33 protein-coding genes (1 of these 33 running past the window's edge) are annotated in these 57,671 nt (G+C 53.4%); 23 read left to right on the top strand and 10 right to left on the bottom strand.

Annotated features, from left to right (window positions below; genetic code table 11):
• The 7 genes from treS to G6R38_RS00130 form a co-directional block, all read left to right on the top strand.
• Positions 1–2,822, top strand: partial view of a maltose alpha-D-glucosyltransferase gene (gene treS, locus G6R38_RS00160; protein WP_166819676.1) — the 3' portion only. 553 nt of this gene lie to the left of the window's left edge; 2,822 of the gene's 3,375 nt are visible here — the last part of the coding sequence; its start codon lies off the left edge, out of view; its stop codon occupies positions 2,820–2,822.
• A gap of 126 nt (positions 2,823–2,948) precedes the next feature.
• Positions 2,949–5,147, top strand: coding sequence for a 4-alpha-glucanotransferase (malQ, locus tag G6R38_RS00155; protein WP_166819675.1), 2,199 nt, complete (start codon positions 2,949–2,951; stop codon positions 5,145–5,147).
• A 39-nt stretch (positions 5,148–5,186) separates the two neighbouring features.
• Positions 5,187–7,118: a 1,4-alpha-glucan branching protein GlgB gene (gene glgB / locus G6R38_RS00150; RefSeq protein ID WP_166819674.1), complete on the top strand. Its 1,932-nt coding sequence runs from the start codon at positions 5,187–5,189 to the stop codon at positions 7,116–7,118.
• A 60-nt stretch (positions 7,119–7,178) separates the two neighbouring features.
• Positions 7,179–9,086 (top strand): malto-oligosyltrehalose trehalohydrolase, encoded by a 1,908-nt coding sequence (gene treZ, locus G6R38_RS00145; RefSeq protein WP_166819673.1) that lies wholly within the window; start codon positions 7,179–7,181, stop codon positions 9,084–9,086.
• 63 nt (positions 9,087–9,149) lie between these two features.
• Entirely contained in the window at positions 9,150–11,597 is a 2,448-nt protein-coding gene (locus tag G6R38_RS00140; RefSeq protein WP_166819672.1) for a DUF3536 domain-containing protein, read from the top strand.
• A complete protein-coding gene (gene treY / locus G6R38_RS00135; RefSeq protein ID WP_166819671.1) occupies positions 11,594–14,506 on the top strand; it encodes a malto-oligosyltrehalose synthase in 2,913 nt (970 codons plus the stop codon). The genes G6R38_RS00140 and treY overlap by 4 nt, the downstream gene beginning before the upstream one ends.
• A 120-nt stretch (positions 14,507–14,626) precedes the next feature.
• On the top strand, positions 14,627–18,850 hold the full coding sequence (locus G6R38_RS00130; RefSeq protein ID WP_166819670.1) for an MG2 domain-containing protein: 4,224 nt from the start codon (positions 14,627–14,629) through the stop codon (positions 18,848–18,850).
• 245 nt (positions 18,851–19,095) lie between these two features.
• Here G6R38_RS00130 and G6R38_RS00125 read toward each other — a convergent pair whose 3' ends face one another.
• Positions 19,096–20,055 carry a leucine-rich repeat domain-containing protein gene (locus tag G6R38_RS00125; RefSeq protein WP_166819669.1) on the bottom strand — a complete coding sequence of 320 codons (960 nt, stop codon included), beginning with the start codon at positions 20,053–20,055 and terminating at the stop codon, positions 19,096–19,098.
• Between the two features lie 339 nt (positions 20,056–20,394).
• Here G6R38_RS00125 and G6R38_RS00120 point away from each other — a divergent pair, with 339 nt between their 5' ends.
• From G6R38_RS00120 to G6R38_RS28225, 3 genes are all read left to right on the top strand, one after another.
• The gene (locus G6R38_RS00120) at positions 20,395–21,210 is read left to right on the top strand and encodes a BtpA/SgcQ family protein (protein ID WP_166819668.1); all 816 of its coding nucleotides are present in this window, start codon (positions 20,395–20,397) and stop codon (positions 21,208–21,210) included.
• Between the two features lie 259 nt (positions 21,211–21,469).
• Entirely contained in the window at positions 21,470–22,924 is a 1,455-nt protein-coding gene (locus G6R38_RS00115; protein WP_166819667.1) for a BBP7 family outer membrane beta-barrel protein, read from the top strand.
• A gap of 476 nt (positions 22,925–23,400) precedes the next feature.
• The gene (locus G6R38_RS28225) at positions 23,401–23,532 is read left to right on the top strand and encodes a hypothetical protein (protein ID WP_261345345.1); all 132 of its coding nucleotides are present in this window, start codon (positions 23,401–23,403) and stop codon (positions 23,530–23,532) included.
• Between the two features lie 289 nt (positions 23,533–23,821).
• Here G6R38_RS28225 and G6R38_RS00110 read toward each other — a convergent pair whose 3' ends face one another.
• Complete coding sequence (locus G6R38_RS00110; protein ID WP_166819666.1) at positions 23,822–25,033, bottom strand: outer membrane beta-barrel protein; 1,212 nt, start codon at positions 25,031–25,033, stop codon at positions 23,822–23,824.
• 573 nt (positions 25,034–25,606) lie between these two features.
• Here G6R38_RS00110 and G6R38_RS00105 point away from each other — a divergent pair.
• The 4 genes from G6R38_RS00105 to G6R38_RS00090 all read left to right on the top strand — a co-directional run bounded on the left by G6R38_RS00105 (position 25,607) and on the right by G6R38_RS00090 (position 31,890).
• Positions 25,607–26,713 (top strand): 3-keto-disaccharide hydrolase, encoded by a 1,107-nt coding sequence (locus G6R38_RS00105; protein WP_166819665.1) that lies wholly within the window; start codon positions 25,607–25,609, stop codon positions 26,711–26,713.
• A gap of 245 nt (positions 26,714–26,958) precedes the next feature.
• Positions 26,959–27,519 (top strand): ribosome recycling factor, encoded by a 561-nt coding sequence (gene frr, locus G6R38_RS00100; RefSeq protein ID WP_166819664.1) that lies wholly within the window; start codon positions 26,959–26,961, stop codon positions 27,517–27,519.
• 95 nt (positions 27,520–27,614) lie between these two features.
• Complete coding sequence (locus G6R38_RS00095; RefSeq protein WP_166819663.1) at positions 27,615–28,601, top strand: serine/threonine protein kinase; 987 nt, start codon at positions 27,615–27,617, stop codon at positions 28,599–28,601.
• A gap of 220 nt (positions 28,602–28,821) precedes the next feature.
• Positions 28,822–31,890, top strand: coding sequence for a cytochrome P460 family protein (locus tag G6R38_RS00090; RefSeq protein WP_166819662.1), 3,069 nt, complete (start codon positions 28,822–28,824; stop codon positions 31,888–31,890).
• Between the two features lie 116 nt (positions 31,891–32,006).
• Here the strand turns inward: G6R38_RS00090 and G6R38_RS00085 are convergent, their stop codons facing one another.
• The 7 genes from G6R38_RS00085 to G6R38_RS00055 form a co-directional block, all read right to left on the bottom strand.
• Entirely contained in the window at positions 32,007–32,864 is an 858-nt protein-coding gene (locus G6R38_RS00085; protein WP_166819661.1) for a M15 family metallopeptidase, read from the bottom strand.
• Positions 32,865–32,870: 6 nt separating this feature from the next.
• Positions 32,871–34,235: a hypothetical protein gene (locus G6R38_RS00080; protein WP_240928007.1), complete on the bottom strand. Its 1,365-nt coding sequence runs from the start codon at positions 34,233–34,235 to the stop codon at positions 32,871–32,873.
• A gap of 40 nt (positions 34,236–34,275) precedes the next feature.
• Positions 34,276–35,715 (bottom strand): DUF1501 domain-containing protein, encoded by a 1,440-nt coding sequence (locus tag G6R38_RS00075; protein WP_240928006.1) that lies wholly within the window; start codon positions 35,713–35,715, stop codon positions 34,276–34,278.
• 228 nt (positions 35,716–35,943) lie between these two features.
• Positions 35,944–39,048, bottom strand: a complete 3,105-nt coding sequence (locus G6R38_RS00070) for a PSD1 and planctomycete cytochrome C domain-containing protein (protein WP_166819660.1) — start codon at positions 39,046–39,048, stop codon at positions 35,944–35,946.
• 106 nt (positions 39,049–39,154) lie between these two features.
• The gene (locus G6R38_RS27955) at positions 39,155–41,416 is read right to left on the bottom strand and encodes an SMP-30/gluconolactonase/LRE family protein (protein WP_240928005.1); all 2,262 of its coding nucleotides are present in this window, start codon (positions 41,414–41,416) and stop codon (positions 39,155–39,157) included.
• Between the two features lie 129 nt (positions 41,417–41,545).
• Positions 41,546–42,889: a DUF1552 domain-containing protein gene (locus tag G6R38_RS00060; protein ID WP_166819659.1), complete on the bottom strand. Its 1,344-nt coding sequence runs from the start codon at positions 42,887–42,889 to the stop codon at positions 41,546–41,548.
• A gap of 55 nt (positions 42,890–42,944) precedes the next feature.
• Positions 42,945–45,929: a DUF1592 domain-containing protein gene (locus G6R38_RS00055; protein WP_206028407.1), complete on the bottom strand. Its 2,985-nt coding sequence runs from the start codon at positions 45,927–45,929 to the stop codon at positions 42,945–42,947.
• Between the two features lie 256 nt (positions 45,930–46,185).
• On the opposite strand from G6R38_RS00055, the gene G6R38_RS00050 reads away from it, so the two are divergent.
• The 8 genes from G6R38_RS00050 to G6R38_RS00015 all read left to right on the top strand — a co-directional run bounded on the left by G6R38_RS00050 (position 46,186) and on the right by G6R38_RS00015 (position 55,084).
• Positions 46,186–47,628, top strand: coding sequence for a DUF4332 domain-containing protein (locus tag G6R38_RS00050; RefSeq protein ID WP_166819657.1), 1,443 nt, complete (start codon positions 46,186–46,188; stop codon positions 47,626–47,628).
• A gap of 377 nt (positions 47,629–48,005) precedes the next feature.
• On the top strand, positions 48,006–49,229 hold the full coding sequence (locus G6R38_RS00045) for an AAA family ATPase (protein ID WP_166819656.1): 1,224 nt from the start codon (positions 48,006–48,008) through the stop codon (positions 49,227–49,229).
• 75 nt (positions 49,230–49,304) lie between these two features.
• Positions 49,305–50,606, top strand: coding sequence for a CpaF family protein (locus G6R38_RS00040; RefSeq protein ID WP_166819655.1), 1,302 nt, complete (start codon positions 49,305–49,307; stop codon positions 50,604–50,606).
• 111 nt (positions 50,607–50,717) lie between these two features.
• Positions 50,718–51,635, top strand: a complete 918-nt coding sequence (locus tag G6R38_RS00035) for a type II secretion system F family protein (RefSeq protein ID WP_166819654.1) — start codon at positions 50,718–50,720, stop codon at positions 51,633–51,635.
• A 16-nt stretch (positions 51,636–51,651) separates the two neighbouring features.
• Positions 51,652–52,605: a type II secretion system F family protein gene (locus G6R38_RS00030; RefSeq protein ID WP_166819653.1), complete on the top strand. Its 954-nt coding sequence runs from the start codon at positions 51,652–51,654 to the stop codon at positions 52,603–52,605.
• A gap of 14 nt (positions 52,606–52,619) precedes the next feature.
• A complete protein-coding gene (locus tag G6R38_RS00025; protein WP_166819652.1) occupies positions 52,620–53,060 on the top strand; it encodes a TadE/TadG family type IV pilus assembly protein in 441 nt (146 codons plus the stop codon).
• Between the two features lie 23 nt (positions 53,061–53,083).
• The gene (locus tag G6R38_RS00020) at positions 53,084–53,554 is read left to right on the top strand and encodes a TadE/TadG family type IV pilus assembly protein (RefSeq protein WP_166819651.1); all 471 of its coding nucleotides are present in this window, start codon (positions 53,084–53,086) and stop codon (positions 53,552–53,554) included.
• Between the two features lie 12 nt (positions 53,555–53,566).
• A complete protein-coding gene (locus G6R38_RS00015; protein ID WP_166819650.1) occupies positions 53,567–55,084 on the top strand; it encodes a pilus assembly protein TadG-related protein in 1,518 nt (505 codons plus the stop codon).
• Positions 55,085–55,095: 11 nt separating this feature from the next.
• Here G6R38_RS00015 and G6R38_RS27770 read toward each other — a convergent pair whose 3' ends face one another.
• Positions 55,096–55,743, bottom strand: a complete 648-nt coding sequence (locus G6R38_RS27770) for a response regulator transcription factor (protein ID WP_206028406.1) — start codon at positions 55,741–55,743, stop codon at positions 55,096–55,098.
• A gap of 215 nt (positions 55,744–55,958) precedes the next feature.
• On the opposite strand from G6R38_RS27770, the gene G6R38_RS00005 reads away from it, so the two are divergent.
• The gene (locus G6R38_RS00005) at positions 55,959–57,560 is read left to right on the top strand and encodes a PAS domain-containing sensor histidine kinase (RefSeq protein ID WP_166819649.1); all 1,602 of its coding nucleotides are present in this window, start codon (positions 55,959–55,961) and stop codon (positions 57,558–57,560) included.
• Positions 57,561–57,671 lie beyond the last annotated feature (111 nt).

The raw sequence follows: 57,671 nt of genomic DNA, 5'->3' as shown, positions 1-57,671 counted from the left end.
TCGAAAACCCAGCCGTTCAACAGGCAATGTTCGATGCCGTAGATTTCTGGTTGGACATGGGTGTAGACGGTCTTCGATTGGACGCCATTCCGTACCTTTTCGAGGAGGAAGGAACCAATTGCGAGAACCTGCCGAAAACACACGAGTTTCTGAAATCACTGCGGTCGCATGTCGACGAGAAGTACGGCGATCGCATGTTGCTCGCCGAGGCGAATCAATGGCCCGAGGATGCCGCCGCTTATTTCGGTGAAGGCGACGGCGATGAGTGCCAAATGAACTTTCACTTCCCGCTCATGCCGCGACTCTATATGGCGGTTGAACGGGAAGATCGGTTTCCGATTATCGACATCCTCGAGCAAACTCCGGAACTGCCAGAGACATCCCAGTGGGCGATCTTTCTGCGGAATCATGATGAGTTGACGCTCGAAATGGTCACAGACGAAGAACGCGATTATATGTATCGCGCTTACGCCGAAGATCCGCGAGCCCGCGTGAATCTCGGGATTCGTCGTCGGCTGGCTCCGCTGTTGCGGAACAACCGGCGGAAGATCGAATTAATGAATGGATTGTTGATGTCGTTGCCGGGAACGCCGGTCGTTTATTACGGCGACGAAATCGGGATGGGCGATAACATCTTCCTAGGCGACCGCGATGGCGTGCGAACGCCGATGCAGTGGAGCCCCGACCGAAACGCGGGGTTCTCCCAGTGCAATCCGCAGCGGCTGTACTTACCGGTCATCATTGATACCGAATACCATTATTCGAGTATCAACGTCGAAGTGGAGGCGAACAGTCCGCATTCCCAATTGTGGTGGATGCGGCGAATCATTCATCTCCGCCGTGATCACCAAGTCTTTGGGCGTGGACGTCTTGAGTTTCTTCAGCCGGATAACTCGAAAGTTTTGGCATACATTCGGGAGTCGGAAGACGAGACAATTCTCGTGGTCGCGAATCTCTCCCGTTTCACCCAGTGTGCCGAATTGGATTTGTCACGCTTTCGCGGACGAACTCCGACCGAATTGTTCGGGAAAACCGACTTTCCACCGATCGGAGAGTTGCCTTACTTCTTGTCACTCGGTCCCTACGGTTTTTATTGGTTCAAACTGAGTTGGAAGGATAGCGAAGTCGACGAAGCGGATGTGACGGGGGCTCCTCGTTTGCGAGTTTCGCAAGACTGGACAACGTTGTTGGCGAAATCCAAACCGGGAGCGTTCGAGAACGCACTCGCCAGTTGGTTGCCTCGACATCGCTGGTTCGGTGGCAAAGCACGGACGATCCAGACCGTCAAGGTTGAAGAGTCCATCCCGTTGGGGGATTCGGAAACCGAGCCGATTGCGGTTATCGTTGTCCGGGTCGAATACACCGAAGGCGAACCCGAACGTTATATGTTGCCGCTGATTTTTGCGGATGAAGAACGAGCACGGAACATTGTTGGCGACCATCCGCGTGCCAAATTGGCGGAAGTGGAGAACACCAGCACGGGCGAAGTTCGTACCCTGTGCGAAGCGGTCTGGGAATCGGAGTTCTGGCAGCCGTTGTTTGCGCACATCAAAGACCAACAGCTTCTGTCAACCGCACGGGGAGAATTCCGCGGCGCCGCTTCGGATCAGTTCGCCGCATTGAGCAGCGAACTCGGCGAGTCACCGGAGCCGTCTGTTCATGGCGGTCAACAAAGCAATACGTCCGCGATTTTTGGCGACTCAATGATTCTGAAGTTGTTCCGGAAGATTGCACCAGGAGTCAATCCCGACTTGGAAATCAGTCAGTTTCTATCGGAATTCAACAGCGATCCCGAAAACGAATTCCAAGCACCGGTTGCACCATTGGCCGGTTCATTGGAGTTCGAGGGCAACCGCGACGAGGCCATGACCTTGGCGATCATGCAAGGTTTCGTGCCGAATGAGGGAGATGCCTGGGTCTACACTCTCGATGAACTCGGTCGGTACTACGAACGATTGCAGTCGGCGGAGGTGGAGACTTCGGGAGCGAAAGCAACGCTTCCACGAGGAAAAATGCTGCAGTCCACGCGGAAGGATATCCCCGACCTCGCCCATGACCTCATTTCGCCGTACCTGCAAAGCGTCGAACTGCTTGGACAGCGAACGGCGGAGATGCACTTGGCACTGGCGTCGAATCGCAGCAACCCAGCGTTTGCCCCCGAAGGATTCACGAAGCTTTACCAACGGAGTTTATATCAGTCGATGCGGGCGGGCGTACGGAAGGTTATGACGCTCCTCAAGAAGCAACGGTCTAATCTCAGCGACGAACTTCTGCCATTGGCCGACCGAGTGCTGGCAGGGGAAACGGAATTGATGGATCGCTACAAAGCGGTTGCCGAAACCAAGATTGCGGCCCAGCGGATCCGGTGTCATGGTGACTATCACCTGGGTCAGGTGCTCTACACCGGTCGAGACTTCGTGATTATCGACTTCGAAGGCGAGCCTGATCGCACGATCGGCGAACGCAAAATCAAGCAGACACCACTCAAAGACGTAGCGGGCATGATTCGCTCGCTGCACTATGCATCGTTTGCCGCTCGGTTCGGTCAAGTGCCAGGTGGACCGACGGGGCCAGAAGCCGGAGACATCGCTGAACGCTGGATGCAATTCTGGTATGCTTGGTGTGTGACAGCGTATCTCAAGAGTTACCTGGCGTCGGCAACTTCCGGAGAATTTCTCCCCCAAACGGAAGAAGGAATCCAAGTTCTGCTCGATGCCTATATTTTGGAAAAAGCGATCTACGAATTGGGATACGAACTCAACAACCGTCCCGATTGGGTTCAGATTCCTTTGGTGGCCATCATCGATCTTTTGGAGGCGTAGCGTTCTAGGCGAGTCGGAAACGGCAACGATGCGACCTGGTAACTTCGGGTATTTTTGAACAAGCCTGAAAACGGAATTGAACCAAACTCATAACGGATTCTTCGAACCACTCTTGCGATTCACTGCATGTCAACCTCATCAACTCCACTCACTCAACGACCTGCTTTAGAGCAACTCGCCGCACTGTTCGGCGTGCAATTGTCCTACATGGATGTGGGTGGGCAGACCCAGCACGTCTCTGAGAAATCTCTTCTGGCAGTCTTGAACGCGCTCGGTGCGAACGTGAGTTCATCCGAGGATGCAGTGGAACTTCTTGACGAGAAACGACGCAAACTGGCCGAGCAAGGACTACCGACCGTTGCTGTCGTCTGGGAGAATGAGCCGCTTTCCGCCCGACTGACTCTGCCGGAATCGTTGGCGACGATGACTGGTCAGGTGACGATCACGACAGAGTTCGACAAAACACTGCTTGAAACTGTCGATCTCTCCACGCTGGAACCGATGGCGGTCGATTGGAGTCAAGACCCGACATACTTCGATGATTCGCTTCCGGAAGGCTATGTCGCCCGCAAGTTCGTTCTCGATATCGAACTTCCGTTCGGCTACCACCATTTGCAGCTGGAGGTTGGTGGGCATTCCTGGACGACGCAGATCATTTATGCGCCTTTGAAATGTTTCGCACCAACCGACCGCGTTAATGCAACGAAGTCGCACGTGTGGGGCGTGTTCCTGCCAGTCTATTCGCTGGTCACTGAGGACACTTGGGGAGCCGGTGCTTATTCGGACTTGGAACGCATGGCGGAATGGTCCGGCGGGCTCGGTGGTGGCATGACGGGCTCGCTACCGCTGCTCTCCAGCTACTTGGACGACCCGTGTGATCCCAGTCCATACGCGCCCGTGAGCCGTTTGTTTTGGAACGAGATTTACCTCGATATTCACGCAATCCCGGACTACAAAGATTGCCCGGAAGCGCAGGAACTCGTCGAGTCACAAGACTATCAAGATCGTCTGCGTGAAATCCGTGAGAAAAAGCTCGTTGATTATCGCGGGCTGATGGCTCTCAAACGCGAGGTGCTGGAATTACTCGCCGATAAGGTCTTTCGAGATCAAGGCGAGCGGTACAAGGAACTGATGCAACGACGGGAATCGCATCCGCTTTTGGATGACTATGCTCAGTTTCGGGCAACTCAGGAAACGACACGCACATCTTGGACGGACTGGGATGAGCCACGGCGAAGTGGCCAACTTAGTGAGTCCGATTACGACGAGAAACGCTTCCGCTACCACTTATATGCTCAGTTTCTGGCCACCGAACAGTTGGCTCACCTTTCGGTCGCCGCAGAAGCGACCGGGACCGGTTTGTATCTCGATTTGCCGCTTGGCGTCCGTCCTGATGGTTATGACGTGTGGCGATTCCAGCACGTCTACGCCAACGGTGCTCATATCGGTGCGCCGCCGGACATGATGTTCACGAAGGGACAGAACTGGGGGTTCGCACCGCAGCATCCTGAACGACTTCGCGAAGATTGTTATCGGCATGTGCGGGATTATCTGCACCATCATATGCAGTTCTCTCGGCAGTTGCGAATCGATCACGTCATGTGTTTGCACCGTCTCTATTGGATTCCGGAAGGTGTTTCGGCATCGGATGGGGCGTACGTGCGGTATCGACCCGAAGAGTGGTATGCGGTGTTGGCCGTTGAGTCGCATCGGCACGAAGCCTGTGTGATCGGGGAAAATTTGGGCACCGTTCCACCGGGAGTCAACGAAGCTCTCGAACGGCATGGTGTGGCGCAGATGTTCGTCTTGCAGTATCAATTGCAAAGTGATCAAGACGACCTGATTGGTCAGGTGCCGGCCGGTTGCATTACCTGCATCAACACACACGACATGCCACCATTTGCCGCCTGGTGGGAAGGATTGGACATCCTCGATCGGCACGATCTTGGCTTGATCGACTCGGAAACAGTCGATCGGGAACAACGCGAGCGAAGTGATTTGAAGCGACAACTGACGCGGTGGATGCGAGGCAAACGGCCGATCCAGGAACCGGCCTGGCCGGATGAGGATGCTAACGTGTCAGCAGCCGAAGTCATCCAGGCATTACACGAGTTCTTCGCGGCGAGTCCGGCGGAGTTCCTGATCGTTAACCAAGAGGATTTGTTCCTCGAAACCCAGCCGCAAAACGTTCCGGGAACCACAGGCGATGTCCGCCCGAACTGGCGACGCCGTGCACAGCGAACGTTCGAAGAATTCTCCAGCGACCCCGCTGTTGTGGAATCGCTACAGCGAATCGACAAGCTGAGAGCTTCACGAACACCTTAGAATCAATTATCTGTTTAGGAATGATCGGCGAAGGAAATTATGAGTTCATCCACAACCGCCAATCCCGTGCGTTACGATGTTTCGTTGCTCTCGGATGACGACATCCACTTGTTCAACGAAGGGACGCATCTTGACCTCGACGAGAAGCTCGGTGCGCATTTGATCGAGCGAGATGGTATCGCGGGCGTGTACTTTGCCGTCTGGGCGCCCGATGCGAAAACCGTTTCCGTGGTGGGGATGTTCAACGACTGGAACAAAACCAGCCACGAACTACGTCCCCGTGGAAGTTCCGGTATCTGGGAAGGGTTTATCTCCGGCGTCGGCAGCGGAACGCTTTATAAATATCACATTGAGTCCCGCGTCAATAACTACTCGGTTGATAAAGCCGATCCGTTCGGGGCATTCTTCGAGGTGGCTCCGAAAACTGCGTCAATCGTTTGGGACCTCTCGTACGAGTGGAACGACGATGAGTATCTGCAGTACCGCGGAGGACGAAATTCGCTGACCGCTCCGATGTCGATTTATGAGGTGCACCTCGGGTCTTGGAAGCGGGTTGCCGAGGACGGTTGGCGATCGCTCAGCTATCGTGAGATGGCGGAGCAACTTTCGGAACACTGCAAGAAACTCAATTTCACGCACGTTGAGTTCATGCCTGTCATGGAGCACCCGTTCTTCGGGTCGTGGGGCTATCAAGGAACCGGTTACTACGCACCGACCAGCCGGTACGGGACACCGCAGGATTTCAAATATCTTGTCGACACGCTGCATCAAAACGGGATCGGCGTGATTCTCGACTGGGTGCCCTCACACTTCCCGAATGACGAACACGGGCTGGGATATTTCGACGGAACGCACCTCTACGAACATGCGGACCCACGTCAGGGATTCCATCCGGATTGGAAGTCTTACATTTTCAATTTTGGTCGCAACGAAGTACGGAGCTTCCTGCTGTCGAATGCGATTTTCTGGCTCAAGGAGTATCACATTGATGCCCTCCGAGTCGATGCCGTCGCCAGCATGTTGTACCTGGATTACTCCCGGAAAGATGGCGAATGGATTCCCAATGAATTCGGCGGGCGTGAGAACTTGGACGCGATCAGCTTCATGCGGCAGTTGAACCGAAGTGTTTACGAGCGGTTCCCTGACACGCAAACGATTGCGGAGGAATCCACCGCATGGCCGATGGTGTCGCGACCGGCTCACTTGGGCGGCTTGGGTTTCGGAATGAAATGGGATATGGGGTGGATGCACGACACCCTGCGGTATATGGCCCATGAGCCGATCTACCGTAAGTACCATCATGGCGAACTCACGTTTCGCACGGTTTATGCCTTCAACGAGAACTACGTGCTGCCGCTTTCCCACGATGAAGTCGTGCATGGAAAGGGATCGCTGCTCAATAAGATGCCGGGCGACGATTGGCAGAAGTTTGCGAGCCTACGGTTGTTGTACGGCTATATGTATGCACAACCTGGGAAGAAGTTACTCTTCATGGGGGCGGAAGTCGCTCAGTGGAGCGAATGGCAGCATGATGGAGAAGTACAATGGGATCTGCTGGCCCAGACCGAACACGCCGGCATTCAGCGGTGGGTCAGTTCGCTCAACGGATACTATCGAGGCGAACCGGCACTCCATGAACTCGATTGCGAGCCACAAGGATTCGAATGGATCGACGCGAACGATTCGCAAAGCAGCGTGCTAAGCTTCTTGCGAAAAGGCAGTCAGCCGGAGGATCAAGTGATCGTCGTGGCCAACTTCACGCCTGTTCCGCGTTACGATTACCGTGTTGGCGTACCGAAACCGGGTTTCTGGAAAGAGATTCTCAATAGCGATGCCACCGAACACGGCGGGAGCGGACACGGGAACCTCGGCGGTGTTGAATCCGCAAGAATCCCGTACCACGGCCGACCGAATTCCATCAACCTTACGTTGCCGCCGTTGGGGATCGTGTTCCTGAAATGGGAATCGTAACGAACGTCGTTCGACGCCGTACTTCCATCTCCAAGACCGAAAAAGATAGCTCACCCTAGCATGGCCGACTCTAACATCCTGCCCGCGCATCCAACTTATCCGGCTTCGATCGGTGCTTTGCAGCAACCAGACGGCCGGGTCACATTCCGTGTTTGGGCACCCAAGGCGGAAACCATTGATCTGCACCTCGTCAAGGATGGGGATGACGAGTTTATTCCGATGCGTCCCGAGCCGCGTGGCTATTTTGTCACGGAACTTGAGAACGCGGCGGTTGGTACAAAGTATTTTTACAGAATCAATGGTGAAAACTCGTGGCCGGATCCTCTGAGTCGTTGGCAGCCCGACGGTGTGCATCAGCCGTCAGCGGTTGCGTCGCGTGAGTTCGAGTGGACCGACCAGTATTGGCATGGGATTCCATTAACGAAATACATCACGTATGAGTTGCACATCGGGACGTTTTCCCCCGAGGGAACGTTTGACGGGGCGATTGCGTACTTGGATGACCTCGTCGATCTCGGGATCACCGCGGTCGAATTGTTGCCGATCAATCAGTTTCCCGGGGGCCGAAACTGGGGATACGACGGCGTTCATCCGTCGGCGGCTCAGAACACTTATGGTGGTCCCGACGGACTGAAACGACTCGTCGATGCCTGTCATCAGCGTGGGTTGGCCGTCATTCTCGATGTCGTCTACAACCACATCGGTCCCGAAGGAAATTACCTCGGGCAGTTCGGTCACTACTTCACTAGCAAGTACGGAACGCCTTGGGGCGAGGCGTTGAACTTCGACGACCACGACGCTGACGAGGTCCGGCGGTTTTTCATCGAAAGTGCATTGTATTGGATTGGCGAATGTCACATCGACGCGTTGCGGCTGGATGCGGTTCACGCAATTTTCGATAACTCGGCGTATCCATTCTTGCAAGAACTTGGCGATGCCTGTCATCTGGAAGGACAACGGCAGAATCGGCAAGTTCACTTGATCGCCGAAAGCAGCTTAAACGACCAGCGGTTGTGTAGTCCGCCGAGTGTCGGTGGTTTCGGTTTGGATGGGCAATGGTCGGACGAACTGCATCACGGCTTGCATACGACCCTGCTCCCCGAACGCAGCGGCTACTACGCTGATTTCGATGGTTTCGAGGATTTGCTGCTGTCGATGCAGAATGGTTTTGTGTACGACGGCGTTTATGCTCCGCATCGCCGCCGCCGCTACGGAAACACACCGGACCGATTGTCACCTGAGCAATTCACCGTTTTCTCGCAAAACCACGACCAAGTCGGCAACCGAATGCTCGGCGAGCGGCTAAAGGAATTGACCAGCTACGAAGCGGCCAAATTGCTCGCGGGAGTCGTGCTCCTTTCCCCGTATTCACCAATGTTGTTTATGGGTGAAGAGTACGGTGAGCCGGCACCGTTTCAGTTTTTCGTCAGTCATGGTGATCCAGGTCTCGTGGAAGCGGTTCGCGAGGGCCGGAAAGCTGAATTTGCGAGTTTCAAGTGGAGCGAAGAACCGCCGGATCCGCAGTCGGAAGAGACGTTCAACCGTTCAAAGCTTGACCACAGCTTGAAATCACAGGGTGAGCATGCGGTCTTGCTAGACTTCTACAAGTCACTGATCCGACTGCGAAAGAGCCATCCTGCGTTGATGTTCCCCGCCCGCGATCGAATGGCGTATTCTTCGCTTGGTTCGCAGCGTGTGATCTTCGAACATCTTTGGACCGATTATCACGATTTGCTGGCGATCTTCTCGTTTGAATCGGACTCCGTGGACGTGAATATCCCGATTCCGGAAGGCGAATGGTCGCTGGTGTTCGACTCCGCCGAGGAACGTTGGAACGGTCCCCGGTCCGAATCGCTACCACAGATCGTTGAGTCCAGTGGATCATCGACAATAACACTGCCGCCCTTCTCATTCATTGCTCTGACGAGGAATCGTGACGCCATCGCTCCGGCGGCACCAGTTCGTTAGAATAATCTCCCCCGCAGTCAAGCGACTTGGACTCGCGGTTTGGCTTGCTTAAAGACGGAATCTATGCGGCGATACCTTTGCATTCACGGCCACTTCTACCAACCACCGCGCGAAAATCCGTGGCTGGAGACGATTGAGGTTCAGGACTCGGCGTACCCGTTCCACGATTGGAACGAGCGGATCACGTCGGAGTGCTACGAGCCGAATGCCTTCTCACGCATTCTGGATTCCGACGGCTACATCTCGCAGTTGACGAACAACTACGCACGAATCAGTTTTAACTTTGGTCCCACGTTGTTGAGTTGGCTCGAGCGATGCAGCCCGAATGTCTATCAAGCGCTGCTCGACGCCGACAAGGAAAGCCGGAAACGCTTTGATGGGCACGGTTCAGCCGTTGCGCAGGTTTACAACCATATCATCATGCCGTTGGCGAATTATCGAGACAAAGTCACGCAGATTCGCTGGGGCATTGCCGATTTCCGTTCGCGATTCGGACGCGATCCCGAGGGCATGTGGCTTGCGGAAACCGCTGTCGATATCGAAACACTCAGTCTGCTCGCAGAGCATGGGATCCGCTACACGATACTTTCGCCGTATCAAGCATCTCGCGTGCGGATGCGACCGAACGGTTCCTGGGAAGACGCGACCGGAGCGAAAATTGACCCGACGACCCCGTATGTCCAGTCGCTTCCCAACGGTAAGAAGATTGCGTTGTTCTTCTATGATGCACCGATCTCACAGGGAATTGCGTTCGAGGGGGTGTTGAAACGCGGTGAAGATTTCGCGCAGCGTTTGCTTGGTGCATTTTCGACGGAACGCGATTGGCCTCAGATCGTCCATATTGCCACCGACGGCGAAACCTACGGGCATCATCATCGCTTCGGTGATATGGCTCTCGCGTATGCGTTGCAGTACATCGAAGACCGGGCCGATGTGCAGTTAACGAACTATGGGCAGTATTTGGCATTGCACGAACGGTTGCCGGAAGTGGAGATCCTCGAACGCACGGCGTGGAGTTGTGCTCATGGCGTGGGGCGTTGGAAGGAGGACTGTGGTTGCAACACCGGTCGCGGCGGAACACATCAGAAGTGGCGTAAGCCACTCCGCGATGCACTGGATTGGGTGCGGGATCGGTTCATCAGCCAGAGCGAAAAGGTTGCAAAAGGTTTGCTCAAAGACCTCTGGACCGCGCGAGATCGGTACATCGACGTCATTCTGAATCGGTCGGATGAAACGATTCAGGAATTCATTGCCGAGAACGCGACGCGTCCGTTATCGCACGATGAAACCGGCCAAGTTCTCAAATTAATGGAACTGCAACGCCATACCCAATTGATGTATACAAGCTGCGGTTGGTTCTTCGATGAAATTTCGGGGATCGAGACCGTACAGATTATGCAGTATGCCGAGCGAGCGATTCAAATTGCCGAGGATTTGTTTGGCGACACGGAAGCATCCAACGGTTTCCAACAGCGATTGGCCAAAGCACCGAGCAACGACCCTGATCTTGTCGATGGCGGTCGCATCTACCAAGAACAAGTCGTGCCGACACGGGTTAGCTTGAAAACGGTGGCTGCACACCATGCGGCGGCTTCCATGTTTCAGGAAATGCCGGATTGCGATTGCCCGGACCCGATCGACATCACCGAAGAGAATCCGAGCGAAATCGATGCGTACATCGTCGATCGCGAAGAATACCATCAACGATCATCGGGACGATCGCGAACATCATGGGGGCGACTCAAGGTTGCCAGTCGTCTGACATACGATTCTCAAACGCTGACATTCGCCTGCTTCCATATTGGTGAACAGAATTTGGTCGGCGGTGTGCGTCTCGCTGAAGCCGAGGCCGACTGCAAATTGGAAAGCCAACTGAAACAGGCCGTTGCCAGGGCTGATGTTCCGCGTATCATTCGTCTGATTCAATCAGCGTTCCCTGAGAATCAATTCTCGTTGCGAAATCTTTTTCGGGATGAGCAACGTCGAATTCTTGATCGGCTTCTCGGTCAGTCGCTTCGCTCTATTGAGGAAATGAATCGGCATACGTTCCATTCGTTTGATCCGCTCATTCATTTTCTGACCGAACAAGCGGTTCCGGTCCCTGCAGCGTTCCGTGCGGTGGCGGACATCGTCATCAATGCAGAGATCCGAACGGCCCTGAAAACGCAACCGGAAGCTGAGCATATTGAGCGACTCATCGACAAAGCCTCGACCTGGCAAACCCGTCTTGACCGCCTCGGTTTGGCGGCGGAGCTTGAAGACCGAATCGCCTTGGCGATGCAACTTTTAGAGAACTCGCCGACCGACGGTGAAGCATTTGATCGATTGGACTCCGTGATTGATTTGGCTCGGGGATTACCGTTCGAGGTGAATTTGACGTCTGTTCAAAATCGATACTTTCAATTTTTAACTCGTCAGCGGAGCCTTCCTGGTGACGCTGCGTCTGGGTCATCGCTGAAACCTGAATTTTCTTCTTTGGCCGAGAAACTATCTCTACGAGTGCCTCAATGAGTCATTCCGAACGACCGTACGCGACCTACCGTCTTCAATTCAATTCAAGTTTCCGGTTTGAAGACGCTCAAAAGCTGATTCCCTACTTTAGTCGGCTTGGTGTTACACACGCCTATAGCTCGCCACTGTTGCGAGCCCGACAAGACAGTACGCACGGTTATGACGTCGTCGATCCACGTTCGGTGAACCCGAACATCGGCGATGAGACCGCCTTCCGCACGTTTGTCAAAACTCTGCAGGCCCATGGGATGGGGTTGGTACTGGATATCGTACCGAACCATATGGCCGCTTGCGGAGAGAATCCGTACTGGGAGAACGTTCTCACGTACGGGGTCAGTTCGCCGCATGCACGATGGTTTGACATCGACTGGCGGATGCCGCATTCGGAATTGTGGGGCCGCGTGCTGGTGCCCGTTCTGGGCGAGCCGTTGCAACGGGTTTTGGCTCAAGATCAGCTCCACGTGTACTGGGACCAGGGCCGTTTTCGAATCCGGTATTGGGAGAACACATACCCAATCGATCCGGCGACCGTTCCCATGATTCTGCAATTCGGCATGCCTGAGTTGGAGGAGCAATTTCCAGAGGGGCACACAGCTCTCACGGAGATTCAATCCGTTCTCGAAGAACTCAATGCCCTACCCAACCGCGTCGAACGTGGTCAACGGCACGTGGAACTTTCGCTGGATGATACGGAAGATTTGCTTTCGCAGTTGGCACAAACCATTGTGATGTCGCCGGCGATTCAAGCGTGGGCCGTACAAACCGCCGAACGGTTTTCATCGGGTGAGGAAGGCCAGAAACGATTGCGGGCGTTGCTTCGTGCTCAGAATTATCGCTTGGTTTATTGGCGACGAGCCGCTCGGATTCTGAACTATCGGCGTTTCTTCGACATCAACGATTTGATTTCGATTCGACAAGAAGATCCCGAAGTCTTTGACGATACCCACACGCTCATTGCCCGATGGATTTCGGAAGGATTGCTTGACGGCATTCGGATCGACCATATCGACGGTCTTCGTGACCCACTCCGATACCTGGAACGTCTGCGTGATCTCATCAGCGAACAGGAACCGAACGGTCAATCGGTGCCTGTCTGGGTCGAGAAGATTGTCGCGCACGACGAAGTGCTTCCCGCCGATTGGCCAAGTGCAGGCACCACAGGTTACGAATCGCTGAACCAGATCGAGTCGTTGTTCATATCGCCGGAAGGTTATCAGGCGATCGAGGAAAGCTATCGTCGGATGCTCGGGCGGCCGGTGAAGTTCGAGCAAGTCGCCAACTGGGGCAAACGCCGAATTCTAAAGGCCGACCTGTCCGCATTTGTGGGACGTCTCGCTGACATTCTGCACCGCTTGGCGCAGGTGAACCCCGAAAGTTCGGTACTACGAGAAAAGGAACTTGTGGAGGCGCTCGTCGAGTTTTGCGTCGCTTTGCCTTGCTACCGGACCTATATCACCACCGATCAAACCGAACTCAGCGAGCATGACCGTTGGGCAATCGAGACAGCCATCCGAGGAGCCGAAAAACGCGAGCGTGCCTCGCAAGAGAGTCTCGACTTTCTGAAAGAGTTTCTATTCGGCGACACATTGGAAATGACGGAACACGATCGAAACGAGCGGCTGCATTTCATCGAGAAACTCCAACAGTTGACCGGGCCCGCAACGGCCAAAGGGATCGAAGATACCGCACTCTATGCATACGTGCCGTTGATCTCTCGGAACGAAGTTGGTGGTGAACCTAATACTGACTTGCGGCAGGCAATTCCGCATTTCCACGAAGGAAACGCCTATCGTGCGGAATCCGCGCCCCGAGCAATTTTGTGTGTCACCACGCACGATACGAAACGCACTGCGGATGTTCGTGCCCGGCTTGATGTGCTTTCCGAATGGCCGAAAATCTGGTTCGCCCGCATCAACAAGTGGCGAGAACTGAACCGGTCGCGTCGATCCCGGGTGCAAGACAAGACGGCTCCGGACCCCGCCGCCGAGTATATGTTCTATCAGAACCTGATCGGAATCTGGCCGGTGACGGCAGCGGAAGATGGACCGGTTCCGATCAGTCATCCGGATGTGATCGAGTTCCTCCGTGAACGGATGGAGGAATACATGCTCAAAGCCGTTCGCGAGGCGAAAGTCCGTACGAGTTGGACTGACGGAAATTCCGAATTTGAGTCAGCGCTCGTGGAATTCATCCGTGGAGCCATGAGTGGCAAGGACGAGAACTCTCGGCTGTTCCTCGATGACGTTCAAACGTTCGTGCAGCGGGTTGCCCGACCGGGATTCTGGAATTCGCTCGCGCGGACGCTATTCCAGTTTACTTCACCTGGCACGCCGGATCTGTACCAAGGTGACGAGTTATGGAACTTCGCACTTGTCGACCCCGACAATCGTCGCGAGGTTGACTACGAACTTCGTCAGGGACTGCTTGATGAGTTAGTGACTCGTCTTGAAAGCTCAGAGGAATCGCGTCAAGAACTTCTGCGGGAAATGGTCGAACACCCCGAGGATGGTCGCATCAAAATGCACTCGGTCCGCGAAACGCTCAGTGCACGACGACAGTTTCCCAATTTGTTTCTAGATAGCGAGTATCAGCCACTGAGCTTCGAGGGGAAACATTCCGAACACCTCGTTGGTTTCGCCCGAACTCATGGCTCGGAAGCGGTCCTGGCCATCGCCCCGCGTTGGACGACATCACTCACCCAGGATTATCTCCAGGCACCGCTTGGGGAGGCGGTCTGGGGCGACACGCGAATTTCCCTGCCAGCATCGCTCAACGGACGGCAATTGGATTCGATGTATACACGCAGCTCACTCCAGGCGGCGGATGACGGTACGCTTCGGGCGGCGGATGTCTTCGCAGAATTTCCAATCGCCTTGCTCGTATCCTCGGCAACTGCGGAAAACGACTAATCCCGGAAACGTTTGGAGATTTTTCGGGAACTCCTTGCTATTGAACTCGTCGGAATTCACCAAGGACGGCAACCAGTCTTGTCGTCGGTGGAATTCGAGGGAATAGCGAGGAATCCGTCCATGTCGGTCGTCTCATCCAAACGCCTCCGCCTGCTCAGTTGTCTCAGCGGTGGCCTTCTGTTGACAGCGTTGTTGTGCTTGTTTGGTCCCCGTCTGAGTGACGCGGCCGCGGACTCTCAGAAGGCCCCTCCCAAGGACAATCCCAAACAGATTGCAAAGCCCGCCGCACTTGGCGGGACGGATCGCTACCTAACGCATGTCTCGACCGACAAGCCAATTTATCGAGAAAACGAGAAGGTCTACATTCGGGGCGTTTTGCTCGAAGCACACTCTCGGAAGCCGGCCCCGAAGCGGTTTGCTACCCAAGCCACGATCGAAATTCTCGGTCCGAAAGGCGACGTAGTTGGCAGTGGTCGCACGAACATCCAGGAGAGTACCGTTGGTTATGCTTGGAAGATTCCCGCGGGACAATCCGGTGGCGAATACACGGCCAAAGTGAGTTACCCCTGGTTGGGACTCCCACCCGCCGAGCGAAAGTTCGACATTCGGGCTTACCGCGCACCACGGCTGAAAAGTCAGATCGAGTTTATCCGCGAAGGCTATGGTCCGGGGGACAAGGTCTCCGCCAATGTGAAGGTGGAGCGGGCCGAAGGAGGTATTCCGGTTGATGCAGTTGCCACGGTGCGTGCCCTTGTCGATGGCCAAACGGTTCACGAATCTAAAACGGTCGTTGATCCGACGGGGATTGCTGCCGCTCAATTTGAACTCCCTAAGAAAATGGAGCGGGGCGAAGGCACTTTGTCATTCACGATCGAAGACGGTGGCGTTGTCGACACCGCTGCGAAGACCATCCCAATTCTCCTGCAAACCGTCGATGTGAACTTCTATCCGGAAGGCGGTGACCTGATCGCGGGCATCCCCAACCGAGTTTATGTGTCCGCCAAAACGCCGGCGCAAAAACCGGCCGACATTTCCGGCGAGATTGTCGATGCCTCGATGAAGGTCGTTGGTTCGTTTGAAACGGTTCACGAAGGTCGTGGCCGCGTGACTTTCACTCCGAAACTAGGCGAGAGTTACACCCTGAGAATCACAAAGCCAAGTGGCATTGGGAAAGCGTTCCCACTCCCCGAGATTCATAAAAGCGGTGTGACACTGCAGTCACCGAGAGAGGTCATTGAGACAACCCAAGACGTTCCGTTGATCATCCACAGTACCGACTCACAAAAACTCAGTGTGTCGCTTCGGCAACGCGAAAAGCTCGTCGTCCGCAAGACGATCGAGACCGTGGAAGGAAAAGCGTCGAAGGTGAATCTTGATCCTCAGGACGCTAGCGGCGTTCTTGTGGTGACGGTTGAGGACGCCAACGGCACGCCTCTCGCCGAACGGCTCGTGTTTCGCGAACCAAAATCAGGCTTGAAAGTCAAAATTGAAGCCGACAAAGAAAAGTACACACCCGGCGGGACGGCTAATCTAACAATTCATGCCACAAATGCCGATGGGGAGCCTGTCTCCGCAATTGTCGGCGTGACGGTCACGGATGATAGTGTGCTTGAGATGATCGAGACTCGCGATCAACAACCGCGGTTGCCTGTCATGGCGTTCTTTGAAAACGATGTCCAAGACTTAGCCGATGCGCACATCTATCTTGATCAAGACGATCCATTAGCTGCATCTGCAGTAGACTTGTTGTTAGGGACACAGGGATGGCGTCGGTTCGCGTTTTACAATTCGGCGACGCTCGTCAAAGAACACGGTGACGATGCTCGTCGTGTGTTGGCTCTGACGATTCCCACGCCGAGACCCTTCATGCGATTTCGAGCAGCTGGCGCGATCGGTGGCGCGGTGGAAGCTGAGGCTCTTGAGTTACCGCAAGCAGCCGCCGCTGCGATCGAGGTCGGAGAGGCACCTGCCGATAAAGTTGGGGACGCGTCAGAAATCAAAAAATTCGCCGATGGTCCAGTCGGTGAAAAAATGCCAGCCAAAAAGCCGCAGGCGGAGCGACCACCAGCGCCGCCAGCGGAAAATGCCGATGCGGCACCAGAGCAAAAACAACTTAGGCAACAGCTTGGCAAAGCAATTGCTGCTGACCGTGCTGCTACCCGCCGCCTACTGAAGCCTGGGGCGAATCGAGTCGCTGGTGGCTTTGGTGCAGCACCGTTCGTCGTTGTTCGGGAATTTGCACACAAAGTTCGAGCAAATCGACAACCTGGCGAACGAGTCGATTTCACGGAAACCCTCTACTGGCATGCAGGAGTTCGAACTGATGCCGAAACGGGTATTGCGAAGATCGCATTTGACCTTAGCGACGCTGTGACGAGTTTTCAGGTCTCTGCTGACGCGTTCGACGAGTCTGGCAATCTCTATGCAGCCACTCAACAAATTCAGTCCGTCGAACCATACTATGTTGAACCGAAATTGCCTCTCGAAGTAACTACAGGCGACACCGTCCTACTACCGTTGGGACTGGTCAACTCAACGAGCGAAGTTCTTTCGAATGTGAACTTGACCGTGAATGCCGAGGGGCTCACCACGACGAGTTTTGATCCGTTCGTACTCTCCGCGAACCAACGTGTTCGTCGAGTCCTTCCGCTTGAAGTTGGACGGCTCAATGGGACTTCGCAACTTGTTATCTCGACGAACGCGGGACCATATCAAGATCAAGTAACGAGACCATTGGTCATCGTTCCACAAGGGTTCCCAGTTGAGTTGGCTCATGGCGGGATGTTGTATTCGGACGAAACCAAGTCGCACGAGATCGAGATCACAGAAACCGTTGTGCCGGGAAGTCTCACGACAAAGTTCACGGTTTTCCCCACTCCGATGGCGAGTCTTACCGCAGCACTCGAGCGACTGATCCGCGAGCCCTATGGTTGCTTTGAACAAACGAGTTCCACAACCTATCCGCTCGTGATGGCTGGACAATACTTTCAAACGCATGCTGGTGTCGATCCGGAATTGATTCAACGAAGTCAAGCAATCCTGGCGAAAGGCTACGATCGGCTGATCGGGTTTGAATGCAAGAGTGGAGGTTTCGAGTGGTTCGGTGAAGACCCAGGTCACGAAGCATTGACAGCTTACGGGTTACTCGAGTTCTCTGATATGGCTCAGGTCCGCGACGTCGATCCAGAGATGCTAGCACGAACGAGTCAATGGCTGATGGGACGTCGGGACGGAGAAGGCCACTTCATCCGTGAGCGACGAGCACTCCACACGTGGCTCGCAGATCAAGACGTCTCTGATGCATATATTACCTGGGCACTCCTGAGTTCCGGAATGACCGGCCTAGACAAAGAAGTTGACACCGTCGGCAAAGATGCGCAAACAAACGACAATAGCTATGTCGTCGCGTTGGCAGCCAATGTCTTGGTTCTCGCTGACCAGAAATCTGCTGCTCAAGAATTGCTGGACAAACTTGTGACTCTGCAGGCGATCGATGGTTCAATCGATGGGGCGAGTAAGTCTATCGTTGGGAGTGGCGGAGAGGCTTTGAAGATTGAAGCGACCGCACTTGCGACACTAGCTTGGTTGAGCAATCCCGATTACATCGACTTCGCTGACAAAGGCGTGAAATACCTAGCAAGCGTCTGTGAGGACGGTCGTTTCGGCAATACACAGTCGACTGTGCTAGCCTTGAAGGCAATCGTTGAATTCGACAAGGCTCGCGCAAAACCGAAAGCGGATGGTTCGGTTCAATTGTTAGTCGACGGTCAGCCGTTCGGTGATCCCGTTCCCTTCACGAAGGAAACCCGAGGAGAAATCAAGCTTCCCGATTTCGCAACGAAGCTGACGCCGGGTAAACACACGATTGCGGTCCAAATGACGGATGGTTCAAGCATGCCCTACGCGGTCACGGTCAACTTCAATGAAGTGCAACCACAATCAAACGATAATAGCCCACTGCAGATGCAGACGAGCCTGAGTCGAGGCGAATTGCAAGAAGGTGCGGCTACGGAATTAAGGGTCCGTTGCGAGAATACGTCCGATGAAACCGTCCCGACCCCGGTTGCAATTGTTGGGCTCCCGGGTGGTTTTGAGGTGCGTCACGATCAACTCAAGGAGTTGGTGAGTGCGAAGAAGGTTGCTGCCTATGAAGTTCGTGGCCGCGACGTCATTCTCTACTGGCGTGCTATGGAAGCTGGGCAAGAGGTTGATCTTAGTTTGTCTTGTATTGCCTCGATTCCGGGATCGTACACCGGCCCCGCGAGTCGAATTTACCCGTACTACTCAGACGATCAGAAGTTCTGGGTGAAACCGATATCAGCGACTATCTCTGCAATCGAATAGTGGTTTTCCAGATTTGTGACTGAGATTGCTAGTTGAGATAGGTCCTCGGTGCTATGTACCGAGGACCTTTTTTTGTCGTCATTCCTAGCGAACGATCAGACTTGATTCTAGAGTAACCGTTCCTCGTCAGTGATCGCGGACAAGTCGCGGTTTGGAGTTACTGAACGAGAGCCGTTTGCACCTCATCGTGATCGGTTATGTCTCACAGAGACTAGGAAACAGAGCTCTAGGGTGGCAACCGAGGGCTATGATTTGGCGTCGGTTTTGCCTGAGAGGACTTCACAATCCGGCAGAGCGGCCCGCAGTTTATCTGCGCCTTCTTCCGTTACCTCTGTGTTAGTAACTTCCAGTCGCGTAAGCTTCTTCAAACCAAAGAGGTTCTCAATGCCGGCATCGGAAACGGTTGTGCGGCCTAAATGGAGATAGGTCAGATTCACGAGCGGTTTGAGTTTCGGCAAGGTGGCATCAGTGATTTTGGTGTTGTCCAAGTTCAACCATGTCAGCTGAGTCATCGTTGAAAGATGATCGGCACCAGCGTCGGCAACATTGGTCGTATAGAGATTGAGGTCCGTTAAAACGGCAATCTCACTTAAGTAGACAAGCCCGCGATCATCGACACTCGTTTTGCTAACGTCTAAGTTGGCGAGCTTCTTAGCCGACGCCAGGTGTTGCATGCCTTCACCCGTCACTTGCGTGTTGCTGATTCGTAGTCGACGCAAGCGTGGCAACGCACCCAGGTGTTTGAGACCTTCATCCGTGATCTTCGTCCCGGACAGATAGACTTGCTCAAGACTCTCAATGGAACTGAGTTTCTCAAGTCCGGAGTCTCCGATGGACGTACCATCGAGTTTCAGGACCTTCAGTTTGTCGAGCCCGACGAGACTGTCGATCGCAGCATCCGTGACTTTCTCGCCATTCAGTTGGACGTCTTTGAGAGTCGTCATGTCGGCGAGCAGACTCGCGGTTTCGTCGGTTGCCTTGCCGTCCGGGATTTTAACAACGACTGCGTTTCCGTCGTCATCGAGGCGAACGGAACCCAACGATTCCAAGGTTTCGATCGGATTCGCTTTGGGCTCGGTCTCTGGTTCGGTCGCCGGTTCAGATTTGCTTGTTTGTTCGGGGTTCGCAGTTTCCGATGATTTGGTGCAAGACGTCAAACAGACGATGGGAAGCAACAGCAACGCATGGAAAACAAATCGAGTCATCGGGGGCTCCTATTGGGGTGATTGCAACGGTGGCATGATAGCGATTTCCGTCGCTCACAGCATATCCGCGAGTCGCGATTTCGACCACGTTGTCACCGAATCTCGTGAGGAACGGCATCTTCTGGCGGAGGCCGGAGTTATTCCGGTCATTCAATACGGCTCAGGAACTTTCAAACTTTCGATTCTCGTTGCAATTGCTCAGGAATCTCCGAACCGTGCTTCGAATGTGCGCGGAAGACTGCGAGGTCGGCAGATGGTCCTGGCGTGATTTTCGAAGTTGATGTGCGTTACAATCAGGTTTTGGCCGCACCTGATCGACCTTGTTAACCCAATTTTGTCATGCGTTTGAATTTGCCGTTGACGTTTACCGAGAAGCACCCGCTTACGATTGGCATGGTTCATCTTCGACCGTTACCAGGGAGTCCGAAATATTCGGGCGAATGGGGAACCGTCATCGAGACAGCCATCGCCGATGCTAAAGCCCTTGAACGTGGTGGCGTGGATGCCGTCATGGTGGAAAACTTTGGCGATACGCCATTCTTTCCTGGGCGTGTTCCGCCGGTGACGGTCGCTGCGATGTCCGTGGTGACCGAAAAAATTCGTTGTGCCATTGAGCTTCCGCTGGGTGTCAACGTTCTTCGGAACGACGGTGAGTCGGCACTTGCGATTGCAGTCGTCGCAGACGCATCGTTCATTCGAGTGAATGTGTTGAGCGGAGCACGTGTGACGGATCAAGGTGTGATTCAAGGAAGTGCACACGATCTACTGCGACTACGGAAACATCTGAATGGCGAGCACGTCAAAATTCTGGCTGATGTCGACGTAAAACATTCGGCCGCCGTCGCAGTACGTCCGTTTGCTGAGGAACTTGACGACCTCGTTCGTCGAGGGGGGGCGGATGCGGTGATTGTCTCTGGTTCAGGGACTGGGGCGGAGACTTCACCACAGCAGATCGAGGAAGCCATCAGCGTTGCGAATGGTACGCCAATTCTCGTGGGCAGCGGTGTCTCCGCGACGAATCTTCCCGAGATGCCAATCGGAGTTGGTGGGCTGATTGTCGGGACAAGTTTCAAGCGTGGCGGCGAGGTTCAAGAACCCGTTGACGAGAAACGAGTTGCGACATTCATGCGAGAGCTTCGCGGGCGGTGGAACTGAGAATCCGACACGATTGGCACAGTGTCGATGTCAAAGCAGGTAGTTTAGGCGAAGCCAAACGCCGATGACGCGTGAACGGGCTGATTCGGTTATATCTCGAAATGGTTGACGTGTGGTGGATGGGGGGGATTGTCCGATATTCCTGATGCATGCGGTTCATTCCGTACGACCCGCGTGCCTCAGAAGATTCGCATAATCGGAGCGACCCAACCTGAACCGTGTTCAGAGTCCGCTCCCGTTCTGACCAGGAAGAAACCGCATGCCTGCCCGCACCTCAAGATGCGTTCTCCTCGGACTGTGCCTGTTTCTGCCGGCAGCCATGTTTGCTCCGGACCTGATGGCTCAGGGAGGAGTTTACGATCCCGGAATGATGTCGAGCCCTGGAATGGCTTCCGTCTCGGGCGACGCACCACCGTCAGATTACGGCACTGATCAATTCGTGACCGATGGCAACTACCCCGGCGGACCGGTCATGCCCGATCCGACATACAGCTTGGCACCTCCCGGGGAATGGTGGCCCGCCCCATCCTTCTGGTCCATCTTTACCAAGAAGGTCTTGCCGAATTCGGAAGTCCGTGTCGAATGGTTGAACTACCAGATCGACACCTTCGGCAGCAAAGTCATTGGGGCTCAGGGCTTTGAGAATCGTGATGTCCGACTGGAAAACGATGTCATCACGTTTGGTCAAGTGCCCGTGAACGTCTTCGGGCAGACGTTCACGTTCACCGTCGCAGATTTGCAACCCGTTGCAGCACCGACAACGCAACCGCTGAATCTCGAAGACTCCAACGGCTTCCGTTTGACTCTTGCGTTGCCGTTGCGTGAGGGAATGATCGAATTCGCTTACATGAACATTCCGCGAGTGGACGACCGCGTCGCTGCTCCCGGATACACTCCCAACACGGTTTTTGCCGGGATTGGACCAAGCTCCGGATTCGTTTTCGGAATTCCCTCCGACTTCCCGCAGCTCGAAAACAACTCGGTCTACACCATCATCCCCGTGACCGTTGATGGGCAGTTTGTAGACCCGAATGATGTCATCATCGACGCCGTGGACGGTGACCTCTTTCAGGTTCAAGAAAATGCCCAAGCATTGATCTTCGACCAAGCTTACCGGGCGAAGTTCACCAGCGAATCGTGGGGTTTTGAAGGCAAGTGGTTCGGCGATTGGTCACCGAACAACACTGGATTGCACTTCTACCCGATGATCGGAGCGAGAATTTTCAATCTCGAAGAACAATTTGGACAGACCGGTATTACCAGCATCGGCGGTCAGCGGGTTGTGCAGATTGATTCCAACACCGAAAACACGTTGTTTGGACCGCAATTAGGATTCCGATTCGAAGCGGACATTTGGAAGTTCACCTTTGGAGCCGAACCCCGCATGATGGTTGGTTTCAACAGTTATGAAGCATCGGTCGGTAATGCGAACGTTCGTTTTGCTGGCGATCCGAGTGTCTTCGACAAAGAAGACGATTTGAAGTTCTCCAGCCTTTTCGAGGTCGGTCTCTACGGGAAATTCGACATCACGCAGAACATGACCTTGATGGGCGGGTACAACTTCATGTATCTCCCGAACGTGACGCGGCCGATCGACAACATTCGGTACAATCTCAATACCGGCTCGCCGACCAACGATATTCGCTTGGATAAGAAAGAAGAAGACATGCACCTCGAAGGTCTGTCTGTGGGCTTGGAAATCCGCTTCCGCTAAACACTTTCGAGCAGCCGAAGACAAACGATCAATTGCAAACCGCCGGTCTTTCGAGACCGGCGGTTTTCTTACGTCGAGACATTGGTGCCAGCGAAGATCGGACTCTCTTGGAAGTTGTTTTAGCGAAGTCGGGTTGAGTCAGAGTTTCAGGACGAGCAACGCAATGCCCGCGGTCCAAGAAACAGACAGGCAGGAGAGGTTCCGCACGGGCTCGTTGCGGAGAATCGCAGAGTGACACTCATACGCGATGGCGGATTTGCACTTCGTGTCGACAGCCGTAAGCGTTCGGTTCGCAAGTCGCAAAAAATTCCGCAACTCCGACTTTGCTGGATGGCAGAACGGCCGTTCTGCCGGGGCGTTGATTCCCGCTGGCGCTTTGGCTTTGCGTGCGGCAGCTCAACTTGAGTCTTCGGTGCCCACTCGCCTGCCGCTGGGATGGAAACCGTTTCAGCGAATGCCTTTACGGTGACGAACTCATGGCACGAATTTCCGGACAAGCGACGTTGGCTGGCCGATTGCGTCATCACATGGCCTTGAGTTCCGTCCCCAATGCGATCCATCGGGAACCGTCTTGGATGCCCAACGATATGCTCTGCGGGCGAACGTAGATTCGAGCACAAGCGGTGCCCCTTCAACACAAGATCGGCAATGACCGGCTTGTGTTTTCTTAGTTGATGTTTGAACACGCGGCCAGGCTGGTCGACCCGGTCTCCTTTATTGTTTCGAGATCGATAAGCTGTTGTTGTCTCAGGTGTTACGGGGGTTTTAGTTGCCAAAACGCTCGTGCTGATGAGGTTGCAAACGATGGCAACGAAAAAAGGGCGGCTGACCCAAAGTTGGCCAGCCGCCCCGATCGTTTTGGTGAAGTATCCGAAGACACTTCGCTGTCATATTTGACTAGTAAGTCAGGATTGCATCGATACCGAAGATCGCTTCGCCGGCACTTCCGGTTGGCAGACCGAATTGGCGATCGAAGAAGGCGGTCGCGGTGTCATCCAACCCATCTTGCCAGCGAACTTCCGGACGAATCACAACGTTCGGATCAGGTCTCAAGTTGAGGCCGAGTGTGCACTCGTAGTAGCTTTGATCTTCAACGGTCCAGATTTCGCCACGAGCACCGGCTGACATCCAGTCGTTGACCGTGTAGAAGAGGTACTGGTTGAAGGAGTGGCTGTCCGTTCCGCCGTCACCACCGACCGGGCTAGCAGCGTTGGTGTGGAGGTAGTCGAACTGGAACACGTAGTTCAAGTCGTCAGCGATGGCCCAGTCGAACACATAGCTGTTCATGTAACCTTCACCGATGGCACCGAAGTCGCCGATGGTGCACGCCCAGATCGCGGTCATCGTGTCGGTCAGCGAGACGCTCACACCACCGAGGTAGTTGCTACCATCGGAATCGTCGCCGTCGTTGAATTGTTCGAAACCGGTGTCCCAACCAGCTGTCCATCCGTTCCAGACGGTGATGTCTTCGTTGACGTTGTACGTCGCCAAGACACCCGTGTGGGTGAAGGGCTCGTTGAAGTTGAACGTGAAGGCGTGGCTGTAGAAGAAGTTATCGGGAGCCGTCACAACTTCGTAACCAATGATGGTGTAGAAGTGACCAACTTTAACCGACAAATCTCCGTAGGCAACTTCACCATAGATTTGTGGCAACGCCCAGCCGTAGATTCCGTGCGTGAAATCTTCGTCTAAGTCGAACGTGCCAGGAGGGTTACCGAAGGATTGCGTGTTCGGGCCATCAACACCGTAAACGGCATCGAAACGGAAACCGAAGTCCAAGCCTTCGCTACCATCAGCGACTCGTTCAGCATAGAGCCATTGCTGGTGGAGGTTGACGTCGTTCGGATGTGCGTTGAACACACCGTTGGACTTATCATGATAACCAATTTGTGTCCAACCACCGATCGTGAACGGTGAATCCTCACCGAGGAGGGACGTGCTCAGTTCAAACGGTTGATCAACGGTATCGTAAGCTTCCGCACGGGGATCAACGTTTGGATCGAACTCTTGAGCCGAACCGACTGAGGAGATCGAAACCAGCATCGCACCGCCCAGAAGAGCACCACAAACTCGCGAAGCCAATTTTCGTGGTTTTTTGAAGAATTCCATTCCAACTCCTGTCTTTGTAACGTCCGTTTTACACCAGGCTGTTCGATGCCGGGTGAGAGTTTGATAAAGTGCCGTTCCCGTGTGCTTGGGGTCCGTCGGCTGATGCTCGAAAGCATCAATCGGCGGTGATTTCGGTTGCGACACGACAGTTCAGCGGGGCCGTACGCCAAGTTTCGGGTTGACGCTCCTGTCATTCCGAATTTGCACGTCCCAGGGGTTGAATGGCGAGCACGGCCGATTCAAACCGTCTGACCTGTTTCATCGGGTGAATCTGTGTAGCAAGTGAGACCTGGACGCTCCGCATCGCCAAACTTTCCCCACCAGCGGGAAGTCGCACGACACGACCCGAATAACCGGAACAACCAATAAAACAATAGGCAGTTTCTACCGGTTTTAACGGTTCCCGATTCGAACACCGCCCACGGAAACTCATCGCACGATGTTCCATAACACGTTTCATTGCCTGACCATCCGGTCATCTCCGGTCGCTTGTTTCACTGGGGACGCATCGGTAACGTGGAATGGAACACCAAGTTAGCTGCTCCATTCTTCCAAGTAGGTTGCGATTTCATCATGAAGTGTTGGTCGAGAATTGCTTGCGTCCTCGCGTTGCTGCCTCATCTGCAAGTGTTGGCGGCAGATGACTACAAAATTCCGTATCTCGGAGGCAACGGCTTGACCGCCTGGAGTGTTTGCGAAAATTGCGAGGTCGAGTTCGTCGATGGCGAATTGCTGATGAAGTCCGGCGATGGTTGGATGCGATCGCACCATAGGTATCGTGATTTTCAACTTCACTTCGAATGGAAGGCCCCGAAGAAGGGGAATTGGCAGCTTGGTGTTTATCTTCGAGCCCACAAGCCGGGTGTTCCCTTTCTGAAGGCCACCAGCAAAAACGCGTCGGCTCAGAAGATCGAAGGGGCTTTCAAGAAAGGTCAGTGGAACACCTACGACATCACCGTGCGTGGCAACACCGTCACGGTTCGCACCAACAATGGAGAACCCACCACGTCCACCGCCCTAGACAACGAAGACGGTTACATCGGTCTGGAGGCGATCGTGCCTGACGGAAGCCACATTCGTTTGCGGAATATCGAAGTGACGGAAACCGGATTCCGAAGCTTGCTTGATGGTTCAGAACTGACACATTGGGAAGGAGCTGGTCAACCACCGGAGACTTGCTGGGAGTTGGCCGATGGTGTTTTGACATGCGTGAAGCCGAAAGGGCCGTGGCTCCGCAGTCGCAAGGAATACGGTGACTTCAACCTGCGGCTGCAATACCGATTGCAAGCCGGGAGTAATAGTGGCGTGTATGTTCGTGTCCCGCATGATGGAAATCACCACCGAGACAAGGACTCCCAACCGCCTGCCGGTTTCGAGGTGCAAGTTCTGGACGATTCGGCTGAGAAATACAAGAGCCTCAAGGACTACCAGTATTCGGCCTCCGTGTATGACATCGCCGGTGCGTCTCCCCGCGTGTGTCGTCCTCCCGGTCAGTGGAACACGCTGGAAATTGAGTGCAAAGGACACACCGTCCGCACGGTTCACAACGGCGTCGAAGTGGTGCACGTCACAGCTCAAAAACACCCGTTGATCAAACTACGTCAAACTCGCGGTTATCTCGGACTGCAAAACCACGGCGTAGGTGTCTCCTTTCGGAATCTCCGGATTCGCGAGGACTGATCACGTCAAGAGTCGTATTTCGGAATGGACAATCTTCGCCTTTCCTGACTCCGTATGGACGGGCATGGAAGTAAGAGCCGTCAGTGCAGACAAAGTGATTTTGAGAAATGAAGATCCCTGTGAACGTTCCCATTGGGAGCCGATTTCGTTAGGTTATCGTCTGGGGACTGGCAGCGATTCGACCAGCAACATTGGGATGAATTGTCGCCGTACGATTTGGTAATGCTGATAAGGACAACCTTCTTATGGATCAGGACGAGATACTCCTCGACACCGAAGAACGGATGGAGAAAGCCGTCAACGTCTTTCGGGATCAACTCCAAGGTTTGCGAACCGGACGAGCCACACCGGCTCTCGTCGATTCGGTACGCGTTGACTACTACGGTTCACCAACGCCACTGAAGCAGTTGGCGAACATCAGTGTTCCTGAACCCCAGCAAATTGTCATTCGCCCCTTCGACGCCTCGTCCATCGGTGCGATCTCCAAAGCAATCCAAACCAGCGATTTGGGATTGGCTCCCAATTCAGATGGCCGGTTGATTCGTCTGAATATCCCGCCGCTTTCCGTCGAGCGACGAAAACAGTTGGTTGGTCGTCTGAAGGAACTTGCCGAGGAAGCTCGCGTATCGATTCGCAACATCCGCCGGGACGGCAACAAGCACGCCGATCAAGCGGAAAAAGACAAGACCATGAGCGAAGACGAGCGTGATGGCGTGAAAGACCAAATTCAAGACCTCACCAAGAAGTACGAGGCGAAGGTCAATAAGTCCGCGGATGACAAAGAAAAGGACATCATGGACGAGTAACAACGGTGACAGTTTTGGACGACATCTTTGTTGTCTATTCACCGTCATTCTTCTTGTTCCCGGACTCTTGCCCCAATTAACGCGAGATTCTGCCGATGTCATATTCGCGGAGCGATCGCTCGAAAATCATTCTCTCCGGGACCGATCCGGAACTCCCTGAAGACTTACCAACCGGCTACGACAAGTATTCGGACTTCAAGGTCATGACTCGGGGAGTCAAAGCGGTTTTGTACTCGTGCTTTGATGGAATCGTGGGACGCACCGTGGCGTTGAAACGGTTGTCGAGTGAATGCATCGTCGATGCCCGCGAACGACGACGCTTCCTCCGCGAAGCCCGAATCACCGCTCAGCTGCAACATCCCAATACAGTGCCCGTCTACGAAATTGGTCGTGGACCGGGGTCACTGTATTTCACGATGAAACGCATCGCTGGTGAGAATCTCTTCTCCATTTTGCAGCGACTGAGTTGGGGAGATGCGACGACCGAGAAGAAATACGATCTCGAGACGCTGCTGAATGTTGTCGAGCAAGTCGGCTTGGCATTAGCGTATGCCCACGTCCGGGGCGTGATTCACCGAGACGTGAAGCCGGAGAACATTTGGATCGGGGATTTTGGGGAAGTCGTGCTACTCGACTGGGGTGTTGCCAAGGTTTGGGGGTTGCCCGATGAAGCCGGGCCTGATACGCCGACCCCACTGATAACAAATGACGACCCGAACGTTGACTTCCAATCGCTGACAGCCACCGGTCAACGACCTGGCACACCGTTATACATGTCGCCCGAGCAGATCGAATCGCCTGACTCGCTCGATGAACGGTCGGATATCTTCAGCCTTGGTGTCGTTCTCTACGAAATGCTGACACTGAAAGAACCGTTTCGCGGTCGCGATCTCGATGAGACGTTCGACAACATTCTCCACAAGCAACCTGCGCCTTTGGCGGAACAGCGACCGGGAACGTCCTTTCCAAAAGATTTGGAACCAATTGTCTTCAAGTCGATTGCGAAAGATCGAAACTTGCGTTTTGATTCGATGCTTGAACTCGTTGAGGCGATTCGCGACCTCACGACGTTTGAAAATTGATCGAAATATGCATATTGACCTCGTCTCGGGCCCGTCAATTCTTGTTGGCGTGACCCGCTACTTAGCGGCTACATGTCTCACCGCTGGCTGAGAAGCAGTGATGCTGCCATGACCGAGGAGGCAATCGGGGGCGTGACAAACGTTCGGAGCATATCCGAAAATCTCGCCTAGATTTCCCTGTTGACCATTTCTCACCGAATGTACGCTGATGGAACCGTTCGTGCCGATAGAATCGGTACGGACGAGTGCGTCGGGAATTTGGATTGAGATGATGGGAGCCAGGATGCAGATTCACGGACAAAGACGACGAATTGCTGCGACGACTCTATCTGCAGTCGTTGGCCTTGGATTAGCTGCTTGGCTTGTCGGCAGTGAACCGAATCCGTCGAGCGGCGACAAACCGAACCCGGTGGACCTGCTTCCGCCCAAGTTTCAAGCGACTGGCGATTGGGCCAGTCAACTTCCGACGCCGAGTAGTCTTTCTGTGCCGGAGTTCGAGCAACAGCTCTTTGCGTTTCTCCAACAACGCAAGTACGACCACTCACAGTGGGGCCGCGACAAACAACTCCGGGACACTGGCCCTTATTTGAACGGTGAGTATTACGGTACACATCCCGCTGTCCGGGTGTTCTATTCGCCGGAAGTTCTCGAATGGCTCGAAGGCGGTCGCAAAGGTCCATTGCCTGATGGGGCGATGATTGTCAAGGAGCAATATGCACCGCCTGCGGTACGACACCATGGCAAATCAGAGAAAGAACTCTGGGAGTCGTTGGAGTCCTGGACGGTCATGGTGAAAGATTCGAAAGGTTCGCATGATGGTTGGTTCTGGAGCAATCCCGGACGCGACCAAAAGGTGGTCGAGAACCACAAGGATTTCTCGCATCCGATTTCCGGATTTGGTCATTACTGCCTGCGTTGTCATGCATCGACGGAAACTCCTGGTGCGGACCCGACCAGTGCGAACAACGAATATACGTTCGCCTCACTGCGGAACATTGAGGGGTATCCCGGTGAACCAATTCTGTTCCGTGTCGATGACTCATGGCGAAAAGAAACCGAGCACAAATCCGAAGCGGTGGCCGACACGATCCCCGATCTTCTGGAAGTGTCTCTGACGAAAACTACGGAAGGCGGCGGTTCTCATCCTCAGTGTACGAAGTCCGGAACGGTCAGCCTGTGTACTGCCTCCGAGAATCAGGAATTCGTCAAATTCTTCGGCGAAGTGAAGCCGGTTGGTTTGCAAGACGTCAGTAAATTGCCGCCGGTGACGCATGACTGGGCCGTCAAACAACGTGACCCCTGCCAGGAGTTCATGACCTCGAACCAATGTATGAGTTGTCATGCCGGACTCATGAAACCTTATGGCCCCACCATGTTCATCCCAACGGGAGATTCCGCGTCTTACGGAGCAAAAGGGTGGAACATTTCTCCTTACGGTGAATGGCGATGGACGCCGATGGGGTTGGCCGGTCGTGATCCGATCTTTCACGCGCAACTCGAGAGCGAACGCAAAATGCTCGCGCTCGAATTTGGAGATTCTCCGGAGACGGCGACTCGATTGCAGAATGTCTTGCAGGACACATGCTTGAAATGCCACGGCGCGATGGGGCGGCATCAGTTTCATTGTGATCAGAAGCAATCCGAACAACCAGTCGATTGCGACACGTTCTCTCAAGAAATGTGCAAAGCGATCGCAGCGGACGGACAACATATTGGTGAAGGTGACTCGCAATATGGAGCGTTGGCTCGTGAAGGCATCAGTTGTATGGTTTGCCACCGCATGCAAGAGCGTCCTCAACCCGCCGACGACAAACGTCCCTATTTGCAGTTCTTCCTGGAAACATCGGTGACGGGGAATTTGTACTACGGCCCCAAGAACGAAGTTTACGGTCCGTTCAAAGATGATGAAATTACCGCCTATCCAATGCAACACGCATTGGGAGTCACACCGAAACATAGTCCGTTCTTGCAGTCGTCTCGGATGTGTGGTTCATGTCACACCGTGACACTGCCAGCAGTTGATTCGCCTGTCACCCCCGAACATAAGAACGAACTCAATGACTCGCAAATCGTCAAAGAGTTTGAGAACTTCCATCACCATGTCGAGCAGGCTACATATCTGGAATGGTTGAATAGCGCCTTTGAGAATGAGTTCAAGACACAAAACCCGCAGGCAAAATCCTGCCAAGACTGTCATATGTCGAGTGGCCTAGTCGATGAAGAAAACGATATCCACTTGGACTCCCTCGAAACACGAATGGCAATCATCCAAGACACGACCTACCCAGATGCCGAGAACCTAGCAGCACACAAGAAACTCGAAGTGCCGATCCGCAAGAAAGGGTTCAAACGCCATAACTTCTCTGGTTTAAATTTGTTCTTGTTAGAACTGTTTGAACAATTCGATGACGTACTTGGTGTGCGGACTGACGACTACATGACCGGTTCCGATCAGGACATTGAACATGCTCGGCAAGAGTTCCTTCGCACTGCTCGTGAGAAAACCGCCGACTTGGATTTGGTGACTCATTGGAATTCCGGCGGAGCCATTGAAGCGGAAGTGACTATCACGAATAAAGCGGGGCATCGATTCCCGACTGGCGTTGGCTTTCGTCGTGCTTTTCTGGAGTTGCTCGTCGTCGAGCAACCAGAATCGAGTGACGGTGAAGAACGTATCGTGTGGGGATCGGGACGCACAAACTCACTCGGCATCATAGTTGACGAGAACGGCCAACCATTGAAAACCGAGTTCTTCGAACCGAACGCCGACGAAACGGCATCGTACCAGCCGCATCACGTGCAGATTAGTTCGCAAGACCAAGTTCAGATCTATGAGTCGCTGTTATGTAATGCCAAGAATAGTTTCACCACAAGTTTCATTCATGGTTGTAGCACACGTAAAGATAACCGACTGTTGCCACTCGGTTGGACGGCGAACGGCCCTGATCCGGCACTCTCGGGACGGTATCTCGAAGCCACCTATCCAGTGGGCGCAGCCGCCAGTGATCCTCAATATCGCAACGGCAGCGGCACGGACACGGTGAATTATCGGATTGCCCTACCCGATGATGTCGATCCCAGCCGTGTTCAGGTGCGTGCGACACTCTATTATCAAGCGATCCCGCCGTACTTCTTGCGAAACATTTTCCGAACCTCGCCAGAAGGTGAAGCCACGCAACGACTGTACTTCCTGCTGAGTCACGCGGACTTCACCGGCACGGCGATCGAAAATTGGAAGCTGCAAATCGCTTCAGAAACCGCTAGCATTACCGGTACTAGCCGGGACTAATCAATTGTTAGTGCGAGTGTAGCGGCTAGTGTGATGTCCAGTCATAGAGACACGGATCACTAGCCGCTGCACTGATGTGAGATCGATTGCGGACATGGCTCGTTGAACGGGTCCGTTTATCGAATCGCCTCTGCCCGTTCCATGGCAGCGGCGATCTCTTGCTTGATGACTGTTAGTGGATTCAGTGGCTGGAGCGGTTCCGGAATCGGCGTGACTTCATTCGTCTCGCGATTCCAGTGCACGGGGCCGAACGGAGCCGGTTCGGCCTTGGAGTTCAAAATATGGTCCCCCGCATCTCCTTTGTTGAAGTGCCAGAATTCGTAGGGGAAATGCATGAAGCCATGCGATTCCATCACCTCGGTAATTGCGAGACGGTTTTCGAGTTCCTCCGTCGAGATAAATGGAGACCGCATGGGGGTCTTTTCACTGACTTCAAGATACGGGCCACCCCGCCAAACTTCCTGTTGGGTGTCTCGCTCGTATACGGAGATGTCGATCGCTGAACCCGACATGTGCGTACCAATTTTCGGCACGTTCGCGACCATCACAATCGCCCGCCGAAAGACGAACTCTTCTGTCGGAATGTGTCCTCCGTTCTCCCAAATGCACTTTTGCAAGACCGCATCGAAGACAGAAGGCTTTCGGACCAAGGCTCCTTGCATTTCCACCGAACGGTAGCCGTCTTCAATCTTCAGGACCCAGCCCCGATCGTTCATGGCTTTGGTGATTTCAATCACGTCATGAACAAGACTTTCACGTAGAAAGAAAACTCGGTCTAAATCGCCGGCGATCTTCGTGTTTGAGAACATGATTTCAACGCCCGCCTCTTCGGCGGCTTCGGGTATTGAACCGAAACCCTCGCCGCACTCCTCTACGGGGAAGCTCATCAGTTCCTCGACCATCTGGTAGCCAAGTTCCATTTGCTCGGTCCAGTAGGTCCGGCGTTCTTGATCGTTCAGTTGGGTGGTGGTCATATCGATTTATGGTTTAGCGGGAGTTTTGGTCTGTTGCTTGTTGAGCTGCTCGCGTTTTTTGATGTCTTTCGGATGTTTCGAGAATGACGCGAAGACATCCCCCACGACCTGATCGGCCAGTTCCCCAAGTTCAGCCAAGATGATCGATTCCGCTTCCGGCACAAGTTTGGAAGTATTCGGTTCGTAACCACCCGACTCGTAAGAGTCCTCCGTGGGAATGTACCCGATATTGCCGTTGGCGTATCCCACGATAATCGGGATGGCTCGGTCGGCGATGTCATGTTCCAACTTGAAACCGTATTCAACCATTGGTTCACCGGGCATCGTCAATAACAGGTACGGGCCGATTTTCATTGCCATCAGTTCGGCATCGATTCGACCTTCCTTGCCAGGGAGAGACACAACCTTGCTCGCTGTGCGAATTCGGTAGTAGTCATCTCGAGTCCGAAGTTGCTCTCGAGTCATGCTACGAGCAAGAGCTTTAATCACCGCGCTGCCCAGGTCGCGACCGGCCCATTGAATATCCGCCTCATCCGCACAACGGTACGGGTATCCCGGAAGGTTCGGTCGAATGTCGCCAGCACACCCCTGAAGAAACAGAGAGCTTGTCTGGCCGCCGTAACACATTTCGACAAACGACTGGGCTTCACCGGGAAAGTCCGCACTCATTTTGGGATATCCATTCGGATACGGCTGCGAGCCTTTGTCGCCCCATGTGAAAAAGCACGGGTGACAGACCGCGTGCATCAGGACGGCCATCGGTGTGAGGGATCGCCCATCGTCGAATCGAAGAACCTTGACTCGCTGATCGTTCAGACCTTCTGAATTGAGACGAACGACCGCGCGACCATTGATGACTTTCCGCCGATTAATTCCGAAACCGATGGCGTCTTCACCGTATCCGACATTGACGGTTCGCATTGAGTTAGTGGCATCCTTGGCGGCTTGGCCAATTTTGCTGACAAGATCGCGTCCCCAATCTGATTCCTCATTGAAAGCCGGGCCCGAGTGATTGTGCGAGGCCGCAATCAGCACGTTGGCAGCGGGTATGTCCGTGAGTTCTTCAATCTGCTTGCGGACGAGCTTCACCATATCGTCCCATGCACCGATCGTGTCCATGGTGACAATTGCGGCCCAGGTTTCACCGTCGTTCAGAACGAGGACACCGGCGCGTAACGGGTCGCGAACTCCGGTCACCTTGCGACGATGCCCGGTGACTTCAAAGTCGCGAACGTCGGCGGGGGTAATATCGACTTTGGCAACCCCGGCTTTCAGATTCGAATGCACAGGAAACACACCATCAGCAGCACTCGCGGATGCAAGGAATCCTGAGCTCATAATCATGACAGTTTGGACAATTAGTCTTTTCACGGCTTGCGAACTCCGAGTGAGATGGACGTTTATGATTTGTTCAAGCGAGAATCTCGTGGACGACACGTGCCTTGCGTCCGGCAGTCAGAACTTGCTCTTGGCCGTTTGTGGTGTAGACAAGCTCTTTCGAGTCGAGGCCAAAGAGGTGAAGAAGAGTGGCTTGATAGTCGTTCGGTGTCACCACGTTTTCGACCGCTTTGTGACCGAAATCATCTGTTGCACCAAACACGGTACCTGGTTTAATTCCGCCACCGGCCATCCAGATACTAAAACCTTGGCCGTTGTGATCGCGACCATGTTTTTCCGGAGCGCCTTGGTTTTGAGTCACTGGAAGACGACCGATTTCTCCACCCCAGTGCACAATGACTTCATCGAGCATACCACGTTGTTTGAGATCTTTGACGAGTCCCGCAGATGGTTTGTCAGTTCGACGACAAACGTTCGGCAATGCGGTGATCAGTCCACTATGGTTGTCCCAAGGCTGTCCGGCGAGAAACAGTTGCACGAACCGGACACCCCGCTCTACGAGTCGTCTTGCGATTAGACATCGTGTGCCATACTCGTTGGTTGTCGGGTCGTTGATTCCATAAAGCTCTTGCGTGGCTTTTGTTTCTTTCGTGATGTCAAGCGCTTCACGGGCTGCAGTCTGCATCCGTGCGGCTAATTCGTAACTCGAAATGCGAGCATTCAACTCTTGTTCGCCGGGAAAGCGTGCCGCGTGGGTCCGGTTGAGCGTCTGCAGTAGTTCCAGGTTCTGACGTTGTGGTTCTCCCCGCAAATGAGGTGGTGCATCAAGGTTGAGAATGCGAGGTTCCTTCGGCCGAAGCACCGTCCCCTGATAAAGCGGAGGCATAAATCCACTTGACCAGTTGTTGACGCCATCGACAGGATGGCCACCAGGATCCGTTAGCACCATATAAGCTGGTAATTCTTGCGTTTCGGACCCTAGCCCATATAGCAACCATGACGCGAAGTGCGGACGTCCTAGTACACCGGGGATTCCACCATGAAAGTAACGGATCGAAACTTCATGCCCATTCGCGCCTGTCTGCATACTTCGAATGAGGCAGATATCGTCAGCAATGCTAGCTGTCTCCGGCAACAGTTCCGAGAGCTCCATTCCACATTCGCCATGCTTCGCAAACTTCCACTTGGTGCCAAGTAGTTTCTTACTTGCTTCATTTACAAAACTGTATGCGATGTCTTCGGCGTAGTCGGTCCCATCAAACTTGGTGAGCATCGGCTTAGGGTCGGTGAGATCCATATGCGATGGTCCGCCGTGCTGAAACAGCGAGATCATCGCTTTCGCCTGTGGCGGATGGTGCGGTGTCTTGGGGGTGAGGTCGAGTGTCGGTTGTTCTTTCGGGAGATTTTTCGGCTTGGCATGCGTGGCCTCTGACTGAAGCAACCAAGCCAATGCCACCGAACCAATCCCCATTGTGTTTCGCTGAAGAAATTCCCGGCGGGTTTGTTGAACCATCGTTTCTGGATCGATATTCATTCGTGGAGACTTTGACGTTTGGTGGGGATAGTCAGTCAGTGGATATTCGGCTGGAAGATCAAACTCGACTCGATACGTTCGAATTACTGTGCGAAGGAACTCAGAAGACTCGTTAAGGCCGAGTGTTCGTAAAAACTGCCAATGTGTTCTTCGAGTGAGTTGTCAATCGTAGGATAGGATTCTTTCACTGAGAGAAACCGAGTCGAATCATTCAATATAGAGGAATTCGTTTGAGCTAAATACGACTTGACAAAGACTCGTTAGTGCCTGGCTGTGAGCTGTTTGATTCTTTGCAATAAATTCCGGCGAGTCTTGGAACAGGTTGATCTGGCGGGACAAGAAATCGAGTGCGGTTGCAAGTTCATCTTGCGATGGCTGACGGCAAAAAGCGAGTTCCCACACTCGGATGACTTGTCCTGCGAGGCTGTCTTTGGTTGGGGGGGGACCTTGGAATGCTTTGCTTGAGGAAACGGTTCGTTCTGCCTGTTGTGGATAGGCTCCTTGAATGGTCAACGGCCAACTAAACGAATCCGATGTGATGCTCTCTCGACAATCTGTGATGAAATCGATTTGGTCGCCTGCCTTGATGTCGGTGCTGGCAATTGATGTGACGGTGGTCGAATTGTGAACCGACCATTCGCCGAGTTTGCCATGTCGGCTCGATACCACTCGTCCGCGGACACCATCGCCATGGGGAGAACCGTGAGAAAGTTTCCCCTCAATTGAGATCGTAGCATCGTGCGGGGCAATCCATCGCCGGATCACCGCGCGATTGGGGACGTCTGGGTGTCCTCCTTGGGCATTCAATAGGACCCATCCAGAATTCGGATCGGGCAATGTTGGACCTGCTTGCCATTGGGTTCCAGTCCAATGCGACAAGGGCGAAAAGTTTTCCGTGCGATTCCCCGCCTCGTCGAATGAACCGAATCCATACTGCCAGTTTGTTGTGGGTAGCTCTGCAATTTCTGTGAGGGCTGCCAATTGACTTTCGGAAAGTGGTTTCGCTTCTTCAATCGCTCTTTGGGCCAGTTTCGCCGATTGGTTCAAGATAAATTCGCCATTGAGAAGCATTAGAGATTGCGTTGCAACGGTGGAATTTGTGCGGACCTCGCAATTGGTTTCCATGACCGGGGCATCGAATGTCTGTAACATTGCTAGTGGTCGACTGCGTTGCTGGCGAATGTAGATGCTGCGGCGAGTTTGTTCGCCATCGACGACGACTTGACCGGTTTCGTCTTCTTTGACTTGCAATGGCTTTCCGAAAAGCGTGTGATCGAGCTTTCCAGATACAGCTAACATTCGATCCCGGATGATCTCCGCATCCAAACGCGTGAGACCGGGACGGAAATCAGAATCGACGTCGCGAACTTGTCGACATGCGGTCGAATTCAAAATTAGACGATGCAGCGACTTCAAACTCCAGCCGCTTCGCATAAACTCATCGGCTAGGAAGTCGAGAAGTTCGGGATGAGATGGGACGTTACCAAGTTTTCCGAAGTCCGCTGGCGTTGAAACCAAGCCTTTGCCAAAGTGATGCATCCAAACGCGATTGACGATGACGCGGGCGAACAGTGGGTTTTTGGGATTCGTGAGCCACTTTGCAAATGCTAAACGTCGCCCCGTCGTGGGCCGAGAATCCGAATTGAGTGGGAATTCTGCCGACTTGTCTTCGGGCGTCGCGACGGTCAATGCCCTCGGTCGTACCGTTTGCTTAGGTTGCCCAGGATCACCACGATGAAAAAGTTTCGTGTCCGGAGCGTGCCCTGCTGGTTCGACGAGGGCACGGATAAATTGCTCGGCGGGCTTCTTCGCCCGCACTTCCTGAATCCGTGTGTCGAAGGTTTTCAATTCCTTGGCGGCCTCGGGCAAATACTGGTACAGCACACCCGGCGTGATATTGACACTGGGATATTTTTTGAGCAAAGCTTTCTGTTCATCGGTCCGCTCTTTCGTCGACGCTCGATAGGCCTCACGCAGTTTCGTTTGCAGTGGCTCATCGAACTTCTTGAGTTCTTGTTCGAGCGCCTGATTCATGTATTCGGTTTGTTTTTGCGACTTTTCTTTGGCAATCTTTTGCGCTGCCGCTTCAACTTCGGCCGCTTTCTTGCGATCGGCTTCCGTGTAGAGAGAGACCAAACGTGATCGTGGTGTCTTCCAGGCTTGCCAATCGAGGGCAGGTTCGAAGACGGCGCGTAATGCGTAGTAGTCGGTTTGTGGAATCGGATCGTAGCGATGGTCATGACACTGCGCACACTGGACCGATAACCCCAATAACGAAGTACCGACGATCTTGAGTGTGTCGATCATGACCTGATTTCGACCGTCGACATTATTGGCACCACTGCCGGTTCCGTCCGCCGCCATGCGGAGAAAACCCGTCGCTGTCAGTAAGTCGATTTGCCTCGGTGTTAGATCACCTTTGCGTGGCTCCATGAGTTCGTCACCGGCGAGTTGCTCGGTGATAAACTGGTCAAACGGCATATCCGCATTCAAGGCCCGGATGACCCAATCGCGATACTTCCAAGCCCAGGGGCGATCGGCGTCCGCTGTCGTATAGCCTTCCGAATCGGCATACCCAGCGACATCCAGCCAATGTCTCGCCCATCGCTCGCCGTAGTGCGGCGAGTCCAGCAACTCGGTCAACAGTTGGTCGTACCAATCCTCGTCGGAGTGACTCAGCCACTTGTGAAGTTCTTCCGGGGAAGGAGGCAGACCAATCAGATTAAAGTAGGCCCGAACGATGAGTACGCGACGGTCCGCATCGGGCGCAAACGACTGAGCGTCTGGGACCGACTGGATGACGGCGTCGATTCCCGTGCGAACTCGGGCATCCTTGGGGAAGGACTCAATCGCCGGGACGGTCGGTCGTTGGATTGGCTGAAACGACCAGAAACTGCGTTCTTCCAACGTGATGCCCAGTCCTGGGCCGATCGTTTCGGGTTCCGGCCGACTCGTTTTCGCACCACCGGCAATCCAGTGTTCGATGGTCTGGATTTGTTCGTCAGGAATTTTGCCTTCGCCGGGCGGCATGTCGCCGTCATGGAGGCGGTCTAGCAGATAGCTTCCATTCGGATCTCCCGGCACGATTGCTGGACCCGCGTCGCCCCCCTTCTTCATGAACCGAACTAAACGCAGATCCAAATTGCCTTCGAGTTCCTCCGTCGCACCGTGACAGTCGAAACAGTGTTCCCGAAAGATCGGGCGGATGTCTTTCTCGTATGTCAGCGTTTCATTGTTCGCCGCACTCAGCGTGCCATCAAGAATCAATGCGAAAATGAATAGCCAGACGGATAGCAGCCGAAGAACAGGCATAAAACGTGTCTTCCAAACTCGGTTCGAAATTCAAACGCGAAACCCTCGGTGCATCATACATCGGCTGGCATTGATGCATCAATGGTGTGGCGTGTGCTTTCGATGGTCAACGTTTGGATTTCGTTTTGTTCATGCGGGTCCAACTCAGTCCAGGCCGATCCACACGAATACTGACCAACCTTGAGAACTCGACTTCCGTCACATAAACGGTTCGGCCGTCGGGACCGCCGAAACACAGATTGCTTGGTCGCTCACCCAGTACCGGGATTTCCTGGAGTATCTGACCCGACGGCGACAACTTCACAACGGTCCCTTTCCCATATCTGGTGACATAGAGATTGCCATCCACGTCGCAACGCATTCCGTCGAAGCCATGATCGGCGAACTTCTTGACCAAGCGTTCGCCGGAGAGGTCGCCGCTTGGTGCAATGTCGAATGCCCAAATATTTCGCTGCTTGCTCTCGTTGACGTACAACGTTTTTCCATCTGGACTGACTTCGATTCCGTTGGTGGTTCCCATTTTGCTGGCCACTTTGGTGACGGTCCCATCACGGTCGATTCGCCAAATCTGGCCAGTTCCTTCGGACCAATTCGGGTCGCTGGCATACAGGGTTCCGTCATTCGTGATTGCGATGTCGTTGGGCTGATTCATACCGCCATGATGGGCATGAACGGACACGGCACGGGAAGCCGCATTGACTAGTAAAATGTTGTGTTGCATGTAGTCAGCCACGTAGAAATCGCCGGACAGTAAAAAGCGAATACCGTTTCCGACACTCCCTTCCGGCAGTGTGACGAAGACCTCTCCGTCACCATCCGGTGAGACTCGGCCGATCGTGCCCTGCTCCATGTAATTGACCGCGTAGATGTCCCCATTTGCATCGCACGCAGGCCCTTCGATGCCGGGCGTGAATTCACCAGGGCGAGTCAGGGGTGTGGGGGTAAACAGCGGCGGTTCTGCTTGGAAGACGATGTCCGTCGTGGTCCCGAACTTCGCGGGCAATGGCATGTTGGCCCATGTCGGATCATTACCCACTCGCATCTGCCAACGTCCGGCCAATGTCAGTTGATTCCCACCGGAATTCAGCACAGGGGCTTGCAACCGAGAACCGGTTGATTCTTTCAAACGCAACACGAGCAAGTTCGCCTCGTCTCCAGTCACGAATTCGGAATCGATCACAAGACTGTTAGCCTCGGTTGACCTTTCGATGGAAGCCCCGTTGACCCACCCTTGGATGTCATTTACGTCGATCGATGAGGGCAAAGACAATGTCAGTGATTCTTTCGACAACCATGTCTGAGGAATCCGTAGCACACACCGATACCACTGAGGGGCGTCAATATCCCTAAGAGAGTCATGTGACTTCGTTGTGTCGTCACTGGTCACGGTGATGTTGGCCCAGTGCTTGCGATAATCGGCCGGTTCTGACGACGGTGTTGAACGAGTCAATTCGGGAGATTCGCTGTCGGCGGACGCATTCTGAAATCGGAATTCGTCGCCTCCAAGGATTTGATCGCTGGAAATCGTGGGGCAAACATAACGTTCGATGTGTGAAATGATGCGTCGCGTGCCTTCAAAATGGCTGACGTACGGCCACTGCTCCGGGTTGTACATGGAGTCGGTCATGTCTCGCATCAGGACGACATGCTTGCCATTGCGGACCATCTGCCGCAAGCCAAACGGCCGCCCAAGCACACACATATTGACGTGCACACCTGTGAGAATCACATTTTGGATTCCACGGCTTTCGAGAATGTTCCAAACTTCGTCGCCACGATCGCTGATGAAATCGTTTTCGGAATCGATTGTGATCAAAGCCGACTGCGACTTCCAAGGCGTGCCGGGGTTCCGACCCAAACTCTTGAGTTTCGCGGCCCAAACCGCGTGTTGCTTGGGATCATCGTCGGCACCGCCATCCGATTGGTCGATCGGATAAACAGCACGTTCTTCGGTGGGAATCACCGAACACCAGGACTTGATTTCGAAAGGTATTCGAGACGCTATTGGCGCTTCTTGGGCACGTTTTCGAGCGGAATGCTCTGCGTAGGCGTCCATGCAATCGCTGGGTGAGTGAATAATTGTCACGCCAGCGGATCGAGCTTTCTTCAAAACGCGATCCAACCGCGGTGCAAACTGCTCCAGCCGTTTGACGGCATTCAAAGAATGGTGCAAGTCCCACACATCGCAAACAATGATCGCCGTCTCTTCCGGCTTCCATGTCTCCGTTTGCTCGCGAAATTCAAATTCACCGTTCGCACGTTCTGACTGGCTACGTAACGTGAGACTCAATTCCTCGCAAATCGCGGACGGAAGTGCCGTCGTCAGGGCCGCCAAAGTCAAAACTAGATATGCTGATCGCATCCGCATGACCATTTCCTTGAAGGTTCCAAGAATTCGCCTTCAGAATGGCCGATCGTCCGTTGTTTTTCCAGGGAACAAATCAATTTTCGCTTACGAGTGAACGTTCCGTCGTTCTTGATTCCGTTTTCGGTGTCTTCAAGACGTTTGAGTGAAAATCGAATTGCTAAGGGTGTGGGTGCTGTCTGCGAACGAGTCGGTGTGGATTCCCATGGATCGGAGAATGCTTAGATAGACATTCGACATCCGTGTTTCGCCGTCTTTCCAGTACTTGCCATGTTGAAGTCCCATGTTGGCCCCGCCGGCAATCAAGGTTGGCAAGTTTCGAGGCATGTGCGTCGTACTCGCCCCACTTCCATACAAGACGATGGTGTTATCGAGAACGCTACCATTGCGGTCTTGATACCCGTTCAATCGCTCCAAGAAGTGGGCTAACCGTTCGCTGAGGAACAGGTCGTATTTCGCGAATGCGAGTTGGCCGTCTTTGTCGCCGGCATGCGAAAGTTGGTGGTGCGTTCGGGGCAAACCGAGTTTCAGGGGGAACGTATCACTGATGCCCATGCCATCCTCACGATTGAGCATAAAGGCCACCGACCGCGTGATGTCGGCATCAAACGCCAATGCGATCAGATCAAACATGTTGCGGTAATACTCGGCAGGTTCGTCTTCGTTCGTAATGTCCAAATCGAGATGCGAGTGGTCCTGCGGCTTCAGCGGGACATCAATCCAACGCTCCGACGCAATCAAACGGGACTCAACCTCATTCAGGGAGGTCAAATATTGATCCATCCGCATCCGATCCGTTTGACCGAGTTGCTGATTCAGTGACTTGGCACTTTGCGATACCGCGTCGACGAGTTTCATTCGCCTTCGAAGAGCATCGCGTTCTGATTTCATGGAGACCGCATCCGCTCGGAATAGCCGATTAAAGACTCGGCGGGGGTTGTTCTCCGCGGGGATCGGCTTCCCTTCCAGACTGTAGGAAATCGTTCCCGTGCGAGACAGAAAACCGGTTCCGGCGTCGATCGACAACACCAACGATGGTTGTCTGCATTCCTTTTTGGTGTGCAACGCAATGACTTGGTCAAGTCCGACAGTGTTGTAGGTGCCCGGCTCGGGGTTGTGCAGTGTGGCACCGGTGAGCCACATGTCCGAACAAACATGGGGGTCGGCTTTCGGTCCGCTCGGGTGATAAAGCCCACCGAGAAAGCTCAGTTGTGAACGGAAAGCACTTAGCGGTTCGGTCGATTGTCCAAAGCGGAATTGGCCATTTTCTTCCGCAGTCGGAAACCAACTCCATTCGTCGAGACCGTGTTCCTGGCGTGGTAGCGACATCCCATTGGCGGTGTATAACGCACAGAATCGTCGTGGTGGTTGTTCCGTGACCGAACTGCCCATCGCGTCGAGAGCCGGCAACGCCAAGCCCACGCCACCAAGCCCCCGTAGAAATGCCCGGCGGTCAAGTTTTAAGGATTTGCTCATGATTGCTTTCGGAGTCGGAAGGAGAGTTAGAATCAGAGGCGGATGAGCGGCGGGTTTACTTTTCGAGAAACATCGGACTTTGAACGACGAAGCGGATCATGTCCTGAAATCGATACGCATTCAGCTTTAGTGTACCCTGGTCCTGTCGCAAAGTCTCGAGTTCATTATAGGTCAAGTCGCGACCGGTTGCGTAGATCGCCAAATGTTTGAGTACGCTGAAAGCCACTTGATCCAGCCGATCTTCGGCGAGATACCGTTTTAGATCCTGGACGCCATCAACCACGGTGTGGTCGGGAAGTGTCGAGTGAGCATCTACGGATTGCGACTTCCATTTGCCCGCGGCATCGTACTGTTCAAACGGGATGCCCCAGGGATCAATCTTCGTATGACATTGGACGCAACCTGGCTGATTGCGGTGCTTCGCCAATCGTTCACGTAACGGAAGGTGTTCGGTTGACTCCTCCAAAGCGGGCACATTCGGTGGGGGATCGTCTGGCGGTTCTGCGATGATCTTTCGCGCCAGCCAAGCTCCGCGTTTAACCGGGTTGGCTTCGCGACCATCGGACAATCCCGCCATGATCGCCGCCTGTCCGAACACGCCGCCAAGATCCGGACGGTCATGCTGCATGGCGACAAACTGAAAACCACTTTCTGACTTCTTCAGCAGTCCGTAATAGTCGCCGACGACTTCATTCGCCACAACAAAATCCGATTGGATCAAATTCCGCACGGAGAGGTTCTGGCGAATCACGTATTTCAGAAAGTGCATCGGCTCGTTTCGAAGATGCTCACGAACTTCCCGCGTGAGTTTGGGAAATCGCTTGCGATCCGGTTCGAGCACATCGAACTTTTCTAACGCAAGCCATTGCGAAGCAAATTCGCCGACGAAATTCTCGAACCGCTCGTCCGCAATGAGACGGGCGACCTGAGAATCCAAATCGCTCCGAAGTTCTCCGGCTTTGGCTAACGCCAACAATTCATGGTCCGGCGGACCGTTCCACAGGAAATACGAGAGCTTCGAAGCTAGCTCATAGTCATCAATAGGCTCCGGCTTTGGGGTGTGACTGTTCTCGATCAAAAACAGAAACTGCGGAGACGTCAACACCACCTGAAGTGCATCGCGCACACTGTTTTGAAAACTTCGGCCACCGGCGTGAGATTCCTCGAAGACGCTGACCAGCGTTGTCATTTCGGCGGGCAAGACCGGGCGGCGGAAAGCCCGTGTGGCAAACGTGCGAATGATGTCTCTGGCGTACGTCGCCTCATCCTGTTTGTGCGGAGAATCAATGAAAAGATTCCGATGCGGAGCCGGTGGCCATGTTTCATAGTACGGTCCCTCAAATTCGACGGAGCGAATCAGAAGACGTGGCATATCGCGACCATCCGTGTATTCGCTTCGCACGCCGATTTCGCGAATCCCCGCGAGGTAATTGACGTTGTCTTTTTCCACTTCCGGGCTGGGAAAGTTACTGATGGCCCCTTCGAAGACGTAACGCTGTGGCTCCACACTGGAGACCGTTTGCACCGAACCCACCCGAGCGAGTGTGCTACCGCAATCTCGCCGGAGACCCAGGTGCACGCCCAATTGCGGCGAGCGTTTTTCGAAGGTTTCAAATTGCTTCGTCAACGGATCGTCGATCGACAACGGCGTCAACGCGATCTTGTCCCAACGTTTGGGGCCGGTAAGTTTCACGTCCACCGGGAGCTTCCCTTTCGGCAACCGCACGACAAGAAACGCTGGTTGATGCACGGTTCCAATAAACTCCCGTCGACCAATGCGAAGCGTCAATTCGGAGGGTTTGTCTTTTTGCTGCGGTTTCGTGTTTTTCCGCAGAGACGTTTCGATATCAATCTGATACACCCCAGCTTGTGGGATTGTCACGATGTCATTGGATTGTGACTCCCGCTCGATGACAGTTCGTCCCGCCACATCCGAGGCACGCGGTTGACTACCGGGATCAAGGAGGAGTCCGTCATTGTACTTCGCCGCTGTAACCGTCACGCGGAAGTTGCCGAAGTCCGGCAGTTCACGTAGAGAAATTTTGAAGTTCGCGTGCGGTCCGTAGGTGCTGCTGACACCGAAGATTTCTTCGACGGGAATCGCAGGCCGCAACAGCAAACCTTCTGGCACGGTGTTGTACGCGCGTCCCTTGGGATAGCCTCGTGAGCCACGCATGTCAGCAAAGACCGCGTGATAAATGCTGTCGTACTCTCGCCAACCTCGTACAGTGGCGTTCCCGCGGTATCCCTCATTGAACCGGTATTGAGTCCGCATGCGAAGAGGTTCATATTCGAATGGCTTTGAAGGTCGCGTTTGCGTGACAACAAAATCTTCGTTCTCCAAGAGCAAACTGTTTGCCCCGAGGATCAACTTGTCGGGACAAGGATCGCCATTGATTGCCGCGCCGAGATCAACACGGAAGCTCTGCACCTTTGGCTTGAATTGCGGATCAACAATGCACCGATCGAGGGCGTCCTCCGCGATCTCGAAATACGCCTCCAGTAACAGTGGTGAAAGTCCCAATGTGTCTTGGTTGTTGACGAAACCATCGCGAGAGACGGCGTCCGGTGGAAGCACGTCAGTGAGATCATCCTGCAAAAGCAACAATTGTCGAAGCGTATTGCGGTATTGCGCAACCGTAAGCCGGCGAACACCTCCGTTCTTGGGGACGGGGCGAGACCGAGCGATTTCGAGGCCCTCGTCAATCCAGTTGACAACCCGACGCCGTTCCGCATTGCTCGGGCGTGGTTCATCGTCCGGTGGCATTTTCTCTCCATCGAGTTGCCGACGGATTCCTTGCCATAACTTGATCTGATCTTCCCCGAACTTCGCATCGAGATGATCGACCCGAACACCGGAAATCATGGCTTCCGCATCGTGGCAGGTAATGCAGTACTTTTCGAGAAACGGTTTCACGTTTCCTGAGAATTGTTTCCCGAGACGCTCAACCGATTCGGCGGCTTGAATCACAGCCGATGCGAAAATGATTGAGCTGCAAATGATCAGACGCGACATAAATGTCGGCAGGCGATGTTGCATAAAGTCTATCCGAGTCGAAATCAAATCTGAGCAGGTCGTTCCCATTCTGGCGGATTCTCGGTCATTCGATCAATGCTCCACGATGAGTTCACACGGTTTTCGATGGCATTTTCAATGCTACGACCGCCAAAATCGCAATTGTGGTCGTTCGAATCGACCTTTCGTCAATTCCAATGGTTTGCTACGTTTCCGCCCCATCCAATTTCCACATCAATGTGGCTATTTGTGTATCTGTGACGACGGCCAAGGATTCGCCATGAACTTGTTGTTTCGTGTTCTCTTTGCAAGTGGTTGTCGAAGCACCCACCATAAGCTGGCGATGGATGCGTTGCGGCACATTCGGGGGCCCCAGGCAACGAAATGGCAGAATCTTTTTCTCAAGTATCACCAAGTCTATTTAGATGGCTCCAAGGCTCCGGACACGAAGTTCAAGGATTTTCGGAACCACGTGCTGCATGTTCGTGACAATTACTGGGGCGGCGCGGTGAAGACTGCGAAACGGTGGTACGACACAACGGTCGCGGAGTTGAAGGACCGAAAATGGGCAAGTGCGATTTACTCAGCGGGCGTTCTCAGTCACTATTACACCGACCCCATCCAGCCGTTTCATACGGGACAATCCGAGGCGGAAAGTAACATCCACCGGGCCGCCGAGTGGAGCATCACAAAGTCCTACGACACCATCCGTGAAGTCCTCATCGAACACGTCGGGATGCCTGAGGTGGAATGTCCCGAGGGCCACGGTTGGCTGGAGCGAATGGTCACAACTGGAGCCGAAACCTCGAACCCGTATTATGAACCGCTGATCGAACGGTACGATTTCGAGCACGGGGTCAAGAACCCGCCTGCAGGACTCGATGCCGAAAGTCATCGGATGTTAGCCGAGTTGGTCGGCCACGCGCAGGTTGGCTTCGCCCGCATTCTGGAACGAGCATTTCAAGAAGCCAATGTCGAACCACCAGTTGTAAATGTCACCCTGCAAGGATTCCTCGCAACGGTGACAATTCCCATTCGTTGGATCACACAGAAGATGGATGACGCAGAGGAACGTGAGCTCGTCGAAGCCATGTTCGCGGAGTATCAGTCGACCGGGAAAGTCGATGAAACGCTGTCCGAAGACGATCGTATGGTCCGAGACCTCCATGCTGAGGAAGTCTTGAATCACCAACCTCAAAAGTCCGTCGAAACACCCGCGACGATCCCGTTCAAAAAGCCAGACACCGAGCCAAACCAGCCTTCGCAAGCCTCCTCCAAGGAACTCCGTTTTCATTTATCGAAGAACGACCCGGTCGAGGACGCTCCTTCAATCGGACCAAAAACAGCGCGACGCTTGGAAAAGATCGGTATTCAAACGGTAGCAGATCTGTTAGCCGCCGATCCGGAAGAAACATCGTCAAAGGTCGCTGTTCGTTACATTACGCCACAACTGGTGAACGACTGGCAGGACCAAGCAGAACTTGTCTGTCAGATCCCTGAGATACGCGGACATGATGCCCAAATCCTTGTTTCCTGTGATTGGCGTGAGCCTGCAAAGATTGCTGCCGCCGATCCTAAAGAATTGCTCGCAAGCATCACCCCGTTTGTCGAATCAAAACCCGGCGAACGAATCATTCGCTCAGGGAAGAAACCAGATCTCGCCGAAGTGGCCGATTGGATCTCATGGGCCGGGCAATCACACTCGTTGAGTGCAGCATCGTAGTTGCTTTGATTTCAACCTAAAAACTTTATCAAACTCCAAGCCGTCGGCTCTCCGACGGCTTTTTGCAATTTCAAGGTCCTCTTCATAGCTCCTCAAACGGCGAACCGAATTCGTCGAAACCTGCCAAACTTGCTTTCTTGCAACCTCACCTCACAACTCGTCCCAGACAACACATTAGAACCAAGAACGCGTCAATGATCGACATGCGAACTTTTCGCATATTCATGCGCTGGCACATCGTCTGCCAGTTCTTGACGTAATCTTTCCTTGGCTGTCAAGGTTTGACACGTGTCGTCTTGCCCCAAGGTTCCGCCAACGACACCGCGGTAATACCGAGGGGTAGGCGGCGTCCGGTTGCGAATGCCGTGAGAAACCCCATGAAACGTCAACAATCAAACTTAGTCTCATTGATCGTGAGCAGTGATCAAGAACTCGGAAGATCGATTCAAACCACACTCCAGCAAATGGGGATCGATTGTTTGCCGGAATTGTTGCCGATGGAATCTCTCCATGCCAATCAAGTGAATGCGACCCCGCAAACGAAGCTCTATTTTATTGATGTTCGGAATCGAACGAATCAAGCGATCACACTGTTTCGCAAACTCAAACATCAGTCAAACTCGAACTACATCGCTATCGGCGACAGGACGAATCCGTATGAAGTCATCGAGATTCTCAAGGAAGGTGCAGACGACTTCCTTGACGTAAGCGAGAACTTGCATTTTCAAGTTGTCAATGCGATCAAACGTACGCAGGCCAAGTCCGCTGCCATCGAAGCAAATAGCGGCAGCTTAACGATCGTTACCGGTGCCGCCGGTGGGAGTGGCACAAGTATGGTTGCACAGAATCTCGCGATTGCCTCAATGCAAGACGCACAAACTTGTGGGCTGTTAGATTTTGATTTACGCAAAGGTGACCAATCGTCTCTGTTGAACCTCCGCCCGATTCACACGCTAGCGGACCTCTGTGAGAACTATGACGTCCTCGACCAGAAGATGGTCGAGCAATCCTTCACGACCCACGAAAGTGGATTGAGAGTATTAGCATCGCCCGAACGAATCACCGAGGGCCCGGACATCACTGCCGACATGCTCCGACGCGTTACAGAGATGGCATTAGAGATATTCGATCAAATCATAATCGATGTGCCTGCGTTTCACCTCGCGGAGTACCGAAATCTTCTCGAACGTTGTGATCGATTAGTCATCCTTTTTCGAACAGACTTTTCATCTGTGAAGAATACCATGCGGCAACTAGAGACACTTCGCGAGCTCGAATTCGAATTAGGGAATCTTGACCTAGTGGCCAACAAGTGGGGCGCGTCAACGACAATTGATACCGAAGAGATCCAGAAGGCAATCAGTTTCCCAATTCCGCTCAGTATCAGCGACGACCCCAAGGTGATTCATTGTGTCAACTGTGGCAAACCAATCATCACCGAATGGCCGAACGCAGAGGTCTCGAAAGCAATCAATCGCATTTACATGAGACGACAAGGCAAAGATCTTCAAAATACCCACCCTTACACGAAGAGTTGGCTCGGGTCAGTACTCTCGAAATGTTTTTCTCAAAAGCGTGTTGTTGAAGCAGCATCGACATAGTTCATACACAATATGATTCCATGAGCCATGGTCGCCACGACCATCCACCTCAAAATCCGGCTGAAAGTTGACGTCATGAGACAGACACCGACTATGATGCTTAGTGATCAAGAAAAGTCACAAGCACGGTTTCAGCAGCTCAAGGTTGAGATTCATCGAAACCTGATTAGCGGTATGGATCTTACGAACATCGAGCAATTGGATGACTATACGCTACGGAATCAGCTTCGCAGAGGACTCGAAAAACTCTGTGACGCGCGAGCTGAACTGATTAGTCAAGCCGAACGGAGTCGCCTCGTCAACGAGATCATCGACGAAACACTCGGTCTTGGCCCGATTGATCCACTCCTTCGAGATCCAACACTGAGTGATATTCTCATCAATGGTCCGAACGCTGTGTACGTCGAGCGCAACGGACGATTGGAGCAGACTAACGTCAAGTTTCACGACAACCAACACTTGGTCGAAATTACTCAACGCATTGCCAATCGGATGGGGCGTCGACTCGATGAATCGAGTCCTATGGTCGATGCACGGATGGCAGACGGCAGCCGAGTCAATGCAGTCATCCAACCGCTTGCCCTTGATGGTGCTTTGGTCTCGATTCGCCGTTTCAATGCCGACAATATGGGAGTGGACGAACTCGTGCGTCTCGGCACTGTGACACGGCCAATCATGAACTTCCTAGCTGCCTGTGTGAAGTCGCGACTCAACTTGATTATTTCTGGCGGGACTGGAAGTGGGAAGACAACGATGTTGAATCTTCTGTCGCAGTTTATTGATAGCAGTGAACGCATCGCGACGATTGAAGACGCTGCAGAACTAAGACTTCGGCAACCCCACGTAGCACGTATGGAAACACGCCCCCCAAATTCGGAGAACCGAGGCGCGATCACTGCTCGAGACCTAGTCCGAAACTCGCTTCGAATGCGACCAGACCGAATTATTGTGGGGGAATGTCGTGGGGAGGAAGCCTTTGACATGCTCCAAGCCATGACGTCTGGGCACGATGGCAGCATGACAACAGTTCATGCCAACAACGCCAACGATGCGCTAAGTCGTCTGGAGATGCTGATTGGGATGGCTGGCTATGATCTTCCCGTCTGGTTCATCAATCGGCAAATCGCATCCGCAGTGAATATCGTAGTGCATTGTGCTCGTATTAGTGGTGGTGTCCGCAAAGTGACTCAGGTTCTTGAAGTTGTTGGTGTGAAAGACGGGCAGGTGAAGTCGAATGAATTGTTCCGCTACGATCAGGAAGGAGTTGATCAAACGGGAAATGCTGTGGGCCGTTTCCGATGTATGTGTGCTCAACCAGCGTGCCTATCGACGATGCAAGCCAGAGGGATCAATCCACCACGCTTGACGGATGATTAGTGCTCCCTTAAGCGATGTTATGAGACCGATCGACATTCGCCACTAGATTTGCTGATTCAATAGTACGGATTCAACTGGGTGGATTTCATGCATTCATACGTGCCCGCATCGATGTTAGTGTTATCGGCAGTTGCCCTTGCTGCTGGTGTTTTGGGATTCATTCACGATAATCGGCGAAATTCGCGGGGGGCATTGCTGAAGCGTTTGCGTGAACATTCGGATTCCTCGCAGAGCGATGATGAGGATACATTGTTTCGCCGACTATTGGCTAAGGACAGCGAGCGAAACGGCACGTGGCGCGAGACGATTGAAGTGATGATCGAGCATTCCGGTATCCACTGGAGTCTCAGCAAACTGCTGCTTGTCTCGATTGCCATTGGAATAGCATCTGCCGGGGTATTCTACATCACTACCAACTCGCTGATTGCGTCGACTATCGCTGGTGTGGTTGGATTGACTTTGCCAATTATCATTATTCGCAGTCGATACGTTTCGCGTCAACGTCGACTACTAAATCAAATACCAGAAACATTTGAACTCATCGTACGCTCGGTTAAGGCCGGCCAATCGGTTCATGCGTCGATACAAATGATCGCGAACGAGAATCGCCCACCGATCTCGACGGAGTTCAAGCGATGTAGCGAACAGCAGAATCTGGGTCTTCCTCAGGATGAAGCATTCCGTGACCTGGCCCATCGCAATGGCGTGATGGAACTTCAAATTTTCGCGGTTGCAATGCTCGTCCAAAGGCAGACTGGGGGAAGCTTAGTCGAGATTCTGACGAACTTATCAAAGCTTGTCCGGTCACGGCTCAGGATGCAGGCTCGGCTGCGTGCGCTGACGGGTGAAGCAAGAATGCAAGCGACAGTGCTGACACTACTACCGGTCGTATCACTGGCTTCGATCCATTTCCTAAAGCCCGACTATGTGGCAGTACTCTTCGACCGACCGCAACTCATTGCTGGCATGGCCATCGCCAATCTGGTAGCCGCATTCTGGATTCGCAAACTGACCCAGATTGACTATTAACATCGGAAGGTCTGACATGAGTACTTTTCTTGACCCGATTGATCTGTTTGTATTCCTGATATCGACGGTGTTGACCGGTAGTGCGCTGACCGTATTGCACCAACGTCGCCGCAAAGCGACTCATCGGCTAAGAGAGTTGTCGTCCTTTCGGGAGAGATCGCAATCGTCTGAGCCAGTCGATGGATTGACTGGACTATATGATAAGATCCTACCCAGAATTGCAGGCCGGTTGCTTCCCGCAAACCCGTCTAAACGCTCAACGCTGCAACTTCGGATGTATCAAGCAGGGTTCACTTCACCGGCCAGCATCTATACGTTTGCAATTATCCGGTTGATGCTTGCGGTACTTCCGTTTCTCGTTGTTTCGTCGTGCTTTGCCAGCGGGTTCTTATCACCGAAAACGTTGTTGATGTTGTCCATTGCTGGGGCTGGGGTTGGCTTTCTCACTCCGAGTCTCTGGCTGGACTATCGGAAAAGGAAGCGGCAACAGTTGTTCGTTCGCTCGCTCCCTGATTTCTTTGATCTCTTGACGACATGCATTGAGAGCGGATTGGCCTTGGAAGCATCGGTCAAACGGGTGTCTGTGGAGTTGACGCATGCGCATCCTGTCTTGGCGGCAGAACTGTTGCGCGTGGATAATCAAATTAGTCTGGGCACTGCCCCGAACGATGCCTTCGAGAGTTTCGCAGAACGCTCAGACTTGGACTGTCTGCGAAGTTTCGCCAGCTTGATTCGCCAAACTCGTTTGACCGGTGCAAGCATGGGGGAGGCGTTACGTGTGAACGCCGAGATGATGCGAACACAACGAGAACAGCGAGCGGAAGAAAGTGCGCAAAAAGCATCCGTGATGGTGATGATACCAACGCTACTTTTAATATTTCCGACGGTGTTTATCGCTCTGGCGGGTCCGGCGATGATCCAGCTAAGCGAGAAATTCGGCGCGTCTGAAGCTGTGTCGAGCGAGAAGTAGATCGGAAGGCTAGTATGTTCAAGAAGAAACGTAGACGAATTGCCCCTTCCTTCACGCGTCGGGCCATAGCAGCGACTGAGTTCGCGATCGTCTTACCACTGTTAGTCTATGTCACTCTTGCCTGCATTGATCTGGGACGAGTCGCTCACACGTCGATGGTCCTCGTTAGCGGTGTTTCCAGCGCTGGAGAGTTTGCAGCCACGTTTGCGTTTACAAGCTTTACGCAGGCAACCGGAGAGGAAGAGATTCGTTCTCGGATTGTTTCGGAATTAGAGTTATTGACTGACTTTGACCCTTCTTTGCTGACAACGTCAGTTACCTTCGATGACCAAGTTTCGGGGCAGCGAGTGATTACTATCGAGGCGAGTTTTCCCGTCGAGGTAGTGACGAGTTTCCCTGGCTTACCTAGTGAAACCGTGCTTAGTCATCAGCTTCGAGTTGTTCGATATCGGTAAGTGATTGTTATCGGGAAATCCCCATGAGAGTTCAAAGTGTGCGTCGGTCTCTGATGCCGATGAAGCGTCGAGGCGCCGTTCTCGTTGAATCGGCGTTTGTGGCGAATGTGCTATTCTTGACGCTCTTTACAATGGCTGATTTGGCAATCGGGGTACTCCATTCCAACTCGCTATCGGAGTCGGCCCGTCGGCTTGCACGTTTTGTGGCAGTGTCGGGAGCGTTATCAGAACCAGAGCAGTCAGCGTTGGGGCCGGAACTCTATCAGGGAAACGCCGCCGACGATTCGGTGATCGGGGAGCAAGTTCGGCGGACTTTGACGATTCCAGACTTGCAAAACGTATCTGTACAGATTGAGTGGAGTGACGGCGGCAATCAAGTCGGTGATCGAATCCGTGTGTCGCTAAACTATCCTTATCAGTCGATTATCCCGGCACTTGTTTCGGTCGATCAGATTAACCTATCAGCGTCGTCGTCCACAACAATCCGTCACTAGGAGTTGGAATTGATGCAATCTCACGAACATTGCAATGGAGATCGATCGACTAGCAATGAACGCGGTGGCAAGGTTCTAGTGCTTCTTAGCGTCTGTTTGCCGATGCTGTTGGGGTTAGTTGGGCTTGTGCTCGACGGAAGCTTGTTGATGGTCACGAGTCGTGATCTGCAGTCGCTTGCCGACGCTGGTGCGACACGTGCCGCCATCGCGTTTTCAGATCCGAATGTTGCGGACGATCCGATGCAGTCGGTGATCGCAGCGATCCAACACGACGCGGATTTTGGGAACTTTCAGATCGACGTGAGTTCTCCGCCGACGAGCGGTCCCTACATCGGCCGGACTAACTATGTGGAAGTGAACCTCACGCAAAGTGTTCCGACAAATCTCCATCCGTTCGTAGGTGGGGAGGCAACTCAGTCAGTCCGTAGCAGGGCTGTTGCGGGTCTCGAAGTTTCCACCGAGTCAGCTGCCATTGTTGTCCTAGACCCCGATCCGTCTCCAGTCACGATTTCCGGTCTGACAGGTGGATTGCTAACGGTGACCTTGCCTTCGATCCAATTGGGAGGACTTGAGGTTCTTGGGGCTGGTGCTCTTGAAGTCGATGGGGCGGTGCATGTCAACACGGAGTGGGGAGGTGTTGACGTTGATGGTAACCCCGCGGGAGAGGAACCCCCATTGGGTGGGCTTCGTCATGCGATTTCGTGCACGCCGTTAGTTTCGCTGACGAAAATGAAGGCGCGTGAGATACGGGTCACAGGCGGCGTTGGCAATCCGAACAACTATGGTCACGTTGACGGGGGTGAACCCAACCCGCTATCCGCCAACCGGTTGCCAGTTGCGGACCCCTACGAGTCGCTCCCTGTTCCGACAGTGAGCAGCGATCCGACGAATGTATCGAGCGTCGAGCACGGCGGTGTCGATGTCGTTTCGCTGCCGTTGATTGGACCAACGACAAGGCTCGAACCGGGTGTCTACGAGTGGATCAATGTGATCTCGGGACGAGTTGTTTTTGAGCCGGGTGTCTACATCGTGCGTGGTGTGAACCCGCTGACAGGAATTGCGGTCGCGCTGACGGCCGGCACAATCGATGCAGAGGGCGTCATGTTCTACGTGACGGACTCTGGCACGTTCTCTCCATGGACGGGCTTTCCAGACATTTCTGATAGCTCAGATAGTCCGCCGCCCAATCATCTTAGCTCGCTATTGCCAAGTGTTGTGATCAACACGGCCTTGCCAGGCAGCAAGATCCACGGTCTCGACGATCCGGGGAGTCCATATGACGGACTGCTAGTCTTTCAACGTCGTCAATCACGAAATCCAATTGCGTTGGTCGCATCTGACCTTTTGCTGCTCGGTTCGGATTTCTCGGGATCGATTTATTCAAAGTGGGGACAGGTGCTTTTTGTGGGACAAGGCACGTACGATCTGACATTCGCTTGTGGAACGCTCCGGATCGTCAACGTGCTGGATTGCAATCTCACGCCGTCGAAGCCACTTTCACCTGCGTCGGATGTATATCTCGTTGAGTAACCGTGTGAGACTCATGCAATGTCTTTCAACGGATTCGAGTCTTCCGTGGCGGTCTCAGGATAGATCTCGCGAAGCATGGATAGCAACTCCAGTTCATTGCGAACCTTCATCTTCTTGAGAACATTGCTCTTGTGCCGAAGTACTGTTTTGACGCCGATGAACATCTCCATCGCAACTTGCTTCGTGTTCTTGGCCTGAAGCGTATGTTCCAGGACTTCGCGTTCGCGACGACTCAAGTTTCGGACGCGGTTGAGGACTGTTTCTCTCCATTCGAGCGCGTCAATCCTTGAACGGTCTTCCAGGAAAGCTTTCTCGAGGACGGCCTGAAGTTCATTCGGCAGGGTTGGTTTTTCCAAGAAGCTGAAGGCACCATTGTGCATCGCCTTGACAGCCATCGCGATCTCTGCCTGGCCTGAGATCATGACGATTGGTGACCGCCAGCCTTCTGCATTGAGACGATTCTGAACCGCGAGTCCATCCAAGCCGGGAAGGCCGACGTCAAGTAACAGAGCAGCAGGAACTTGCGGAGGTGGGGAGTGCATGTCGAGGAAGGCTTCTCCATTCTCGTAGTCGTCAACGTGGTACCCCAGGATTTCTAGCGTCAAGCGAAGTGAACGGCGAACGGCCTCGTCATCCTCAACAATGTAAACGTTTGACATTCGATCTGGCTCCAATTCCGCGACCTGCAAATCAATATCTGGGGCGCAATTAGGAAGACTGTTGGCGCCATGCACTGATATTCATTAATATCTTCGGTTGTATCTGGGCCATTTGATAATGTTTTTCGAGTCAAAAAAACTTGATCTCGAGTCAACTTCAAGCCTCTTCTAGTTTGGACGGAAGACGGTTTGGGTCTTGATACGGTGTAAATGAGATGGCAGAACCAGAATATTGGAGCGTTGAGCAGCGCCGATCAATTGGGGAACTCCTCACTCTCGTTCCACCCGATCAGCAACGGCAGGCGCAATTGATATTAAATCAAATTGAGAATGCCGCCAAGTCGGATGAGCCGACCGAAAAACTTGAGTCGGACCTTCAATATTTTCTCGATCAGGCCAATATCGGGATGTGGGACTGGGATCTGGCTACGGATCACGTCACTTATTCCCGGTCCTGGTGCCGGCAACTTGGTTTGGACCCGAAGGATGTCTCGCAGACGTTCGACGAATTCCAGAGCCGATTGTATCCGGGCGATCGTGAGACAACTCAGAAAATTGTTACCGAAGCAATCCGAACAGTCTCGAACGAGTACGAGGTGCAATTTCGGTTAAAGCACAGTGATGGCGGTTGGCGTTGGATCCTTTCGAAGGGTTTTGTCGTCGGTGATTCCGACGGCAAACCGGTTGCTATGAAAGGGATTCATATCGACATCACCGATACGAAACGAGCAATGCGGTCCCTTTGTTTCTCACAAGTCGCACTCGATGAAGGCAACAGTAAGATTTTCTGGATCGATATTTCCGGTAATCTTATCTACGTCAACAATCTCGCGGCGGATTGGTTGGGGGTTTCTCGGCAAGTCGCCGAGCAGATGTCGGTGTTCGATATCACTGCAATTACTGCGGAGTCCTGGGCCAACCAAATTGCAATGATGCGTGACCGAAAACGGGCGACCTTTGAGTTCATGATCAAGGCAAGAGGGACGTCTCGACCGGTTGAGATTCATGCGACGCTCGTGAGTTATGAAGATGAAGACGTCCTCGTGTCGTTCCTCATTGACATTTCCGACCGTCTACAGAACGAAGCCAATCGAGAATTTCAGAGTAAGCAACTGATGCACGCCGCCCGGTTAACAACTATGGGAGAGATGTCGGCTACTCTGTCGCATGAGTTAGCACAACCGATTTCCGCAATCGGGAACTACGCCGACTCTGCGAGGCATTACTTGAAAAAGCTAGATCTCGAGGACTCCACTCTCGAATCAATCGTCACTGAGATCGGTGCACAGAGTGAACGGACGGTGCACATTCTCCGACGCGTTCGACAGTTTACAAAATACAAGGAGCTTGCCAGGCAGTCTTGTCTCCTCAATGATCTCGTTGAGGACTCCCTGGCAATGGTGCAACACGATCTCGCGAACAGCCATGTGAAGGTCGAATGCGACTTCCAAGCGACTTCTGCTAGTGTCGATGTCGATCGAATTTACATTCAACAGGTGATCATTAATCTGCTACAGAATGCACGAGATGCGGTGGTCCTTATCGACGAACAATCACGTCTGATCACGGTCTCAACTCACATTGAGAACAATGCCGCAGTCCTTCGCATTCAGGATTCTGGTAGCGGTGTCGTCGTTGGTGAGGAAGACAAAATCTTTGAGATGTTCTACACGACGAAGCCGCACGGCGTTGGTATTGGTCTTGCGATCTGCCGTTCGATCATCAATAGCCACAACGGAACACTAACACTGGAGAAAAGCGGACACAGCGGGGCTCTTTTTAAGATGACGCTTCCACTTGAATCTAATGGTTCATAAGCGACGTTCCTACAAGGTGTCGACTAGCGAATGCCTAGATCTATTCTACCGGAAACAATCGCTAGTCGATGACGCAAGGGTCTGTTTAGCAGTACTGCACCGTGTGAGCTT

This window comes from Thalassoroseus pseudoceratinae, assembly GCF_011634775.1.
GTDB classification, from domain to species: domain Bacteria; phylum Planctomycetota; class Planctomycetia; order Planctomycetales; family Planctomycetaceae; genus Thalassoroseus; species Thalassoroseus pseudoceratinae.
The sequence above is the reverse complement of the archived record's forward strand: the minus strand, read 5'-3'. Positions and strand labels throughout refer to the sequence as shown.

Coding starts and splice junctions, on each gene's coding strand:
- malQ (WP_166819675.1), top strand. CDS start 2,949: ATGTCAACCTCATCAACTCCACTCACTCAACGACCTGCTTTAGAGCAA.
- glgB (WP_166819674.1), top strand. CDS start 5,187: ATGAGTTCATCCACAACCGCCAATCCCGTGCGTTACGATGTTTCGTTG.
- treZ (WP_166819673.1), top strand. CDS start 7,179: ATGGCCGACTCTAACATCCTGCCCGCGCATCCAACTTATCCGGCTTCG.
- G6R38_RS00140 (WP_166819672.1), top strand. CDS start 9,150: ATGCGGCGATACCTTTGCATTCACGGCCACTTCTACCAACCACCGCGC.
- treY (WP_166819671.1), top strand. CDS start 11,594: ATGAGTCATTCCGAACGACCGTACGCGACCTACCGTCTTCAATTCAAT.
- G6R38_RS00130 (WP_166819670.1), top strand. CDS start 14,627: ATGTCGGTCGTCTCATCCAAACGCCTCCGCCTGCTCAGTTGTCTCAGC.
- G6R38_RS00125 (WP_166819669.1), bottom strand. CDS start 20,055: ATGACTCGATTTGTTTTCCATGCGTTGCTGTTGCTTCCCATCGTCTGT.
- G6R38_RS00120 (WP_166819668.1), top strand. CDS start 20,395: ATGCGTTTGAATTTGCCGTTGACGTTTACCGAGAAGCACCCGCTTACG.
- G6R38_RS00115 (WP_166819667.1), top strand. CDS start 21,470: ATGCCTGCCCGCACCTCAAGATGCGTTCTCCTCGGACTGTGCCTGTTT.
- G6R38_RS28225 (WP_261345345.1), top strand. CDS start 23,401: ATGGCACGAATTTCCGGACAAGCGACGTTGGCTGGCCGATTGCGTCAT.
- G6R38_RS00110 (WP_166819666.1), bottom strand. CDS start 25,033: ATGGAATTCTTCAAAAAACCACGAAAATTGGCTTCGCGAGTTTGTGGT.
- G6R38_RS00105 (WP_166819665.1), top strand. CDS start 25,607: ATGAAGTGTTGGTCGAGAATTGCTTGCGTCCTCGCGTTGCTGCCTCAT.
- frr (WP_166819664.1), top strand. CDS start 26,959: ATGGATCAGGACGAGATACTCCTCGACACCGAAGAACGGATGGAGAAA.
- G6R38_RS00095 (WP_166819663.1), top strand. CDS start 27,615: ATGTCATATTCGCGGAGCGATCGCTCGAAAATCATTCTCTCCGGGACC.
- G6R38_RS00085 (WP_166819661.1), bottom strand. CDS start 32,864: ATGACCACCACCCAACTGAACGATCAAGAACGCCGGACCTACTGGACC.
- G6R38_RS00075 (WP_240928006.1), bottom strand. CDS start 35,715: ATGGTTCAACAAACCCGCCGGGAATTTCTTCAGCGAAACACAATGGGG.
- G6R38_RS00070 (WP_166819660.1), bottom strand. CDS start 39,048: ATGCCTGTTCTTCGGCTGCTATCCGTCTGGCTATTCATTTTCGCATTG.
- G6R38_RS27955 (WP_240928005.1), bottom strand. CDS start 41,416: ATGCGGATGCGATCAGCATATCTAGTTTTGACTTTGGCGGCCCTGACG.
- G6R38_RS00060 (WP_166819659.1), bottom strand. CDS start 42,889: ATGAGCAAATCCTTAAAACTTGACCGCCGGGCATTTCTACGGGGGCTT.
- G6R38_RS00055 (WP_206028407.1), bottom strand. CDS start 45,929: ATGCAACATCGCCTGCCGACATTTATGTCGCGTCTGATCATTTGCAGC.
- G6R38_RS00050 (WP_166819657.1), top strand. CDS start 46,186: ATGAACTTGTTGTTTCGTGTTCTCTTTGCAAGTGGTTGTCGAAGCACC.
- G6R38_RS00045 (WP_166819656.1), top strand. CDS start 48,006: ATGAAACGTCAACAATCAAACTTAGTCTCATTGATCGTGAGCAGTGAT.
- G6R38_RS00040 (WP_166819655.1), top strand. CDS start 49,305: ATGAGACAGACACCGACTATGATGCTTAGTGATCAAGAAAAGTCACAA.
- G6R38_RS00035 (WP_166819654.1), top strand. CDS start 50,718: ATGTTAGTGTTATCGGCAGTTGCCCTTGCTGCTGGTGTTTTGGGATTC.
- G6R38_RS00030 (WP_166819653.1), top strand. CDS start 51,652: ATGAGTACTTTTCTTGACCCGATTGATCTGTTTGTATTCCTGATATCG.
- G6R38_RS00025 (WP_166819652.1), top strand. CDS start 52,620: ATGTTCAAGAAGAAACGTAGACGAATTGCCCCTTCCTTCACGCGTCGG.
- G6R38_RS00020 (WP_166819651.1), top strand. CDS start 53,084: ATGAGAGTTCAAAGTGTGCGTCGGTCTCTGATGCCGATGAAGCGTCGA.
- G6R38_RS00015 (WP_166819650.1), top strand. CDS start 53,567: ATGCAATCTCACGAACATTGCAATGGAGATCGATCGACTAGCAATGAA.
- G6R38_RS27770 (WP_206028406.1), bottom strand. CDS start 55,743: ATGTCAAACGTTTACATTGTTGAGGATGACGAGGCCGTTCGCCGTTCA.
- G6R38_RS00005 (WP_166819649.1), top strand. CDS start 55,959: ATGGCAGAACCAGAATATTGGAGCGTTGAGCAGCGCCGATCAATTGGG.